Here is a 57,671-nt window from a genome sequence, read left to right as displayed (position 1 = left end):
GATCCGCCTGATTGCCGGTGAGCTTGGCCAGTACCCGTTCCAGCTTTTGCCGTTGCAGGATGGGGCGCTCCTCGTTGAAGTTGACCTTGCCGCGAATGTTCATGCTGAGCTTGGGTCTATCCTTGAGGGCCTGCGCCAGCTTGACCAGTTTCTCCTGCTGGGTGGGGGTGAGATCGGGATCCCCCGGCAGGAAGGGAAGTTCGTCGAGATCTTCGGTGCCATCGGCCAGCGAGGCGAGCAGGGAGAAGGGGGAGGTGATCGCCTTGCTCAGGGTGTTGCCCAGCACATCCCAGAAGATATTGCCGATGCTGAAGTCCGGTTGATCGAGATCCCCCTTCACCTTGAGGTTCATCTGTATCACCCCGTTGGCATCGCTCAGCAGGGCGATGGCCAGCCCCAGCGGCAGATCCTTGGCCTGATCGCTCTTGATCTTCTCGCCCAGTTGCAGCTTCTTGATGGTGATGTCGTTATCCCCCTCCAGCCGGTTGCCCTCCAGTTTGTAGTGCAGTTTCATGGAGAGCTGCCCCTTGTCGATGGCATAACCGGCATAGGTGCCCGAATAGGGGGTAAAGGTGGTGAGCTCCAGATTGTGGAAAGCGACCGCGATGTCGAGGATCGGGTTGGCCACCAGCAGGTTGGTACCGCCGCGAATGGTCACCGGTGCATAGCGATCCACCTTGCCGTTGAAGGCGAGATCGGAGCGTTGCCCCGGAATATTGCTGATATGGCGACTTTGGCCGCCCAGCGAGGCGATATCGGCCACAAAATCCTGACTCAGACTGCGGTCGGCAAAGCGCAGGTTGCCCTGCTCGGTGCGCAGCTGATCAATGGTGAAACGAAAGTCGGGAGCCTTGCTGCCTGCCGCCGCTTGAGTACTTTTGGCTGCCGCCGGCTGCGGCAGCAGCAGTTGTTGCAGGTTGGTGGTGCCATCTTCGTTGATCTCGATGCGGGCGAAGGGCTTGTTCAGGGCAATGTCCTTGATCCGCATCTGCTGGCTGATGCCGTCGTACGTCAGACCGGTGAGAGCCAGGGTGTTGAACTCCAGCAGCCGCTGATTGTCTGCCCGATCGACCACCTTGAGCCCGTTGACATCGAGCCCCCCCTGCAGGGTCAGCTTGCTGAGATCTCCCTGGGCGGTGGTGGCGAGATCAAGGCGGGTCTTGCTGCTCAGCAGCCCGTTTTGCACCTTGATGCGTACCAGATCGGCCAGATAGGGCTGTGCCAGCGTCAGGGGTAGCCCCTGCTGGTTGATGTCGCCGCTTAAGGTGAAAGGAGTCAGGGTCAGTTGGCCATCAAAGGCGAGGGGGCTGCTCTGGTTGAACTGGGTGGCCAGAGTCAGTTTGCTCGGTTGCTCCCCCTTGCTGCCCAGTGGCCCCAACGCCAGCTTGAGACCGGAGAGCTGGCGTGCCTGCGGTTTGCCGCTGCTCGATTCGGTGAGAGTGAGATCGCCCTTGTCGATGGTGATCTGCTTGATCTGCCACTGCCAGGGTTTGTCTGCCCCTTGTTTCTTGCCGTTACCGGCTGTCTTTGCTTGTTGTGCCGACTTGGGCGCCGCATTGTTGGCCACCTCGTTTGCGGCGTTGGCTTCTTTGACGGGCTTGGCGGGGGCCTGTTCAATCAGCAAGTCAGCCAGATCCAGTTCCTGCTGTGGGTTGAGGGTGGCCTTGAGCAGGGGCTGTTGCAGGGTCACCTTGCCGATCTGGAGCGACTGTTTCTGGCCATCGACAGCCAGATCGCTAAGGGCCAACTGGCCGAAGCGGGCAAATTCGTCGCCCTTGTGTTTTTTAAGCTGCCAGTTGTCCAGGGTCAGCTTGCCTTTGGACAATTGCCACAGTACCCCTTGCTTGCTCTCTTTAAGCTGGTACTCCACCTCTGCATTGGCGTGGCCCTTGGCCAGATCCAGCTTGAGATAGGGTGCCCAGAGCGGGGCGAAGGGTTTCAGCTCGACCTGTTTGAGGCTCACCTTGCCCTGACCCATGCCGCTCATCACATCGAGTTTGCCGTGAGCGGAGAGACTGCTTTTGCCGTTGATGGCGGCGTTCAGCTGATAGGCGGTCGGGTGATTTGCCTCGGTGCGCAGGTTATCGAGCTTGAGGGCCACTTTTTCCAGATTGAGGGGCGGCAACCAGCCAGGTTCGCTCTCCTTGCGTTGATCCTGATAGCGCACATGGCCGTCAGTGACATTGACACTGGCAATATCGACCAATAGCGGGGCGCTGGCTGTTTCGGGCTCGGGGGCGGGCGCAGGGGCGAGCAGGGTCGCCAGCGCATCGGTCAGATTGAGTCGAACATCCCCCTTTTTGTCTGCCAGCCGTTGCAGCAGCACCACGGGTTTGGTCAGGGTGACGGCGGAAAGCACGACCTCTTTCTGCTGCCAGCTGGCTTGCAGGTCGGGGGTGATAAAGAGCTGCTCAAAACGGATGATGGGCTGCTGTTTGGCATCGAGCAGGGCGGTCGCGCCGAGGGTGAGAGATGGGTTGCGCAGCCCTACGTCAATCTCCCCCAGCGTCAGTTGCAGGCCATAGTGTTCGGCCAGCCAGCCGGGCAGATAGCGCTGGACCAGACGGGGGGTTTGCCACAGCAGCAGGGTGATCAGGATAAGAAGCAGCAGAAAAGCGTAGGCAAGGTAGCGCAGCAAGCGGAGCTTGGGGGACGCGGGCTCAGTGGTGTTCATTTGGTGCACTCCCATTTGGTTCCCGCCATGGTACAGAAAAGCTGGATAGTAATCATGGGGTTGCGTGCTGTTGTACGCCGTACTTTGTCCAAAGGCGATCCAGTTCACCCTTTTGTTGCAGCGCTGCCAACCACTGTTCCAGCTGGGCAGGGGTAATGGGGGCCGCAGGGTGAAGGATGGCGCGGTGTTGATACTGTTGATCCCATTTTTGCGAGATCAGCAGCTGGTCGGCGGTGTCGGGATGGGCCAGCAGATACTGGTTAAGGTATGAGACGTTGAGAATGGCTACCTCGCCACGTCCTTTGAGCAGCGCTTGCAGGGCGCTGATGTTGTCCTTGACCAAGGTGATATTGAGCTTGCGCTGCAGGTAGAGGGGATCAGCATTGAACTGGCCGACGCCGTAGTGGTAGCCGGTCACCCCGATAAGATGATGCCGAGAGGGGTCATCGAAAAAGCGCTGATCTCGGCCCGTTTTGTTCAGGGCCACATAGACCTCACCACCACCGAGAAAGGGGGCTGTTATCTTGAATTTATCTGTGTCCCAGCCCCACTTGGTGTCTTCAAACAGCATCAGCGAGAAACGGCCCAGATCGAGCGCCTTGTAACGGTTGGCGGCCGATGTGGGAACAAACACGAATCTTACCTCTTGCTGGATCTCGTTTAGCTTGGCGATGAGGTCCAGCGTCAGCCCTTCATAGCTGGAATCGGGGAGTTTGACCACAAAGGGGGCATAGGGGTATCCACCAACCTTGATGAGGGGATGGCTCCAGCCAGAGAGGCTGAACAAGAGCAAAAACCAGCACCAATATCTCATGGGATCCCCAGGGCAATAGCTTGCTCCCAGATTCGGTTAATCTGCGCCAGTTTTCAAGCTGTTAAGGGAATTAACACAGCGCTGTTCGGCGGCTTCCAGCTCGGCCATCACCATCTGGATATCCTCCAGTTGCTGGCGCAGGGCGCCGCGTTTTGCCTCGATCAGCTGGATCATGGAGTGGAGCTGGGTTTTGCTCGATTTGTCGGTGTCGTACATATCGAACAGCTCGCGGATCTCGGCCAGGCTAAACCCCAGCCGTTTGCCGCGCAGGGTCAATTTGAGCCGGATCTTGTCCCGATGGCTGTAGATGCGGGTTTGCCCCTCCCGCAGCGGGGTGAGCAGCCCCTCATCCTCGTAGTAGCGGATGGTGCGCGGCGTGACATCGAATTCGTGGGCCAGCTCCGAAATGCTGTAGGTGATCTCCTTGCCGGGCAGGGAACGGGACATGGTTATGACTCCTGTTGCCGGGAGAGTGGCTGGCAGAGGCGTGCACGCAGCCGCTCGGCATTGGCGTGCAGAGCCTGACCGACCCGCGAGCCGTTGGGGCGAGCGAGCTGCTCGCTGACCCACTGGCCGGTGGCGGCCAATTTGTCGAGATCCACCCCGGTCGTCATGCCAAGGCCGTGCAGCAGGTAGACCACCTCTTCTGACGCCACATTGCCGGAAGCGCCCGGGGCATAGGGGCAGCCGCCAAGCCCCGCCACAGAACAGTCGATGGTGCGAATGCCGCGCTCCAGCGCGGGTAGCAGGTTGGCCAACCCCTGGCCGTAGGTGTCGTGAAAATGGACCGCGAGTCGACCCGCCGGGATCTCGTGCAGCACCGCATCCAGCATGGGCGCCACCGTGCCCGGAGTGCCGACGCCTATGGTGTCCCCCAGCGAAATTTCGTGGCAACCGAGATCCAGCAGTTGCTCGGCCATGGCTGCGACCCGTTTCGGCCGGGTCGGGCCATCGAACGGGCAGGCGATGACGGTGGAGAGGTAGCCGCGCACCTTGATGCCGAGGCGGCGCGCCTCCTGCACCAGCGGGGCGAAGCGCACCAGCGACTCTTCCACGCTGATGCCGATATTGGCGCGGGTAAAACCGTCGGAGCAGGCGGTGAAGAGGCCAATCTCATCGGCGCGGGCGGCAATGGCTGCCTGCAAGCCTTGCAGATTAGGCACCAGTGCGCCGTAACGGGTTGAGCCCTTGCGCGGCAGTGCCTCGAACAGCGCTGCGGAGTCCGCCATCTGCGGCACCTTTTTGGCAGAGACAAAGGCACCGACCTCGATGCGCTGCAGACCGCTGTCGGTAAGGCGCTGGATCAGCTCCAGCCGCTGTACCAGGGAGAGGGGCGCAGCTTCATTTTGCAGGCCATCGCGCGGCCCCATCTCCACCAGACTGACCCTGTCGTCACGGACGTCCTGTGATCGGTTCATGGGTGTTCCTCCTGTGAAGCAGTCTCTTCGGCAAAGCGCACCAGCACGGTCCCCTGGCTTACCTGCTCGCCCTGTTTGCACTGCAGGGCTTCAATTACCCCGTCCCGCTCTGCGCGCAACTGGTGCTCCATCTTCATCGCCTCCAGTACCAGCAGGGGGTGCCCCTTGCTGACCGTTTGCCCCTGCTCGACCAGCACGGCCACCACGATGCCGTGCATGGGCGCGATGGCGCCCTGCGCCTTCTCGTTTGCCTGCTCATGGTGGTGGCTGTGCTGCCGATCATCGGCCGCGAAGCGGATGCGCTGGCCCCCCAGGGTCATGATGAAGGCTGCCTCCGAGCCTGCGACCGTCTGAATGGGGATCTGTTGCCAGCAGCCACCCTGCTGCAGCCGGATATGATCGTCACCTCTCTGGTAGCAATGAGTCTCCCCTTGCCACTCGAACTGGCCGCCATGATCGTTAAGGGTCAATACCCGGTGCTCATCACCGATGCGCACCGCCGCCGTCCAGCAGCGATCCGGTCCCAGCCGAAATCCGCAGGCTTGCTGCCAGGGGGAGTGACCCGCAGGGCGGCTCGCCAGCCAGAGGGTGGCCAGCGGCCAGGCGAGTTCAGGAATGGGCTGCGCTGTGGTGGGGATGGGCCACTGGGTATGGTGGCCCATGGCCAAGACGTCAGGCTCTTCACAAAGGCGTAGCAAGAGCGCGCCGTTGTGCACCAGCGGGCCGAGATCCAGCGCAGCCAGCGCATCGGCAAGTTTGGCGAACGCCTCGGCGCGGCTCTGGCCGTGGGCGATCAGCTTGGCGATCATGGGATCGTAATAGGGGCTCACCTCATCGCCAGCGGTGACGCCAGTGTCGATGCGCACGCTGACGGGCCAGTGGAGCCAGTGGATAGGCCCGCTGGCAGGCAAAAAACCGGCCGCCACATCCTCGGCGTAGAGGCGCGCCTCCACCGCATGGCCGCGCAGCACCACTTCCTCCTGAGTGAGTGGCAGTGGCTTGCCCTCGGCCACGGCCAGCTGCCAGGCCACCAGATCCTGCCCGGTCACCGCTTCGGTGACCGGATGCTCTACCTGCAGCCGGGTGTTCATCTCCATAAAGAAGAACTCATCCTTGCAGAGCAGGAACTCGATGGTGCCAGCCCCCTGATAGTGGATGGCCTTGGCTGCGGCCACGGCTGCCTCCCCCATGGCGCGGCGCAGAGCCGGAAGGATGTCGGGGGCGGGCGCCTCTTCGATCACCTTCTGATGGCGTCGCTGCAAGGAGCAGTCCCTGTCCCCCAGATAGATGGCGTTGCCGAGGCTATCGGCAAAGACCTGTACTTCCACATGGCGAGCTTGGGGCAGATAGCGCTCCAGCAGCACCAGATCGTCACCAAAGGCGGCCTTGGCTTCCCGTTTGACTGCCGCCAGCGACTCGTCAAAGTCGGCCAGCTGATCGACCCGACGCATCCCCTTGCCACCGCCGCCACTGGCTGCCTTGATAAGTAGCGGGAAGCCAATCTGGCTCGCCTGATCGCGCAAGAAGTCCGGTCGTTGATCCGTGCCGTGATAGCCGGGCAGCACAGGTACGCCGGCAGCCTGCATCAGCGCCTTGGCCCCCGATTTGTCGCCCATGGCGAGAATGGCGGCGCCGCTTGGGCCGACAAAGCGCAGGCCGCGCTGTTCGCAGGCGGTGGCAAAATCGCTGTTTTCCGACAGAAAACCGTAACCGGGATGGATGGCATCGGCGTGCGCCTCTTTGGCAATCTTCAGCACCTTGCCGGTGTCGAGATAACTCTCTTTGGCCGGTGCGGGCCCCAGATGCCAGGCCTCATCGGCCAGACGGGTGTGCATGGCGTGGGCGTCGGCACCGGAGTAGAGGGCGATGGTGTGGATGCCGAGGCGTTTAGCCGTCTTGATGATGCGCACGGCGATTTCGCCGCGATTGGCAATCAGCAGGCGCTTAATTTGAGTGTGATGGGTCATGTCTCATCCTTGAAACGGGGACGCCAGGCGGGAGGGCGTTTGTCAAAGAAGGCCTGCATCCCCTCCTGGGCTTCGAGCCCCACCCGAACCCGGGCGATGGTCTCGACAGTTTTCTCTTCGTGCAGGCGGGAAGGATGGGCCTCTATCGCCGCCAGCAGCCGTTTGGTCTCTTTCATCGCTTCCGGCCCGTTGCGGCACAGACGAAGGGCTTGCACCCGTCCCTCCGCCAGCAGTTGATCCGGTTGGCAGAGTTGGTGTGCCACATTGAGCCGACAGGCGGTGATGGCATCGAACGGCTCGGCAGTGAGCATGTAGCGGCGCGCCTGACGCATTCCCATGGCGCGTACCACGTAGGGGCTGATCACCGCAGGCACTAGCCCGAGGCTTACCTCTGATAGGCAAAAGCGGGCATCGTCGCTGACCAGCACCAGATCGCAGGCACAGATCAGCCCCAGCGCCCCGCCATAGGCGGCCCCTTGCACCAGCGCCACCGTAGGGAAGGGGAGCTCGTCGAGGGTCTGCATCAGCCGCGCCAGTACCCGGGCGTCTTCGCGATTGTGCTCGAAATCGGCGTGGGCCAGATTACGCATCCAGTTTAGGTCGGCGCCCGCGCAGAAGTGCTTGCCCTCGGCCCGCAGCAGCAGGGCGTGAGGACGTTCGGCGAGATCATGACCATGGAGATGGGCCAGATCATCGAGGCAGTCGAGCAGCCCCAGCATCAGGTCGGCATCAAAGGCGTTGTGGCGGGCCGGGCGCGACAGCACCAGCTCGGCCAGCGGGCCATGCCGCTCCAGCCGAAACGGGCCCTGTGTTGAAGAGCCAAGTGCTGAGGAAGTAAGTGGATCTGACATAGGTTTGCTCCTTACATCCGGAAGATGCCGTACTGCTCGGTTTCAATGCGGGCACCCTGACAGGCGGCGAGCGCCAGCGCCAGCACGGTGCGGCTCTGGGCCGGGTCGATGACGCCATCATCCCAGAGGCGGGCGCTGGCGTAGTAGGGGTGACCCTGGCGCTCATACTGCTCGATCACCGGGGCTCGGATGGCGGCCGCTTCCTGCTCGCTCAACTCTTTGCCCTCGGCAGCCAGCTTGTCCCGACGCACCTGTACCAGCACTCCGGCAGCTTGTTCGCCCCCCATGACAGAGATACGGCTGTTGGGCCAGCTAAAGAGAAAATCGGGCTCATAAGCGCGGCCACACATGCCGTAGTTGCCAGCACCAAAGCTGCCACCGACGATCAGGGTGATCTTGGGCACCCGGCTGCAGGCCACTGCGGTGACCAGCTTGGCGCCGTGCTTGGCGATCCCCTCCTTTTCTGCGCTGCTCCCCACCATAAAGCCGGTGATGTTCTGCAAAAAGAGTAGCGGGATGGCGCGGCGATTACAGAGCTGGATAAAGTGGGCCCCCTTCTGGGCGCTGTCGCTGTGCAGCACGCCGTTGTTGGCGAGGATCCCCACCTCCATGCCGCAAATACGGGCAAAGCCGGTCACCAGTGTGGTACCGAACAGCGCCTTGAATTCGTCAAAGTCAGAGCCATCCACCAGCCGTGCAATCAGTTCGCGGGCGTCGTAAGGGCGTTTGAGACTGGTGCCCACCAGACCGTAGAGCTCCTCGATCGGGTAGCAGGGTGGCTCGTAGCCGGGGCTGCTCTCTATCGGCTCGTTACCCAGATGAGTAACCAGCGTGCGGGCGATGGCCAGCGCATGGGCATCGTCACGGGCCATATGATCAGCAACTCCCGAGTGGGCGCAGTGTACCTCGGCGCCGCCCAGGGCCTCGGCGCTGATCTCCTCGCCGGTGGCGGCCTTGACCAGCGGCGGACCCGCCAGAAAGATGGTGGCTTGCTCCCTGACCATGATGGATTCATCAGCCATGGCGGGCACATAGGCGCCGCCAGCGGTGCAGAGCCCCATCACCACTGCCAGTTGAGGGATGTTTTGGGCCGACATGCGGGCCTGGTTGTAGAAGATGCGGCCAAAGTGATCCCGGTCGGGGAACACCTCGTCCTGCATCGGCAAGAAGGCGCCTCCGGAATCCACCAGATAGAGGCAGGGGAGACGCAGCCGCTCGGCGATGGTCTGGGCGCGCAGGTGTTTTTTCACCGTGAGCGGGTAGTAGGTACCACCCTTCACGGTGGCGTCGTTCACCACCAGCATGCAGAGCCTGCCCGAGACCCGGCCGATGCCGGTGATGATACCGGCGGCGGGTACCGGCTCGTCATAGACCTGCCAGCCAGCCAGCGCCGACAGTTCGAGAAAGGGGGAGCCCGGGTCCAGCAGCTGATTGATGCGCTCGCGGGGCAGCAGCTTGCCACGGGCCTGATGGCGGGCGTTGTTGGCCGCGCCGCCCCCTTGCGCAATCTCGGCAATGCGGGCGTGGAGATCGTCGACCAGCCCCTGCATGGCGGCTCGATTGGCCGCATATTCCGGGCTCGCCGTGTCGAGGCGGGAGTGGATACGACTCATGCATTTTCTCCCATCAGCTCGCGGCCGATGAGCCAGCGGCGGATCTCCGAGGTGCCGGCGCCGATCTCGTAGAGTTTGGCGTCCCGCAGTAGGCGGCCAGTGGGGTATTCGTTGATGTAACCGTTGCCGCCGAGCAGCTGGATAGCGTCGAGGGCCATCTGGGTGGCGTTTTCGGCGGCAAACAGGATGGCTGCGGCGCAATCTTTACGGCTGGTGCGACCCTGATCGCAGGCGCTCGCCACCGAGTAGACCAGCGCCCGGCTGCTGGCGAGGCGGGTATACATGTCGGCGAGCTTGCCCTGCACCAGCTGGAACTCGCCGATGGCTTGACCAAACTGCTTGCGCTCACGCACATAGGGCAGCACTACATCCATACAGGCCTGCATGATGCCAAGGGGGCCCGCAGCCAGCACCACCCGCTCGTAATCGAGCCCGCTCATCAGCACCTTGACCCCGCCGTGCAGGGTGCCCAGCAGGTTTTCCTGCGGCACCCGGCAGTTGTCGAACACCAGCTCGCAGGTGCTGGAGCCGCGCATCCCCAGCTTGTCGAGCTTCTGGGCGGTAGAAAAACCGGGAGTGCCGGCTTCAACGATAAAGGCAGAAATTCCTTTGGGGCCCGCACTGGTATCTGTCTTGGCATAGATGACGAAGGTGTCGGCATCGGGACCGTTGGTGATCCACATCTTGTTGCCGTTCAGCACGAAGTGATCGCCCTCGCGCTCCGCGGTGAGGCGCATGTTGACCACATCGGAGCCTGCGCCCGGCTCGCTCATGGCCAGTGCCCCCACATGCTCGCCACTCACCAGCGGTGGCAGGTAGCGCGCTTTCTGTTCCGCCGTGCCGTGGCGGTGGATCTGGTTGATGCAGAGATTGGAGTGGGCGCCATAGGAGAGGCCGACCGAGGCGCTGGCGCGGCTCACCTGCTCCATCACCAGCACGTGGGCCAGATAGCCGAGGTTCACCCCGTCATACTCCTCCGCCACCGTGATGCCGTGCAGCCCCAGTTCACCCATCCGGGGCCAGAGATCACGGGGAAAGGCGTTGCTCTGATCGATCTCGCTGGCGCGCGGGGCGATCACTTTCTGGCAGAAGGCCGCAACCTGTTCGGTCAGGGCATTCAGGGTCTCATCCATCTGCATCCATGCTCTCCTTGCGGATATGACAGTCGGGTTGGAAGGTTGGCTCGACCGGCTGACTCGGCGTTACGGCTGGCAGTGGTCGGTCCATTTTGTACTTCACTTCTGCCACAAGTTTACGTTAGCGTAAACGTAAATCAATTGTTAATCTGTTGTGTGTCGATAGATAGGTGGTAGTGAGAGCGTCATCAGCTACCACGACAACAGCGCCATAGTGGCAGATCCGAATGACGCAGCGTGTGGGCGCCGCGTCATAAAGCGCTAACGCAGGAAAATAAGCGCGGGGCAACAAGGGAGCGAACGACAAGATGGATTTTACCCTGACCGATGATCAACAGGCGTATGTGGAGGCCGCCGCCGCCTTTGCCGATGAGGCGCTCAAACCCCATGCCGCGCGCTGGGACAAGGAGCATGAGTTTCCGATCCCGACCATCAAGCAGGCGGCAGAGCTAGGTTTTTGTGGCCTCTATACCCCGGAGCCGTTTGGCGGATTGGGGCTGCCGCGCCTCGATGCGAGCCTCATCTTCGAGCGTCTTGCCATGGGCTGTACCTCGACCACGGCGTATCTGACCATCCACAACATGGTGAGCTGGATGCTGGGTAACTGGTTGCCCACCGAGGTTGCCAAGGAGTGGGTGCCCAAACTGGCCAGCGGCGAGCTGCTGGGCTCCTATTGCCTCACCGAGCCGGGGGCTGGCTCCGATGCGGCGGCACTCAAGACCCGGGCGGTGCGCGAGGGTGATAGCTACCTCATCGAGGGAACCAAGGTCTTTATCTCGGGAGCGGGCAGCACTGACGTGCTGGTGGTGATGGCCCGTACCGGTGGTGAAGGTGCGAAGGGGATCTCTGCCTTTATGGTGCCGGCTAATGCCCCCGGCGTGAGCTATGGCAAGGCAGAAGAGAAGATGGGCTGGAACAGCCAGCCGACCCGGGAGGTTGTTTTCAACGGGGTTCGCATTCCTGCCTGCTATCGGTTGGGCGAAGAGGGGGAAGGATTCAAGTTCGCCATGCAGGCCCTCGATGGTGGGCGCATCAATATTGCCACCTGTTCGGTGGGCACCGCCCAGCAGGCGCTGGACGATGCGCTGGCTTATGTGCAGCAGCGCCAGCAATTTGGTCATCCGATCAGCGAATTCCAGAGCGTGCAGTTTCGCCTGGCCGATATGGCGACCGAGCTGGCTGCCGCCCGTTTGCTGGTGCGTCAGGCCGCCGACAAACTGGATCGCGGGGCACCCGACAAGAGTGCCTGGTGTGCCATGGCCAAACGGTTTGCCACCGATGTGGGTTATCGAATCTGTGATGAGGCTCTGCAACTCTTTGGCGGCTATGGTTATATCCGCGAGTATCCGCTCGAGCGCTATCTGCGCGATACCCGGGTACACCGCATTCTGGAGGGCACCAACGAGGTGATGCGACTCATCATCGCGCGCCGCCTGCTGGCCGATCCCGGCTTGTCGCTGGGCTAACCGGTGGTCGCATCAAGGGTGTGTTGCCTGCCACCCGATTTGCACCATGCCGGTTTCGGCTTTGTGAGCCAGCCACAGGTTGGTGTCATTCAAGCCTGTCATCATGGCGGCAGCTTCATCGAGAAGGACAATGTTATGACAAGGATCAGACTCGAATATCATGGCCACGTGGCCTATATCACCCTCGACCATCCCCCTGCCAACACCTGGACCCTCGCCAGCCTGCAGGCCTTTTTGCAGATGATGGTGGAGCTCGACAGTCGTCCCGATGTGGTGGCACTGGTGATCCGTGGTGCGGGCGACAAATTTTTCTGCGCCGGTGCCGACCTCAATATGTTTGTTGAGGGGAATGTCGAGCTTGCCCGTGAAGTAGCCGAGGCCTTTGGCAAGGCCTTCGAGGCGCTGGCCCGCTTTCACGGCGTCAGTATCGCCGCCATCAATGGTTATGCCATGGGCGGTGGCCTGGAAGTGGCGCTGGCCTGTGATATCCGCATCGCCGAGCAGCAGGCGTTGCTGGGACTGCCGGAAGCCTCGGTGGGCTTGCTTCCCTGTGCCGGTGGCACCCAGCGTTTGACCGAGCTGGTGGGGCCGGGCTGGGCCAAGCGGATGATCCTCTGCGGTGAGAAGGTGAGTGCCTCGCTGGCCTACGAGATGGGGCTGGTGGAGGAGGTGGTGAAAACCGGTCAGGCGTGGGAGGCCGCGCACCAGATGGCCCATCTGGTGGAGCGCCAGAGCCCGAGTGCCCTGCGCGCCTGTAAAACCCTGATCAATCAGGGCCGCAGTGGCCCGCGGGATGCCGCCTTGCCCCTTGAGCGGTCGCTGTTTCTCGATCTCTTTAGCGATGCCAACCAGCGTGAAGGGGTGGCCGCCTTCCTGGAGAAACGCTTACCGCGCTGGCAATATGGCCCAACAGAGTAAATCCATACGGAGCCGTTTATGAGTGAGCCGGTCAAGGTTAGCTGTTATCCCACCGAAGATGGTCATCAGATCGGGGTGTTGACCCTCGACAGCCCTGCGTCTCTCAACGCATTGAGCCTGCCGATGATCCAGATCCTGCAACAGACGCTGACCCGTTGGGAGCAGGATCCCGCCATCGTCTGTGTGCTGCTGCAGGGGGCGGGTGAGAAGGCATTTTGTGCCGGTGGCGATATCCGCTCCTTCTATTACCGCAAGCAGGAGGCAAGCGGATCGGAACTGTTCGAATATGCCCGCGACTTTTTCGAGCAGGAGTACCGGCTCGACCACCACATCCACTCTTACCGCAAGCCCCTTATCTGCGTGGCTGACGGTATCTGCATGGGGGGCGGTATTGGCCTGTTTGCCGGTGCCGATTTTCGGGTTGTCACCGAAAAGAGCCTGTTCGCCATGCCGGAGGTAACCATAGGCCTCTACCCCGACGTGGGAGCGAGCTGGTTTTTAAGCCGGATGCCGGGGCGGCTGGGGCTCTGGCTCGGTCTGACTGGCGCCCGCTTCAACGGGAGTGATGCCATCGGTCTTGGGCTGGCGGATCACTCCATCGCCAGTGGCGAGCGCAGTGCGCTGTTGTCACGCCTCGCCGTGCTCGAGTGGACTGGCAGTGGTGATCCCCGTGAGCAGATCGATTTGCTGCTCAGGGAATTGCACAGCGAGGTGGCGGCCCGGTTGCCAGCGCCTGTATTGCTGCCCCATCAACAGAGGATCGATGCCTTGCTGGCGGGACGCACGCTGCAAGGGGTATTGGCGCGGTTGTTCGAGGCTCAGTTCGATGAACAGGAGGCGGTACTCAGGCAGGCGCAGCAGATCTGCCGCACCGGCAGCCCCATCAGCCGTGCCATTTTGTGGCGCCAATATTGGCAGGCTCGCCGCAACTCACTGGCAGAGGTATTTGCCGAGGAGCTGACCCTCTCGGTCAACTGTGTGCTGAAGGGGGATTTTGTGGAAGGGGTACGGGCACTGCTGATCGACAAGGATAAAGATCCCCGCTGGCAACAGTTGCCACCGGAGGGGGAGTGGCTGGATGAGTTCTATCGCTGGCCGCAGGGGAGCAATCCGTTGGCCTGCAAGGAATTACATCATGGCAACCGGCGGACGCCGCCATCAGCAACGCAAGGAGCAAGCGGGATGACAAGGATAGGGTTTATCGGGCTCGGCAACATGGGGGGGCCCATGGCGGCCAATCTGGCCAGGGCCGGGCAGACGGTGCAGGTGTTTGATCTGGTTGCCCAAAACATTGAGCGCGCCATCGCCGCTGGCTGTATCGCAGCGGGGGATGCCCGAGAGGCGGTGACCGGCTGCGAGGTGGTGATCAGCATGCTACCCGCGGGGGAACATGTGCGCGATCTTTGGTTGTCTGAGGGGCAGGATCTGCTGGCTGCCCTGCCGGTTGGTGCACTGGTGATCGACTGCTCCACTATCGATGTCGACTCTGCCCGTCAGGTCGGGGAGGCGGCCCGCGCCCGCGGTTTGCGCTTTATCGATGCCCCCGTATCGGGCGGTGTCGCCGGTGCAGCCGCCGGGACGCTCACCTTTATCGTTGGCGGCGACGCGGCAGATTTCGAGGCGGCAAAACCCTTGCTCGCCAGCATGGGGCAGAACCTGTTTCACGCCGGGGCGCTGGGTGCCGGGCAGATCGCCAAGATGTGCAACAACATGCTGCTTGCGATCCATATGGCGGGCACTGCCGAGGCGCTGGCCCTCGGGGTGAAGGAGGGGCTGGATCCCGCCGTGCTCTCCACCATCATGGGCAAGAGCTCCGGCAACAACTGGAGTCTGGAGCGCTACAACCCCTGGCCCGGGGTGATGGAGAATGTCCCTGCCGCCCGCAACTATCAGGGGGGCTTTATGACCCGTTTGATGGTGAAAGATTTGGGTTTGGCCATGGCGCTGGCCGAGCATGGCCACAGCGCTGTGCCGATGGGGGCGCTCGCACGTAACCTGTTCAACCTGCATGCCGCTCAGGGGCAGGGGAGCCGCGATTTCTCCAGCATCGTCGAACTCTATCTGGATAAACAGGATCCCGCCTGACGGGCCACCTCTCTTCAAGGCATCTCCCTTCGACCAGCTACAAGGAGCATTGATGGATATCAAAGATAAGGTCATCGTTATTACCGGCGCTGGACGTGGCTTGGGACGGGCCATTGCGCTGGCCCTGGGCGCACAGGGGGCGACGCTGGCGCTGCTCGACATCAATCGCGCCGATCTGGAGGCGACCGCAGCCCTGGTGCGCAGTCAGAATGATCAGTGCGATCAAGATAGCCAGTGCGAGCTGTTTGTCTGCAATGTGGCGAGCGAAGCCGAGGTTGAGTCGGTTTTTGCTGCCATCAAGGAGCGTTTTGGCGTGCTGCACGGTCTTATCAACTGCGCCGGCATTTTGCGCGATGGCATGCTGATCAAGGTGAAAGAGGGTGAGCTGGTGGAGAAGATGACGCTGGCCCAGTGGCAGAGCGTGATTGACGTCAACCTCACAGGTACCTTCCTCTGCGGTCGCGAGGGGGCGGCGCTGATGGCGCAAGGGGGGCAGGAGGGCGTTATCATCAACATCTCCTCTATCGCCCGCGCCGGCAATATTGGCCAGAGCAACTATGCCGCCAGCAAGGCGGGGGTCGCTTCGCTGGTGGTGACCTGGGCGCGCGAGCTGGCGCGCCACGGCATTCGGGTGATGGGGATCGCCCCTGGGGTGTTTGCCACCGACATGACGGCGGCGATGAAGCCGGAGGCGATGGCGCGGATGCAGCAGGCCATTCCAGTCGGCACCCTTGGCGAGGCGCAACAGCTGGCAGAGACGGTGAGCTTTATTCTTGCCAACGACTATCTGTCGGGACGGATGATAGAACTGGATGGCGGTTTGCGTTTATAGGGATTTACACCATGGGCCCCGGTGTTTCCACCGGGGCTTTTTTATGCAGATTATTTATACAGCAAAGGGCTGAATGGGGATGCATGGGGACCATGCGAGTCAGGTCACGTTGGCAGAAAAATGAGAAATATCAACGGGTCTTGGTTAATTTGAGCCAGCTCACAGGCCATATGGGTCAGTGCTGTAAAATTGCGCGCGGTCAAGGCGGTGCATGATTGACGGGACGAGGGATTGCGGTCGGAATAGTCATGCAATATAGTTGCCGCCTTTTTCACGGGGTCAGGATTCCCAGCCCCTCCCATATTGCGCGCAGTATGAATACGGACGCTCTGCCGCCGCCTAAATAAACAGGATTGAAATGGACAAGAAACTAGGGCTGGGCGCCCTCATTTCGCTGGTGATCGGCTCCATGGTCGGCGCCGGGGTCTTCAGTCTGCCACAAAACATTGCTGCGCATGCCAGTGCCGGGGCGGTCGCCCTGGGTTGGGCCATCACCGGTCTTGGCATGATCTGTCTCGCGCTGGTCTATCAGAACCTCTCCATGCGCCGCCCCGATCTCGATGGCGGTATCTTCAGCTATGCCAAGGCCGGTTTCGGCGATTTCATCGGTTTCAACGCCGCCTGGGGTTACTGGCTCTGCCAACTGCTGGCCAACGTCTCCTACGCCATCGTGGTGTTCAGCGCCCTGAGCTACTTCTTCGATACGCCTGACAACGTCATCTTCGGTGACGGCAATACGCCGGTGGCCATCACGCTGGCCTCCATCCTGATCTGGTCGGTGCATGCGCTGGTGCTGCGCGGGGTACAGGTTGCTGCACTGGTGAATATCGTCACCACCATCGCCAAGATGGTGCCGCTCATCGTCTTCTGTGTCGCGATCCTGCTGGCCTTCAACATGGATACCTTCACTCTGGATATCTGGGGCCAGAACAACATGGAGCTGGGCTCCGTGATGGATCAGGTCAAGTCCACCATGAAGGTGACCCTCTGGGTCTTTATCGGGATTGAAGGGGCCGTGGTGGTCTCTGCCCGTGCCCGTCATCGCAAGGATGTGGGCCGCGCTACCGTGCTGGCGTTGCTCGGCGCCCTGACGCTTTACGTGATGGTGACCCTGTTCTCGCTGGGTGTCATGAGCCAGCCGCAACTGGCGGCGCTCAAGAACCCCTCGACCGCCATGATCCTCGAAGCCGTAGTCGGCCCCTGGGGCGCCTGGCTTATCAACATCGGTCTGGTGGTGTCGGTGATGGGGGCTCTGCTCAGCTGGACCGTGCTGGCCGCTGAAGTGCCCTACATCGCAGGCAAGACCGGCGTCTTCCCGGGCTGGTTTGCCAAGGAGAACAAGAACGGCTCGCCGCAGGTGTCGCTCTGGTGCTCCACCTGTCTGGTGCAGATCTTCCTGATCATCATCTATTTCCAGAGCAGCACCTATCTGGCGCTGGTCAACATCGCGACCTCGGCGGCGCTGGTGCCGTATGTCTTCTCTGGCGCTTATGGTCTGAAGCTGGCATTGAAAGGGGAGACCTATCAGGGTCAACCCCATCAGCGCAAGCGTGACCTGCTGCTGGCCCTGGTGGCGACGGTTTACGGCTGCTGGCTGGTCTACGCAGCCGGTGTGGAGTACCTGTTGCTGGTGGCGCTGCTCTACAGCCCGGGCATCTTCATCTACTGGAAGGCGCGTCAGCATCACGGTCTGCGCGGCCTTAACCGATTGGAGCAGGGAATGACGGCGGCCCTGCTTGGCTGTGCCGTGCTGGCCTTCTACAAGGTGATGGACGGTACCATTCCACTGCACTAACCGGCACAATGAAGAGATGGCCCTCGCGCCATCTCTTTTTTTTCATGCTGATATCCACAGTTGCCCGGCCGTGTTGGCCAGTTTTTGTTTAACACAGGAATTTTTATGCTGTTTATGGGTTACCTCCTGCTGGGCGCCTTTGCCGGTATGCTGGCGGGGCTGTTCGGGATCGGCGGCGGTCTTATCATTGTCCCCGTGCTGGTCATGACCTTTCGCGCCCAGGGCATCGACCCTGAAATCATTACCCATCTGGCCCTCGGCACCTCGTTGCCCACCATGATCTTTACCGGATTCAGCTCGCTGCGGGCCCACCGGGAGGCGGGCGCCGTCGATTGGGTGATGATCCGCCGACTCGGCGCCGGCATGCTGATTGGGGGCTGGCTTGGCGGCATGACCGCCAATCTGCTCAGCACCAGCACCCTCAATATCATCATCGGTTGTTTCGCCTGGAGCATGGCGCTACAGATGGGGCTTAACCTTAAACCCAAAGCGGAGCGCCATATGCCGGGGCCGCTCGGCACAGGCATTGCCGGTACCATCATTGGCTGGATGTCTGCGCTGTTTGGTATTGGCGGTGGCTCGCTCACCGTCCCTTATCTGAGTTGGAACTCGGTGTCAATGCGCAACGCGGTAGCGGCCTCTGCAGCTTGCAGCATGCCCATCGCGCTGGCGGGGAGCCTCAGCTACCTCTATGCGGGTTGGGGTCATGCCGATCTGCCCGAGTGGAGTGTGGGCTACATCTATCTGCCCGCCCTGCTGGGCATTGTGCTGACCAGTACCCAGTTCGCCCGCATTGGCGCCAAGCTGGCACACCGCCTGTCACCCACACGCCTCAAGCAGGCCTTTGCCCTGCTGATGCTGCTGGTGGGGGCGAAATTTATGCTGTTTAGCTGATTCATTCGGCAGATTGTTGAAAAATAAGGCAAACGATCTGTTGGAGGGTAGAAAGCCGTTGCATTGAACGCCCAGTTTGCCTATTCTCCTCGCCGGTGGTCCTATTGGTCCTCTCGCATTGATAACCCGTCGACCTGGTCAGGACCGGAAGGTAGCAGCCAAGGCGGGGGACTCGAGTGCCGGGATGTGGCTGGTAGGGCCACCACTTGTTTCTGCAATTCAATAAGTTAGCTTCCTAAAGCCCTTGGTCATCCACTTTGTGTGGACGACGAGGAGCTCATCGATGAATCTCTGGCTCAGTCCCCACGGCATCTGGTATTACCGGAAAGTCACCACGCTCCCCTGTGGTCGCCGTAAAGAGATCAAAAAATCCCTGCATACCCGAGACAAGCTGACGGCCCGTGCAGCTGTTGCGAAGCGGCTTGCCTGCGTGGGTTCCAGACCCAAGCCCATTCAGTTGCCTGCAGAGGTCAATGTTGCCCCACATGAGCAATCAGTACCCCGGAATCCAAGGTTTTATTGTTTGGTGACACGCATGGCTGCGTTGTATTTGAGCCGCCCATGGGAAATATGTCTGTTTATCTCGCTTAGAAGCGTCTCTTTATTGATGGGCTTGGTGATGTATCCATTCATGCCATGGGAGAGATAGTATTGCTTGGATTCCGGCATCGCATCAGCCGTCAGGGCGATGATGGGGATATCTGCCCAAGGCATCTGGGAAGTGCGGATCCGGGTGGTGGCCACCAGGCCATCCATCACTGGCATCTGGACATCCATCAACACCAGATCAAATTCGGTGTGACCCAGTTTCTCCAGCGCCTCTTCTCCCTGAACGGCCAATGTGACCTGATGGCCCACGGAGTCGAGCATGGCGCCGATCACCTTGCGGTTGGTGGCATTGTCATCAACCAGCAAGATGCGATAGCTCTCCTGATCCAGCGGCTTGGACGGCAGGCAAACAATCGAGGGGGTCGTGGCTCTGGCGGGCCAGATGTAGGTAAAAGTACTGCCATGTCCCTCGCTGCTCTCTACCGAGATATCGCCGCCCATCAGGCGTGCGAGGTTACGGGATATCTCAAGTCCCAGGCCCGATCCACCATATTGGCGGGTGATCGAGACATCCGCCTGGGCGAAACGTTGAAACAGGTTCTTTAGCTGACTTTTGCTCATGCCGATCCCGGTGTCCTGGATCGAGATGCGTATCGAGTGGCGATCCTGCTCCAACAGGGTGCTATCAACATGGATCTTTACTTCCCCCTGATGGGTGAACTTGATGGCATTGCTCACCAGGTTGAAGAGGATCTGGCGCACCCTCAGCGGGTCGATCATCAACCACTCCGGCGTATCGGGGGCAACAGTCAGGGTCAGTTTGATCCCTTTCGCATCGCAGTTGCTCTGCATCAGGGCCCGGATATCCTCCAGCAGTTGGGGCAAGTGATGGGGGGCCAGTTGCAGCTCGATCTTGCCCTCTTCCAGCTTGGATACATCCAGAATGTCGTTGAGCAGACCGAGCAGATGGTTTGCCGATTCCCGCGCCGTCTCCAGATAGTCTCGCTCCCTCGGATCCATATCCCGGTCGGCCAGCAGTGAGAGCATGCCGAGAATGCCATTCATGGGGGTGCGAATTTCATGGCTCATGTTGGCCAAAAAGCTGCTTTTGGCTCTTGTGCCTGCCTCTGCCGCCTGATTTGCCCGCAGCAGTTTGTCATTGAGCTGCTGCATCAGTTTGTGCTGCAGAAACGAGATATTCATTTGCCGCCAGATCAGCAGGGCGAGCACAAAGAGCAGCGCAAATTGCAGGGTTGCGATGAGTGTCGTCGTGATGATCTGCTCCCTCACGCTGTCGCGACGCGCCACATCAAACAGGGTCGCCTGCTGGTTCACCTCCAGAGTCAGCTGATGGAGCAGGGGGAGCAGGGAGGCAAGCTGTTGGCGCAGCTCCTGATGGGCAAGATTGTCGAGCGGCTTGGTGGCTTCCGGGCCGAGCCAGATATCCGCCAGAGAGATGTAGGATCGAATGGCTTTGCTTGCCTGCTGGTAGATCTCTGTTTGCTGAAGCAGGCTGCGATCCTTGCTCTCCAGCACCAGATCCATGCGGCTGACCAGAATATCGTATCTGAGCTGGAAGGTCGGTTGCGACTCATGGAGCAGCGAGCTTTGAAAACGCAGCGCTTCGTTATAGAGCTGGAAATAGTTCCACATCACGTTGTCTTCGCCCTGGCTGGTACTGCGCTGCAGATCCTGAAATTGCCGGTACTGAATGGTACCAATACCGGCAAAGGCTAGGAGCAGCACACAAAGCACCACAAACAAGAAACGTTGACTGGCCGCCATGGAACGCATGATGGGATCTACTCCACTTTTATCGCACTGATCTGCCAGATAGCCCGACCGTAATAGAGCTTGTTTTGCAGTTCGGGATATTTATCGAACGGATAGACAAGGAACAGCGGCCCTTTGTCACGCACCGACAGTGGCTTGCCATTGATCGTGCGGGCGAGGATGACCCGATACTGCTCGGCATCGCTTGTCGGCACCTGTACCGAGTAGTCATTGAGCGCGGTAATGGTGAGCTGTTTGCCGGTTGCCCCGACCTTGGCCAATACATCTTGCAGCAGCGGGCCGCGAAAGGTCTTGGCTTCGTCATACCAGGGGGTATGGGTTTTGATTTCGTGTACCGGTAGTTGATCCAGCATGGCGCTGTCCCACAGGGCCAGAGCCTGATGAGTGGGGCTGCTGATGGCGCCTTCAACCTTCAATACGGCACTGTCAGGGGTGGGGGCTGCGTATGCGGTGCCGCAAAGGGCTACCAGCAGTGGTGCGATGTAAAGGCCTGCTTTCATGATCTCTCCTTCCTGGAAAATGGCGGCATGGGTGCCGGGCCAACGGTGGCTTGTGAGCTGTGTCTAAGGGCAAGCAATAATCGGGCCCGGTGTAATGGGCTTGAATTATCAGTCATTTAGCCTGTTATCGGGCGATCTCGGCCCAGGTGAATTGCAGTTTGCAACGTGCGGGGGAGGTTAATTGCAATTTGGCAATCAAAACGAGGAGTGGGTGTTGGCGAATAAGGCGCAAAGAGTATCATTTGGAGAACAAGAGCCGTGGCACTGCCCGGCATAACATTTGCAGCGTGCTGAATGCCGTGACAGCAAATAGTCTGAGAATCGACAAGGAGCTAGCGATGGAAAGCATGACTTACACCCTTAATGATATCCAGGTAGTGGTACTGGAAAACGAGTTTGACGCGATGGCCGTCAGTGAGCTCCGCCCGTTGTTTGAAACCCTCTCGACCCACCCGGGAGATATCCTGGCCGATATCAGCGATGTTCATTTTATCGATTCGTCGGGGATCGGAGCCTTGGTATTTCTCTACAAAAGATTGATTATGAACGGGCATCAGATGGCCCTTGTCTGCGGACCCGGTCAACCCCATGACCTGCTGGAGATGTTGCATATCGACCGGGTGATCCCCTGCCATGAGAGCATCAAGGCCTATATGCGTTCCCGTGGCATGATGGCCGCTGCATCATGAAACGCTTTGGTATCCTGCTCTCGTCCATTCTGCTGTCGGGTTGTGCGCAGTGGCCGCCGGAGGGGGTTGGCGGCATGGCCGAGGCAAGACCCACCCGTATTCCGGTCAATGAGGATGAACGGCGGGTCTGGTCTCGTTATGATGAGCGTCAGAAGGAACTCGACTTGCAGCTGACGGAATTAAAGCAAGCGAGTCTGCAGGGGTGTATGCCTGCCGAGTTGAAACGACTACAATCTCAACGTATTGATATCGAACGGGATATGCACGGACGGCTCTGGTCGGATGTAGCCTGGCGTCAGACCGTGCTGGCACAATCACTACAACAAGTACGTTTGCGGCTGCAACAGACAACAGCGGATGGCTGTCGTGCTGATTGGTCAGGGCTCCCCTTACGCCAATGGGGGCAGACGTAACAGACGAAAAGGATGTCTATGAAACGGGGCGCTCTCGAAGGATTGATCTATGTTCTCTTGCTGTTGTTCACCTGCCCGTTACTGGCCTCCACCTTGTTGGCTCCCGGTGATCGGTTGGCCATAGTGCAACCCGGTGAGCCTGCTTTTGATCAGCCTTTCCAGATCAACAAGCAGGGGGAGATTGCACTGCCTGAAGTCGGCAACCTAGTGGTGGGGGGGAAGACCCTGCAACAGGCGGATGAGCTGATCCGCACCGCCCTCAAACCTGTTTACAACAACCTCTCTCAATTGACCGTCACCTTGCTGGAGAAGCGGCTGCTGATCAGCGTGATGGGCTATGTCAAAAAACCCGGCAGTTATGATCTGGCGCCCGATGGCAACGTGCAGATGGCCCTCGATGCCGCTGGCGGTCTGGTGCCCGGTGCCCAGCTCAACAACATGCAGGTGCGGCGCGGCAGCACGGTATCTAGCTTCGACTACAAGCGTTATCTCGATACCGGCGATGCCAGCGTGTTGCCGCCATTGCAATCCCTTGATGTGGTGTTCGTACCCGCCTCTCCGCTGATCGGCAACGTGCAAATAGATTTTGATGCGGCAACCCTGGCGGCAGGCGGGGATGGCGATACCGGCAAGGCGATCAAGGTATTTGGCGAGGTCAACAGCCCCGGCGCCTTCAGTTTCAAGAGCGGCAACTCCATCGTGGATCTGCTGATGCGAGCCGGTGGGGTGACCCGCTTTGCCGGGGTGGAGCGGATCCGGGTGATCAATGGTGATGCCCCCGAACTGTTCGATCTCAAAGCCTATCTCGACTCCGGCAACAACAAGCTGCTGCCCAATCTGGCGCCGGGCGCCACCATCTTCGTACCCAAGGATGAAGAGCAGATAAAACGGGGAGCGCGCACCATCTACATCATGGGTGAGGTGTTCAAACCCGGCGCCTATGAGGGGCGGGAAGGGGACTCCTTCCTCGATATTCTGGCCAATGCCGGCGGCCCGACCCGCTATGCCGAGAGTCGCCAGATCCGTTTGCTGCGCACCGATGGCACGATCGAACCCATCGACTTGCAGGCCTATACCGAAGGGATGCAAAAGGCGCTGCCCCAAGTCAAACCCGGTGATGCCATCTTTGTGCCGGAGAAGACCGACATTAACGAGAAATCCTGGTTAAAAGTGGCGCCCGGACGGGCGGTGATGGTGATGGGGGCGGTGCGGATCCCGGGCCGCTATGAATGGTCTGACGAGATGTCGCTGCTGGATCTGATCGCCCACGCTGGTGGCCCCAACGAGCGGGCCGATATCGCCAAGGTGCAGATCCTGACCGCCGAAGGGGGGCAGGCCACGCCAACCCTGTTTGATCTGGACAAGTTTCTCCATCAGGGGGGGGCGCTGGCCAGCCTGCCGAAGATCCGGGCCGGATTCACCATCATGATCCCCGAGCTGCCCACCGATCCCAGTGACAACAAGTCCCAGTGGGTGCGCCAGTCACCGGACAGTTCCATCTATATCTTCGGTCAGGTCGGAGCCCCCGGTCGCTATGCCTTCAATGAGCAGATGGGCTTTATCGACATCCTGTCGGCCGCCGATGGTCCGACTGCGGCGGCGGATCTGCGCAATGTGCGCATCGCCCATCGCAGTGGCAGCACGGCGCGGGTCAGCAAGCTCGACCTTGCTCTCTACTTTGAAACCGGCGATGAAACCTTGCTGCCCAAGGTGCTGCCCGGCGACTCCATCTACCTGCCGGAGAAGAATCGCCCTTGGCTCGACGAGCCCAAGGAGAACACCATTCGGGTGTTGGGGGCGATTGCCCGTCCCGGTCGCTACCGCTTTGACTCCTCCATGACCCTGCTGGATCTGCTGGCAGAGGCGGGGGGCCCGACCAGCAGCGCCTATATCAAGAAGATTGTGGTGATCAACATGGCTACCAGTGGTAAGGGGGATCAGGCCCGCAGCTTCGATCTCGACGGCTTTGCCAAAGATCCCGACTTTAGCCAGTTGCCGGTGCTGCGTGCAGGGGACACCGTCTTTATCCCTGATAGCAAAAGCAGCAACTGGGCCATCTTCATGGATGGCATGCGCGACATCCTGACCACGATCTCGGTGGTGGCCCTGGTCGGGACGCTTTGATATGAGCATCCCCATTCAATATCTGGAGCTCGAATCCCTCTACGCGGCGACGGTCGCCCGGGGGATCCGCTCGCTGGCGGTCACCTCGTCAGAAGGGGGAGAGGGGGTGAGCTCCATCTGCGATGCGCTGGCAAGGCGCTCGGAGGCGGATGGGCTGCGCACCCTGCTGGTGGATCTCAATCTCTATCACCCCGGCCGCGCCACGGCGGTTGCCTGGGGTCCCAATGATGTGCCCGAGCCTGTGGCCACTGGCCGCTCCTTGTCCTTGCTCCCGGCGCCGGGCAAGGATCTGATGGCCTTTCGCAACAAGGATACCTTGCGTCAGCTGCTGGTTCGCTGGCTGGAGCATTACGATGTGGTGATCTTCGATACCTCGCCGCTCACCGCCCTCAATCGGGGCAATATTCCGGCCGATCAGGTGTGTGGGGCCTGTGAAGGGGCGCTGCTGGTGGTATTGGCCGGGGTGACCCCGACGACCGTGGTACAAAGTGCGGTGGATAAACTGACCCGTGCCGAGGCCAATCTGGTTGGCGCTGTCTATAACGACAAACTCAACCCGGGGCTGGCCAGCGAGATCCTGCGCGAACTCAACCGGCTGCCCAGTAACCGGGTGACCGAATGGCTCAAGCGCTGGTGTCGGCGCAGCGCCTTGCTCAATTTCCGGATCTGATCGCTCGCTGATGGAGGCCCGATATGGATGACTGGTTGCGATCTGCTCCGGCAACCCTGCAGGCGGTGCGCGAACTGCGCAACCGGCTGGCACAGGGACTCTCCCTGTTTCAGGTCTCCCCAAAGGATCAAGCCAACTGGCTGCTCTGTTTCAGTGAGCTGGCCACCAATAGCGTCAAGCACACAGCTCCTCCCGCGACCCGGCTCTGGCTCACTCTGAAAGAGGATGAAACGGGCTTGAGTTTGATACTGGAGGATGATGGCGGCCCGCAACCCGGTCTTGCCAGTGCGCCGTTACCCGATGAACTGCAGGAGGGGGGATACGGGCTGGCGCTGGTGCACCAGCTGTTTGCCGAGGTGCACTTCTCTCGCGACGGTGATCGCAATCGCGTGACCCTTCGCCAGCAGGGCCCGGTCAACCAACTGCCGGTGATCGCGGTGATCGACGATGACAAGGTGATGCGTGCCCTGCTCACCGCCTATCTCCATGAGCACTACCGGGTTGAAAGTTATGCCGACTCCCATGCCGCCCTGCTGGCGCTCGGAAAGCAGCCCCCCGCGCTGGTGCTCTCCGATATCGAGATGGAGGGGATCGATGGCTTTGGGCTGCGCCAGCAGTTGATGAAGGATCCCAAGATGAAGGGGGTGCCCTTTATCTTCCTGACCGGTCATCAGGATCAGTGGACCCAGAGTCGGGCGGGGGCGCTGGGGATCGATGACTTTCTGGTCAAACCCATCACCAAGCAGGACCTGTTGCTGGCGGTTTCGCGGGTGCTGCAACGCTCGCAGCAGCTCAAGTCGCAATGGGGCGAGCAGCTGGATCAGCGCATGACCTCGGCGCTGCGCCCGTTATTGCCCGCCACCTCCATAGGGGGATACCAGCTGGCGTTGCAAACCCGTGCGGCCACCGTGGGGGGCGGGGACTTTCTGCTGGTCAAGGGTCGGGTGCTGTGGCTCGGGGATGTGATGGGCCACGATGCAGAAGCCAAGTTTTTTGCCCATGCCTATGCCGGTTATCTGCGCGGTTTGCTGACGGCACACGATCTGGAGCGCGCCCCCGCCCGTTTGCTGACCATCTTGTCCAATGCGGTTCACAGTGATCCGCTCCTCGGGGCTACCCTGCTCACCACCCTCTGCATTGAGCTCGGCAACGAGGGGCGGGTGCAGTGGGCCAGCGCGGGCCACCCTGCGCCCTGGCTGGTCGGGCCCGGTACCATCCGTCAGGTCGGCGTGACCGGCCCCTTGCCCGGTTTGCGCCCGGATCCCCACTTCGTGACCAATGAGCGTCAGCTCAAGCCCGGCGAGATCCTGCTGTTCTGGACCGACGGTCTGCTCGATAGCCGTGATGCCGCAGAGCGCCAGCGCTGGGAGTCGCAGCTAAAAGAGATCTGCCTGACCTCGGGGCCCGGTCTTGAGCAACTGGCTCATCGCATTGCCCGCTGGTTTGATGAGCGCATCAATGATGCCGCCCTCGATGACATGACCCTCCTGCTGGTCGCCTGTCCCGGCGCTTGATCCAGCCCCTCTTTGCCTGACTGGCCCGCTCTATGCAGCGCCTCATTTCTGGTGGCATGGAGCCACGGGAGGAGGTGCCTATGTTACCCATGCAGCAGATCTGGCTGGCCATCGATGCGCGTCAGGTCGGTGGAATAGAAGTTCACATTATCCACTTGGCCAACGATCTGCTGGCCAGGGGATTTCGCCCCACCATAGTGCTGGTGAGCAACCACGGCATGACCCCCTTTACGACCCTGCTCAAACAACAGGGCTTGCCCTACGAGGTGTGCCAAAACAGCCGCGATTTTATGCGCCGTCTGGCCCATCAGCCTGCCTCTGTGCTGATCCACACCCACGGCTACAAGGCCGGGGTGCTGGGGCGGCTGACAGCCTGGTTCACCGGTAAATCGGTGGTCTCGACTTTTCACAGCGGGGATGACGGGGAGGGATTGCTGAAGTTTTACAGCTGGCTGGATCGCACCACAGCGCGTTTTGCGAAGTGTATTGCAGTAAGCGAGCCCATCGCTCGCAAATTGCCTGTGCCAAGCACGGTGATCAGCAACTTTGTCCCCATGCCTGCGACGCCGGCTACGGTAACTGGCAACCGGATTGCCTTTGTCGGCCGCCTCTCGCCGGAAAAGGGGCCGGAGGCATTCTGCCAGCTGGCCGCCTTCTGCCCGGAGGGGGCGTTTCATCTCTACGGGGATGGCCCCATGAAAAGTGCCTTGTTGCAGCAGTATGGTGATCGCGTCCAGCTTCATGGTTTCCAGAACATGGCCAATGAGTGGCACAACATCGACCTGCTCTGCATCACCTCCCGCTTTGAAGGGTTGCCGCTGGTGGCCCTGGAGGCGATGGCTCACGGTATACCGGTTTGTACCTTTGCGGTGGGGGGCCTGGTCAATCTGATCGACCATAAATCCAATGGCTGGCTGGTGGAGCCCAGCCATGTGAGGGATATGGCGGAGCTGGTCAACTACTGGCTGCGCAGCGATGGGGTGGTGCGCAGCAAAATGAGTCAGGCGGCCCGCAACACCATAGCCCGCGGGTACAGCGTCAACAACAGAGTGACCGATATTCTGGCTGTCTACGGCGCCTGAATCACGGAGAAACCTGTCAAAACGAGTGGCCGCTGGCCACTCGCTTTTTTATGTGCCGGTGTTAGGGGGAGCAGGGGGCGGATTGCTTCTGTGATCACAATTGATGTGCCACAAAGATGCGCCATAAAAAAAGGCCATTGCAGTGACAATGGCCTGATGGGCGTTGAGATGTGATTGAGGTTGGTGCGGCGGGATTAGCGCCCCTTCTTGCCAACCATGATGGCGATCGTCTTGCCGATGATATGCACATCCTGCACCAGCCAGCGCCAGGGGTGGAGCAGTGCGACCGAGTAGGCCAGGTCGAACGCCAACTTGCTGCGCACATCATCGAGCGACTCGTCGTAACCCTGATTGACCTGCGCCAGACCGGTAATGCCGGGGGCCACTTCATAGGTGCGTTCGATAAAGTACGGCACCGCATCTTCCAGCCGGTTGGCGATCCCGGGTCGCTCCGGGCGGGGGCCGATCAGCGACATCTCCCCTTTGAGCACATTGATAAACTGCGGCAGCTCATCGAGCCGGGTTTTGCGCAGAAAGTCGCCGCTGCGGGTGATCCGGCTGTCCCCCTTGCCACACCAGACCGGCCCGGTAGCCGCCTCGGCGTCGGCGCGCATGGTGCGAAACTTGATCATGAAAAAGAGCTCGGTATGGGTGGCGTGGCTGCGCCCGATCCGCAGCTGACGAAAGAACACAGGCCCCGGGCTATCGAGCCGGATGGCCAGCATGATCAGCGGCCACAGTGGCAGCGTCAGCAGCAGGCCAAGAGTGGCGCCGAGCAGATCCATGCTGCGTTTGACCACCAGGGTCAATCTTGGAATGGGGTGTGTCATACGGCTTTCTCCTGTGACATGAAACGTATGGGGGCGCGCAGGCAGTAGCGCAGGGTGCCCATGCCGTTGTACCAGTGTCCGAGTACCAGATAGTGGATCTTGCGAAACAGATTGGGCCAGGGGTGCACAGGGGTCAGCTGGATCAGGATGACCAGCAGATACCCCAGCAGTTGCAGCCCCAGCAGCAACTGAAACAGCAGGGATTGGGTGGCCAGCGGGATGGCGCAGAGCCACAGCAGGGTCAGGCAGAGCGGCATCAACACCCGCAGCCCCTTGCCACTGGCAAAGTTGAAGGCAACCCAGCCGAACTTGGGGTGCAGCAGGGGCAGCAACCGCAGCAGCTGCTGGGTGTTGCCGGCCCCGATCCGCTTGCGCCGTGTCGCCTCCAGCGCGGCATCCGAAATTTCCAGCTCCAGTGCGGCGCAGCGATTGTCATAGACAGCTCGATACCCCTTGGCGATGGCCTGCATCGGCAAGATGAAATCGTCGTTGATGGTATCGGCAGCCAGCGGGGTGAGGCACTCCCGGCGCATCATGTAAAAGGCCCCGTGAGCCCCCAGCATGCCGCCAAGGGCCGACTCGCAGAGCTTGATCTGGCTTTGATAGTGCCAGTAACTCTCCTCGCCCTGAGAGCCCGGTTGCCAGAAGCGGTATGCTTCCCCGACCACCCCTACCTTGGGATCGGAAAAATGGGCGACCGCCAGCAGCAGGCTATCGATGGGCAGCAGGGCCGAGACATCGGTGAGGGCTACCAGATCGCTGTGCACCCGGGTCATGGCCTCGTTGAGCACGGCGACCTTGCCGCGATTGCGGGGGTGATCAAACAGCCGGATCTGCAACTGCTGCAGGGCGGGATCTCCGAGCTGGCTTAGCGCAATGGGGTAACTGTTGTCGCTGCAGCCGTCGAAATGCACATGTACCCACAGCTTGTCGGCGGGGTAATCGAGGCTGGCGAGGTTTTGCAGCTTGGCCGCGATGGTCGCCGCCTCGTTATAAACCGGCATCAGCAGGGTGATGGTCGGCAGCGCCTCATCGGCGGCCTCTGCTTTGAATCCCCGATCCAGTGGGCGCGGTGGATTGGCTACCTTGCTCGCCTGCCGACCACCGAATTTGAGCAGCAGGGGATAGCCGACATGGTGGTAGACCACCAGTACAGCGCACAGCCAGAACACGATCATGATCCATTCCATGGGATGCTCCTCTGGTCATCGGGTCGCTTGATCAGCGGCTGTAAAGCTGCTGATAGGCCTGAGCCATCCGGCTCAAGCTGCTTTGCTGGCACACAAACTCTCGGGTGACGGCACGCAGGCTATGGCACTGCAGCAACCCTTGTGCCAGAAGCTGGGCAAGGCGGCCGGGATCCCGCTCCGACAGGATATGGCCGCTGGCCTGACAGACGATCTCTCTGGCCGCCCCCACGTCGCTCATCACCACCGGTACCCCGCACGCCTGTGCTTCCAGCACGCAAAGCGGCATCCCCTCCGCCAGCGAGGGGAGGCAGAAGAGATCCAGCCCCTGATAGAAGCGCGGCATGTTTTCGACCAGCCCCAGAAAATGGACCCGATGGGCGACCCCGAGCTGCTGACACTGTTGTTGCAACGCATTTTGCAAACTGCCGATCCCAGCCAACGCAAGATGCACCTCCTCCGGCAGGGTGCGGATCGCCTCCAGCAGCAAGGTATGTCCCTTGACCGACTCAAGGCGGGCGGCGCAGCCAATCAACTTGACCCCTTGCGGCAATCCCATCTCCTGACGGGCGAGGGCGGCGGCGCCCGGGGCAAAACGCTGCTCATCGATGCCGTTGGGGATCACGGTTGGCGACAGCTGGCCCAGCTTGGCCAGCAGCTGGTTGGCCACCGGCGTGGCATCGGCCACCAGAATGGGTTTGAAGGCGCGCAGCCCCCACAGGGCCAGCGTGCGTTGATGGGGATCATCGAGATACCAGGCATCGTGCTCTGTGTGTACCAGGGTGGGCACCCGGGCCAGCCGACTGGCCAGACCGCCATAGAGCATGGGCCCCAGATGGTGGGTATGTACCGCGACGGGCTTGAGTTGGCGCAGCAGCCGGGTGAGCCGCCAGAGGGTTGCCAGCGACCAGCCCGCGGGCTTTTCCAGGCAGTGAATATTGCCTGCGAAGGGATGCAGGGCGGGCCATGCACTTAGTACATCCCCTTTGCGCCCTTCGAGGGAGATGATATGCACCGGTTGCTCGGCAGGGCTCGCCTGAGTGAGGTTGAGCACCATGGTCTCCAGCCCGCCGGGCTGCAGGTGCTGCACGACCTGTACGACAGGCTGGGCGCTGGAGTTCCTGCGGGGATGGGGTCTGTGCGACGGGGTTGATGACAACATGGTTCGCGCTCCGGCAAGGGAAGGGGTAACACCCCGGATAGCGGGAGAATGCGAATCTTGTACCACTCTTGCGGTCTGCCCACAGAGGCGATCAGCTCCTCTGGTGGCACTGCCCTTGCATCGTGCGGGGGGAGGGCTTTTCTCAGGGAGTGATGCCATGCCTGTCCAGTTCTATTACAACCTCTACATCATTCTCTTTGCCGCCTGGCGCCGTCGTTATCTGCTGGTGATCCCGGTACTGGTGATGCCGCTGGTGGGCGTGACGGTCGGCCTGCTCACCCCCAAGGAGTATGAGAGCCGCACCACCTTTATGGTGCCGCAAGATGCCAACCAGACCCCGACCCTCAAGGATCTGATTACTCAGGAGAGTCTCAAGGATCGCTTTGCGGTGCTCGAAGCCCTGCTGCGCAGCCGTTATGTGCTGGATGGCGTGGCGCGGGATCGCGGTCTGGTCAATGACGAGACCCCGCCAGCCCAGCGCGATGCCATTATGGACTGGCTCTCGAGTGCCGTATCTTTGCGCCTGATCGGCGATGAGGTGATCGAGATAAAGGTAAAAGCGGATTCGGCGGCCAACAGCGCCGGTTTGCTCGAAGCCATTTCACGGCGCTTTTTCTTCAACCTGCTCAGCAAGGGGCGCCAGTCGGCGGAATCATCCGAACGTTTCCTGCAAAGCCAGCTCGACAGCCGCCGCAGCGAACTGCAAGCGGCCGAGCAGCTGCTCGCCGATTTTAAACGGGAGCATGCCAGCGCCTTGCCTCAGCAGCAGAGTACCAACGTCGCCCGTCTCTATGGTTTGCAGGAGCGCTATGCCGAGAGCCTGATCACCCTGCAGCAGGCCAAGGCTCGGGTCGATCAGCTATCGCTGGGGCAGGAGAGCCAGCTGGCTCGCCAACTGGATGAGAAGCTGCAACTGATGCGCACCGAGCTGGTGTTGCTGCGGGCCCGCTACAGCGACGAGCACAGCAAGGTGCAGAGTCTGCGCTATCAGATTGACCAGTTGCAGCAGGAGTTCGAGCAGCTCAAATCCCAGCCGGATATGGCCCGCGGACCCGAGTGGCAGCTGGCCCAGACGCAGCTGACGGAGGCGGAGCAAAACGCCGCCGGCCTGAAGAGCCAGCTCGATGGGCTGGACAAGGTGGTCGACTCCCAGGGAGATACCGAGCGCCAGCTCGCCGAGCTGGAGCGGGATCTGGCGGTCAAACGCACTCTCTATCAGGATTTGCTGCTGCGCTATGAGAAAGCCAAGGTAACCGGCGATCTGGGCAATTTCGAGCAGGGAGAGCGGATCAAGGTGATCGACAAACCCTTTGCCCCCAGCAAACCGAGCAACTACCCGCTCTGGCTGTTTCTGCTGGCGGGCATTGTTGGCGGGTTGGGGCTCGGCTGCGGTCTGGCGCTGGTGGCCGAACTGGCGGATGCCAGCCTGCGCCGCTCCGATCAACTGGCCGCCCTGGTCAAGGCGCCGGTGCTAAGCCGCATTCCCTACTGCGAGCCGGTGCCGGACTATCCATCCAATAGTGATCATGCGCTGGATGGGCAGGTGTTGCCCTTGTCACCGGAGCCGGGTTGATAGCCGTAAAACTGGCTACCAGCCGGAATCTGGATATTTCTGAAAAGGCCTTGTGATAAGGCCTTTTTTATATCGTGCAGATGGCTGAAATGACTTTCAGTTATTCACATTATTTTGATTGAGAAAGTAGAGGAGGCCAGTGCTTCTATTTACTGTGGTTTTATACAGTGATAAGATTGGAGTCAGACAAGAGGTGTGATGATTTCTCAAAAAACGAATTTAGATTGTTAGTTGATTGACTTTAAATATATTTCATTTTGTATGGCTGGGGGCTTATATAGAAGGTGATTATAAATGATAACCCTGACTTTAAGTTAATAACTTTTAAATGCCATTGTAATATATATAAGGTCATGAGAGATATGATGAAAAAAATGTGGTATGCCTGTGCCTGCGTAACATTTCTGGTGCTCACATTATATTTTGTACAATTTGTGATCTATGACATCCCAATGTTTTCTAACAAACAAGGTGATTGGGGCAGTTTTGGTTCATATGCAAGTGGAACTCTGGGTCCTTTATTTGCATTTCTGGCTTATATTGGTATTCGTGAGCAAATATCGCAACAACGCGATGTAATTAATAAGCAACAAAAGCAAAAAGCTTTGGATGACCATCTCAATCGTACAAAGGAAACATTTGAAAAAATATATATTCATTCATGTTCAAGTATCGTTCCCTTGGAACGCTATTGTAATATTTCCTTGGCAAACCTCACAAAATTTGAATTATCTAGAAAGCTAAGTGATATTGATACGCTGACCATTATAAATGACATAATTGATGCTGGTCGTTTATTACATGGTGCTGAGTTTGTTTATAAAAACTACCTCCATCTTATTGAGCAATCAGTTGAGCATCTTGATATAGAATGTCCGTTAAATGAGCATAAATGGGTAGCTACAACGACTTGGCGTGGCTTTCAAAAGAATGCGATGTTTATAAATTTTTTAGCGCAAAAAGCGCTCCGAGAAGTTGTTAATCCAAATCAAGACATGTTTAGTTATGAACAAAAAGAACTTCTCATATATATAAGTGCATGTGAACAGTGGGAAAAATGTTGGAAAAGGTTAGGATTAGGTTTTTAGCTCGTAGGTTCGATTAGCCGGTAGGTGTAATCGGACGCTTGCGTTGATACTTCCGGCTAATGTGGCATACGTTCAGACCGCTGACCTTGGCTGTTTTTTCGAGGTTAGCTTCGGGATGGTGTAGGAGTACCAAGATGGAAAAGTGTTGGCTTGTTGAAGATGCATATCTTAGGAAGGCCACGAACGTTCGATAGCGCTTCGCTAATCGAATCTACGGCTCTAATTTAGCAGAGGAAGTGATGGAAGAAGCATATTATTTAGCTCAAGCGATATTGATTTCATTAGGCGGAGGAGCTGCTATTGTTCTAGGCGCATCCAGTTTTCTTGGTAAAGTTTGGGCACAACGAATTTTACAACAAGAACAGTCTAGAATGGCTTTGGAGATCGAAGAGTATAAAAACAAACTCAGTGAGTTAACTGTAAACAAACAGATTAATTATTATCAAAAGCTAGAACTTTATAAGTCAGTCTCTGCACCATTATTGGACTTGATTGCAAACATAACTCATCAGGAAAAAATAACTCCTGAATACATTAAAAGCTTCGATAAACAGAGGCTTCACATGACAGCACAACTAGCATTGTTTTCATCCTCTGATGTGTTCGATATGTTTATGAAGCTTATAGATTATGTTTATGACTCCATCGAGGCGGATGCTTTTGATTTCCATGTTTTTCGCGTTGAGATGCTTATATTCCTAAGTGCAGTTCGCAAAGATATTGGAATTTATTCCGACGAAGTGAAATACAAAGGGAATAGATAAGCTACTTTAGGATCTAAAAACGGTTGTCAATGTATGGCTGTTCTAACCTCATTGAACTCCGATAGTTGTGTTGGGGTTTTGTTGTAACTCGTAGCAGGTATCTTAACCAGATGTAGAACGCAACCAGATCACAAAAATAATGCTGATCAGCAAAGTCGGGTGGAAAAAGCATTGGTAGAGTGAAGCTTTATTTTCATCTGGCATTCAAACCAGAAGTTGTGCAGCCCCTGCCGAAAGCCATGTTTACGGCAAAAAATCAGGGAGCCATAGCTCCCTAATCGCGACACACGGGATGATTAGCTAGCCGATAGCTGGCGTTTGTTGCCAGTTAGCTTGCTGCAGGCGTCCCTGATTACGGCGTTGATAGCGCCAGGCCAGCAGTAGCGGCATACCGAGCAGCAGCTGGGCGGCCAGCGGGATCTCCTCTATGGGGGCGGCCAGTGCCCCTTCCGGAATAATACCCCCCTCAATTTCGGCCGCCAGTTTGAGCTCCAGCGCATTGCCAAAGTCGGCGAAGGTGGTGGCATTGATGACAAATGCATCCTGACCTCCCGCCACGTTCTCCACATACCACTCTTGCAGCACCCCATCGGCATAGTCCTGACCTATGGTGATGCCGTTGATGGTATCGATGCCGGAGGCGAGCAGTTGATCCCGCACGGTAGAGGTATCCAGCCCGTTGTTCTGGATCCCGTCACCCGACACATCCATCACCTGGCGGGCGGCGGTGAAGTTGTTGGTATCAAACTGCTGGGCACCAAAGGCCATCGCCGAACCGGGGGCCGTCATCCCCGCATAGGGGCGGACCAGGGCATCCAGGGTGGCGGCGAAGTTGTTGATGGAGGTCATGTCGTAGAGGTGGAACCAGTCGGTCATCACGCTCTGCTGGGTCGAGCCGCTCCACATGATCATCTGTACCGCAATTGACCCCAGCTTGCCGCCGCTGGTATCGAGGATGGCGCTTTGTACATCCTGACTGTAAAAGGCGTCCACATAGCCCTGTAATTGCAGATTGAATTCCGATGAACTGACACTGCCCGACACATCCATCAGCAGTTGCAGTTCGGTATCGACTTCGGTCAAGGCGTATGCGGGGGAGGTTACCAACAACATCCCCAGCAGCCCTGCCAACGGTTTGAGTTTCATTGCTCACTCCTTCTCCCTGGCGCTAGTGCCAGCAGGGTGGAATGAATAAAGCGTGCCAGCTTTGGCGAATCCTCTGACTTGGCTTGATCCGGGTGAGGTCGGGCAGGCATGGAACTTGCGACAGCGGTCAAAAGCGCTGATAACCGGCAGGAGTTGCGATGGAGATCCGTCCCTGGCAGTGGGCACCCAACTGGCTGCTACTTGGTTTGGCCAATCAGTGGGGCATGGTGTGGCTCAATATGGGCCACTTCAACCTGCTGGTGGTGTTGCTGATTGCTATCTGGTGGCAAATTGCATCGCGGGTTGCACCGAGCTGGCGACCGCATCCACTGGCGCTCGCCCTCTTTATCCTGCTGATCTTGATCCCCAGCGCCAGTTGCAAGGCGCTGGCCTGTCTGCTGCTGGTGGCCTCGCTATGGCGCCGTCATCAGAGTGGCGATGAGCGGGCGGTGTTGCAGATTGTGCTCGCCTTTACCGTGGCGGTGTTGTGGGGGCAGCAGGTGTTTGCCCTGCTATCCGGCCCTGTGCTGGCGCTCGACGCCTGGGGGGTGGGCCAGTGGTTGCAGCTGCTGGGCTGGGAGACTCGCCTTGATGGCAATCGCATCGAGCGGCTGGGAGGCCATGCGCTGATCGTGCTCAAGGGGTGCTCCTCGTTTTCTCAACTCTATCTGGTGGTGCTCTCCTGGCTGGTCTCCTGCTGCTGGCTGGCGCCGGATCGCCCCCTCTACCGGCAGTGGCCCATGTTGCTGCTGGTTTGCCTGCTCTATATCGGGGCCAATCAGCTGCGGTTGGTGCTGATGAGCCTGGATCTGCGCTGGTATGGCTGGCTGCATACCGGCTCGCTGGCCCAGCTCTACCAGTGGGCCATCATGTTGCTGGTGATGACCATCCTCTTTATCCGGGGGCGCCGTGATGCGTCTGTCTAATGGATATCTGCTGCTGTTGCTGGTGGCGCTGCTCAGTGCTGCCGCCATGGGCTGGCGTTATCAGAACCGGGCAGTTAACGAGGGAGCCAAGCCGATGCTGCGGGAGCTGGTCCAGATGGGCTGGCGCTTGCGGGTGGCTACGCCGGTATTGGGCGGCACCTATGTCAGCTATCAGCTGGCCCATCCCCGCTGTGATGGTCTGCTGCAGGCCATGCTGGTGGCGCCGGATAGCGAGGCGATGTCAGTGACGCTGGCGGGTGAAGGGATGAGTCAGGGGGTGATGTTTTTAGGCGAGCTGCACCAGAGCCCGCCGCTGCTCTCGTACCGTCTTACCCAGGGTTGGCGCAAGTTGTGGGGGCTGGCCCCTTATCCCCTCTATCGGGTGGCTTTGCCAACCTCTTGCCTCGGCCTTATTGCGCCGCCGCTGGGGTGACCGCCCCCGATTCACCGTTTGGCAGAATGCGGATCAGCAAGGTATTGGGGGCTAGCATGGGGTCATAGCGGGGCTCCAGCTCAATGGCGCGAGCTCCCAGCAAGCGTGTCAGGGCAGTTAGTCGCACGCTTGCCATCCGCGCACTCTCCAGCATGTCGGTTTGCAGCCCGGGGCCGCTTACCAGCGCAATCCGGGCCGGATCCTTGCGTCCCAAAAACTGATGCAGCTGCTGCTCCTGATCCGCTGGCAGTTGTGTCTCCGCTTGCTGGTACTGCAGTTGCAGTTGGGGCTGTTCGGCCATTTGTTGTTCCCGCAACTGGTTGAGGATCGGCAGGGTCTCATTGACCGGCTCCTGACGGGCGCAACCGGTGAGGATCAGCAGCGGCAGCATAAGGGGCAACAGGCGGGGCAGGACGCTGTCTTTGGCTGTGGAGCGGGGAGTCTGGTTGGCCATACGCAGTCACTTCAGGAGGATGAGTTGGCACCAGTTTGCAATGTTTTCAATCCCTTGGCCAGTTGTTCAATCTCGCGGCGCCACTGGATCCAGGCGGCAGAGGGCAGTTGCTCTGCCACCTGCCAGCGGGTCGGCAGCTGATCGCGCAGGCGCTCCAGCAGCAGGGCGGCCTCCACCTGATAGCGGGCCTCCTGCTCCAGCCAGGCGAGCCAGCGCAGATCCTCGATGGCTTGCTGCAACAGCAACAGATTGTGGGAGAGGCGGTGCGCCTCGCAGGCTTGCGGGCCGAGCAGCATAAAGTCGCTCTCCCGCCCGTCGGTGGGGTCGTAGGGCAGGGCGGTGGGCATGCGGCCATGCCACTGCAAATAGCCCTCGGCGCCGCTCTGCCACAGATAAAAACCGGCGGCTCTCGGAGTACCCAGATTGTAAAACCAGGGGGTGACCTTGTTCTGGCGCACCCGCGCCACATCGGCCTTGTCGGCGCCAAAGCCTGCGTTGATCAGGGCAATCTCCACCTCTGCCAGCAGATCAACCTGACCCGGATGATTGAAGTGGCCTGCGCGGATCACCGCCGGATCCCGCCGTTTCATCTCCCGCGCCAGGCTGGTAATGGCGGGCAGGGTGGCAAGATCGGGCTCATCAAACAAGCTCCATGCCAGCGGTGGCAAGCCGCTGGCGGTCAGCGCCTGTTGCCGCGCCTGCCACTGTTCGAGCTGGCTGGCAGCGTCGTTCCCCCAGCGTTTGAGCGGGGTATAGGCCAGCAGGGGGGGCACAAAACCGAGCCCCACCGCCTCTCCCATGACCTCCCGCATCCCCGCTTCATCCTGTGGCAGGGCGGGCGAGAGGCCGCTGATCCCGAGTTTGGCGAGCCGCGCCAGATCGCAGCGACTGGCCGCGGCGATCTGCTCTTTTAGCGCCTCGGGGTTTGGGCTCAGCCAATTCAGATAGGGGGGCGCTTCGACATAGATGCCGACCGGCTTGTTGGCCGCGGGCAGGGTCAGCGGCAGCACCTCGATAGTCAGCGGCAACTGCACCAGTTGCTGTTGGCTCAGCAGCTGAATATTGCCCAGATAGTGACCGGCAGGCGCATCGCGTGGGATGGTGATCTGCAACACCAGACGCCGAGGTACCCCTGCCAGCAGAGTGAGCCCGGCGACCCCCTCGACCAGCTCCTGATCCGAGGGAGCCAGCAGGGTGCCGCTCGCCTGCGGGCGAACCAGATGCCACTTGCCGTAATAGGGGGTCAGCGCCAGCGGCGATCCTGCCTGCTCGGGGGGCTGGATCACCAGCAAGGGGGCCGGATCGTCGGTGGCGGCGTGGATGGCAAACTCCAGCAACAGCTGGCTGCCACGGGCGGCCAGCACGGGTTGTGAAGCCTGCTGCAACGCATCGGCCGCAGATAGCGGGGCGATCTGCAGGGTTGGGGCGGCATCCGTAATCGGCGTGAGGCTCAGCTGCTGCACAGCTGGGGCTGGGGCTGGGGTTGGGGAATAGGGGGCCAGAGTCCACTTTTCCAAAAACAGCTGGCGCTGCTTGGTCAGCACGCTTGCGGTAGCGTCGGCCAATACGGCGAGATCTTTTCCACTATTCGGGAGAGCCTCTTTGCTGGTGGGGGCCGGATAGGGGGCAAGCAGCAGCCCCGCCAGGTATTTGGCATCCGGCGAGTGGCCCACCAATGTGATAGTGATCGGGCCGCCGGGGTGGTTCAGGGTGACATGGACCGGGCCGCCTTGACGAGCCCCGAACAGCTGCCAGGGATCCGGGTTTGGCAGTGCCTCGCGGGATTGTCCCGCCAGATAGCGCTGCGTTAGCCACTCCTGCGGTTGCCACTGTTCGGCCCAGATGGGCTCGCCATTGACCAGCACGCTGCGCTCGAAGGTGTGGGGCAGATACTCCCACTCGCCGGGATCATCGAGCCAGAGGGTGAGCTGGTAGCGCCCCTTGGCTACGTCAAACTGCACCCCGTCGAGATTGCGCAGTCCATCGCGCACCAGGGCATCGCCGGAGGGGCGCAAGATGGGGGTGGGATGGCCAATCAGCCGGGGATCCCCCGGACTCAGGGGCTCAAAGCCGGTAAAGCGGGGGGCGGCGGCCGCCCCCAGATCCAGCGCAATGGTGCCCTCAGGCAGAGTCAGACCGGGCTGCCAGTACCAGCGGTGAATGGTCATTGAGGGGGCGTTATCGGCCATAAAGAGATAGAGCTTGGTGAGTTTGTCCAGCGCCAACGCTCTGGGTTGGCTGGTGCGCCACTCGCTCAAGGCAAAGCGCTGGGTGAAGGGGCCGGGTGCGACAATTCGCTCCAGATTGACCCGGCTGCGGTAGTTGACCGAGGCCTCATCGTCGATACGCAGGATCAGGGTTTGCGGGCGGGCGCTGGGGTTATGGCCCTCGATCACCAGTTCATCATCGCTGCCTATTGGCCAGTTGTGGGTGCTCAGAGCGAGCCGCTGGGGTGTCTGGTTACTTGTCAGGGGCAGCGGGGTCTGCCCCTCCAGCCGGGTGGCGGCCATTGCTGCATGGCAGCAGAGCAGGATAACCAGCCAGAGCCCTCTGCTCATCCGGGCAGCCCCTTCAACCAGTTGTTTAGCTCGGCAGCCTTGTGATCCCAGCTTTGCAGGGCCACCTGCTGTTGGCGCGTGTGGCGCCCTTCGCTGTGGGTGAGCCCCTCCCAGCCACTCTCCTGAAACCAGCCAGGATTGGGTTGATCAAAGGCGGCCCGATTGATGGCCTGGGCCAGGCTCTCCCCATCGTGGGGGAGCTGGATCTGATCCCGATAGCCATCGAGAGCCGGAAAATCGGTGCTGACGATGGGGCGCCCTGCGGCCAGATATTCGCGCAATTTCAATGGATTGCAGGCACGGATCTGGGCGTTGTCGACAAAGGGCAGGAGACTCACCTGCCAGTGCTGGGCATAGGCCGCCAGCGTGTGATGGGGACGGGGCCCCAGCAGATGGATATTGGGGAGCCCCTTGAGGGGGGATATATCGGTCTGGACCGGGCCAATCAGCACCAGATCCCAGTGAGGCAGGGCGGCAGCCGTCTCTGCAAGCAGGGGGATATCAATCCAGTCGCTCAGGCTGCCGTAAAATCCGGCAATGGGGCGGCCGGAGGGGAGATCCGCCGGGCGCTCTCTGGGGGGCATAAACAGCTCGAGATCCACGCCGTGGCTGAGGAGCCGGGTTTTATGGGGGGGAAAGCGGCTAGCCAGCGCGGGGCTGGCGGCCAGAATGAGATCGGCTTTTTCCACCAGTCTGGCTTCGCAGTGAGCGATGGCCTGATGATCCACCCCCGCCAGCGCCGAGAAGTCATCGCCGCAGTAGTAGATCACCGCCCGCTCTTCGAGCTTGCCAATCAGGTCGACGGCGCTGGGCAGGGAGATCCAGAGCAGGGGGCGATCCAGCTCGGGCAACTGGCGCCGGATCTGCGCCGCCAGCCAGTGGCCATTGATTTTGCCCGCCAGCCGACTACCCGGCAGTGGCAAGGCGAGCGGCGGCAGAACCCGGGGGCTGCTGACCTCTGATGGCGCAACCGACTGGCCGCCAGCATGGCGCGCACCGCGCAGCACCGCCCCCAGTTTGCGGACGATACGGGTGAGATCATGAAGGGTAAAGCGGGGACAGCGCATGCCGATGGAGTTGACCCAGAGCACTTGATAATCGGGCAACAGACGCTTGATCAGGTGTTGGGTGCTGGAGGGGTGCTGGCCCCAATCCTCTCCCAATACCACCAGTTGCGGCAATGAGTGTGGTTTCATGCAAAGGTCTCCGAAGCGTGTGCGAGGTCGCTGTGATCTTGTGGCTGCAACGGGCGCAGTACGGTGGCCGGTACACCCGCTGCCAGCACACCTGCAGGCAGATCCCGGGTGACGACGCTGCCTGCGGCGACAATGGTTCCGGCGCCTATGGTGACGCCGGCCATCACCATCACCCCGGTGCCAAGCCAGACATCCTGCTCCAGCACAATGGCCCCCACCTGTTCATCGCGATCCGGTTTGCCAAGGGCACGATCGCGGGCGTTGACCGGGTGCCCCGGGTAGCCCGCCAGGAAGGCACGGCCAGCAATCCTGACGTTATCCCCCAGCACTATCTTGCTGCCCACCGCCAGGGTGGTCTGCCAGCCAATGCCGACATTGCGGCCAATGACCAGCCTTGGTGTCTGGCTCGATGCCCGGCCGCTGATGGTCATGGCGGCGCTGAGGCGGCAGTCGGCACCAATTTCGATGGTGACCGGACCGCTGATATAGGGGATGCCGCCATAGAGATAGAGACGCGGAGCGGGGGCCGTGAGGCGAGATTGAAACAAGGGGGTCCACCAGAGGGTGCGGGTCAGGGTCGCCAGCGCGTTGCTGCCGAGCAAATAGAGCCGATAAAGCAGCCGATGCAGGGGAGGGATCACTGGGCATGACCAGTGGCGGGCACTTTTGGCCAGTCGCCATACCCGGCGGGCCAGTGGCGTCTCCCCCTGTTTTGCCCAGCTTTTCATGCGGTGCAGGTTGATGGTGTTCATGGCGACCTCTCCCTCTGGTGCAGTCCGTTGCTCGCTAAGCAGAAAGCAGGGATCGGGCCAACAGGACGACCCCAGTGTGATCGGGCCAAATGGGGCTAAGAGGAGGGGCAGATTGCGCCGGTCGGTGCAATTTGCAGCCCGCGTTGTGCAAAACGCAAATGCCAGTCTCATTCTGGGCCTGTTTTGGACGGTTAAGCCGCACAGAGGGGCTATCGCTTAAGGGCGGGGGTGAGTGGCGTGGGCTTTGCATTAGCGGTAGCTGACCCGGAGCGGGATGCTTCGGGTGGCTGGGAGGCCCTATGAAACTTGGTGTGAACCAGATTGCCATGCTTTATTACGCCGGTGGCTTGCTCTTGATGAAGGGGATCTCCCTGCTGATGCTGCCGGTGCTGACCCATCAGCTGCTGCCTCGTGAATACGGCCAGCTGGAGGTGCTGCTGACCCTCATCAATCTGGGCTCCCTGATCCTTGGCTTCGGGCTGGTGGATGCCCTCTACCGCTTTGCCGGACTGGCGAAAGATGAGCAGGAGCGCCAGCAGGTGGTGGCCCGCATGTTTGGGCTGGTCTGGCTGATCGCCTTGGCCAGTCTGGTGCTGCTCTGGCTGCTGGCACCTGTGGTACAAGCCTGGCTGCCGGTGGAAACCCGTCTTGCGGATGTGCGCTGGGTGCTTTGCGCCCTGCCGTTTGAAGGGGTGATCGGCGTTCCGCTGGCATGGCTGCGGATGCGCAATCAGGCGCGGCTCTTTTTCGTGGCGACCGCAGGCAAGGCGGTGATCCAGTCGGTGCTGACCGGCTGGTGGCTCTGGCTCGGTTGGGGCGTGAGCGGGGTGCTGGCTTCCGGCACCCTGACCTGCATCGCTCTGGCGCTGCTGCTGAGCCTCTGGCAGTGGCGAGATAGCGGGATCCGCTTTGACTGGGAGCACTATCGGCCGCTGCTGCGCTATGGATTGCCCCTGGTGGTGAGCGGGCTGGCAGGCTTTGCCCTGAGCGGACTGGATCGCTGGCTGCTGGCCGATGTGGTGGGGGAGGCGCTGCTCGCCTACTACGCGGTGGCGGGCAAGCTGGCGCTGGCGGTGGGGTTGTTGCTGCAACCCTTTGCTCTCTGGTGGTATCCCCGCCGTTTCATGCTGTTGCGCGAGCCGGATGGACTGCGACTCAATGCCCACTACAGCGTGATGGGGTCGGTGCTGGGGTTTGTCACCGCGGGGATTGTCGGGCTCACCGCCCCCTTGCTCATTCGCTGGCTGACCCCGGAGAGCTATCACGGGGCGATCGCCTATATTCCGCTGCTGGTGCTGGGTATGGCGGTGCGCAATGTTTCGGACTTGCTCAATGTCGGCTGCTTTAGCGGCGAGAAGAGCAATGCCCAGATGGTGATCAATCTGGGCTGCAGCGCCCTTGGGGTCGCAGGCTTTCTGCTCGCCATCCCCCCCTTCGGGGTTGCCGGGGTGATCTGGACCCTGCTGCTGGTCTATCTGGTGCGGGCGCTCGCCTTTTATCTGGTGAGCCAGCGGTTGCTGCCGCTGCCGTATCGCCTCTCGACCCTCTGGGCCAGTTCGCTCGGGGCGCTGGCGATGGTCTGGCTCGGCCAATGGTGGGCAGGATCATGGCTCGTCTAACGCCAGCGATCTGGGCAAGCGCCATCTGTCTGGTGCTGGCCCTGCTCTGGTGGCGGCTGCCCCATCCCTTGCTGCTACCGGTGCTCGGCCTTGCCATTCCCGCCATCTGGTTTGCCCTGCGCTGGCCCTTCTTGATGGTGCTGGGGTTTGTCACTTTCTCCTTCTTTCGGCTGCATGAAGTGTTCCCCCAGCTCTATCCCCTCAAGATCCCGCTGCTCTTCTCGCTGGCCGCCATCGGTGCACTGGTCTGGCACATTTTGCTGACCGGCCGGATCAAGCCCTACTGGAGTCCTGCCCTGAGCTGGCTGACGGCCTTCTTTGTGATGGCCTCCATCGGTGTGCTGTTTGCCAGCAACCGGGGCGAGGCGATCGCCACTTGGACTGGCAGCTATAGCAAGATCTATCTGATGACCCTGGCCACCGCCTGGCTGGTGCGCACTCCGGGGGATTTTGCGCTGGCGGTGCGCACCTTTGTGGTGGCGGGCTGTCTGGTGGCGCTGGTGGCCCTCTACAACAAGGCGAGCGGGATCGGGCTGGTGGAGGGGACCCGGGTAACCATAGGGCGCGAGCTGGGCTCTGTGCTGGGGGATCCCAACGATCTGGCGCTGGTGCTGCTCTTTCCTGCCGGTTTTTCGCTGAGCTTGCTGCTCAATCATGGCAATGGGGTGGGGGGGCGTTTACTGGGGGGGCTCGGCTTTGCGCTGACTGCGGCCGCCATTATTGCCACTCAGAGCCGCGGTGGTTTGCTTGGCGTGTGTGCGGTCAGCGGCCTGTTTGCCTGGCAGCGGGTGAAGTCGAAAACCCTGTTGATCTCGATGGGGATGGTCGCGCTGGCGGTGCTGTTTGCCGCCGCCGGGATCAGCGACCGGGCATCTGGCGGCGCCGCCGAGAGTGGGGTCGATGCCTCGGCCATGGGGCGGATCTACGCCTGGCAAGCGGCCTGGGGCATGGCGCTGGGCCATCCGCTGGTGGGGGTGGGCTTGTCCAATTTCTATTACAACTACTTCTTCTACAGCCCCCATTGGGATGGACTCAATCATGCGGTGCACTCCACCTGGTTCGGGGTGCTGGCTGAAACCGGCTTTGTCGGGCTGGCGCTGTTTATCGGCATGGTGACGGTGACCCTGCGTAGTTGCTGGCGTTGCCAGCTTGCTGGCATGCCTCCTGCAGTGATCACGGCGATGCAGGGGGTGATGGCCAGCATGGTGGGGTTTGTGATTTCGGGATCCTTCCTGACCCAAGGGTTTACCTGGCCCATCTATCTGGAATTGGCGCTGGCCGTCGCCGCCATCAAGTACGTGCAGCAGGCGGCCACAGAGGTGCAGGCCACCGCTGAGGATCATCAGGAGGCAACCCGGTTGCCGGCAGTGCCACCAAAGGGAGCAAGAGGATGAACGCAACCCCTGTTTTGCTGGTTCACTACGGAGAGGACTGGATCCGCGGCAGCGAACGCTGTCTGCTGGATCTGCTGGCCCACCTCGATCGCAGCCGCTTTACGCCGTTGCTCTGGTGCAATAGCCCGACGCTGGCGGCAGAGGCGGCCACCCTCGGGGTAGAAACCATGGTCGAGCCGTTCAGCCTGCTGCTGGGATGGCAGGCGCCACGTTTTGATCTTGCGGCCCATCGGCGCCTCTCCCGGCGAGCCAGAGAGCTCATCACCGAGCGGCAGATTGAGCTGGTGCATGCCAACAGCGCGGCCCCTTGTCAGTGGCTGGTGGGGGTCTGTCGAGTGTTGCAGGTACCGCTGGTGTGCCACCTCCATGCCCGTTACCAGCCCAGAGACAGGTTCAGCCTGCGGGTTCATCAGGCAAGCGTGCTGATCGGGGTGAGCGAGCCGGTATTGACCGGCTGGCGCCAGGATGGCTGCGCGGCCGAGCGGTTGATCCGGGTACCCAACGGGGTGGATGCCGCTCGCCTGAATGGCGGTGCTCACTGGCCGGTCGTCGGCATGCTGGGCTTGCCACCGGGGGATATGATCATCGCAACCGTCGGCTCATTGATCAAACGCAAGGGGATTGATCTGCTGATCCGCTCGCTGGCTGCCCTGATGGCATCGGGGGAGGAGGCTCAGTTGCTGATTATTGGCAGCGGTCCGGAGCGGGAAGCATTGATGGCGTTGGCTGTCGAGCTCGGGGTGGCCGAGCGGGTCCACTTTCTCGGCGAGCGACCAGACAGTGCCGCTATCTTGCGGGGCGGGGTGGATCTGCTGGTCTCCGGAGCCCGTGAGGAGGTGTTTGGTCTGACGTTGGCGGAGGCGGGCATGTTGGGGCTCCCGGTCAGTGCCTACCGAGTGGGCGGTATCCCCGAAGTAGTGGAGGAGGGGGTGACCGGCTTGCTGGCAACCCCGGGGGATTGGGCCGAGATGGCTGATCACTGGCGGCAATTGAGTAATCCTCAACCCCGATGTGCGATGGGGCGGGCAGCTCAGCTGCATGCCGCACAGTTGTTCACGGTGGCGCGCTACGTTGACGGGGTCACGGCGGTGTGGGACGCCGCGCTGGCTGGTCGTTGGCACGCCACGGCCCCCACACCCTTCCGACCGCTCATTCACTGGGCGGGGCAACGACTCCTTGCCAGAGGTCGCAATATGCTGGCGAGTGGGATGGCAAAAGTGGCGCAAAGAGTGCAACTGGGGTTTGGTCGCCGCAAGGTGCCAGAGTAAGGGAGCAGCAAGATGAGCATGCAAACTGAGCCGGTGTTTGGAAAGATCATCGTCGTGGATCCCATCCCGTTTCGCGGTGGCTCCAAGGTTGCGACCGAAGTGCTGCTCGATGAGTTGGCCAAGCGGATGCCCGGGCTCACATGCCATGTGTTGACCCAGGATCCCGACTCCTGGCCCCGCTGTGAGCATCATTCCCTTTGGCTGCCCCACATATTGAAGGGGCGGGAGTCCGGCATCGGCTATCTGCTCAAACAGGGGTGGCAAACCTTGCTGATCCTCTGGCTGGTGTTGCGTCTGGGGGAGGTGAAGTGCCTGGTGGCGGCGTCAGGGCCTGGGGTGGATCTCTGTTGTTACTGGGCGGCCCGCTGGTTGCGGTGCCGGGTGGTTCAGCTGATCCATGGCCCTGTGGGGTGCTCGGGGCTCTCTGCCAGAGCATTGCAACGGGCGAGTTTTGTGTTTTATCTGGAATCAACCCGCAGCTCCCTGGCGGCATTGCTGGCCCGGCTTGGCGAGACCGAGTTCCCGTCACACTGGCAGCCATTTACCAATGGTTTGAGCGAGATTGATTGGCCCAAAGCGACTCTGGGGGGGCCTCGTATTTTGTGGGCGGCCTCGTTGCTGCGCTGGAAGGGACTGGAGACCATGCTGGCCGCCCATCAACTGATCCCTGACGCTCGCCCCGAGCTGATGGTGTGCTATCTGCAGCCCAAGGGCACACTGCAACCCTGCAGCCAGCCCCAGCCACAACTGCCAGACACCTATTGGTATGCCAACCCCGCCAATCTTGACGAGATCCGAGCTCAATGCGGCATTTTTGTCTCCACCAGTCATCAGGAGCCCTTTGGCCTCTCCATTCTGGAGGCCATGGCGGCAGGATTATGCGTAGTGATCCCGGCCGATGGGGCCTGGTGGGATCGACACCTCACCGATGACGTGAATTGCCGCAAATATCAGCCAAACGATCCCGGCGATCTGGCGCAGGTGCTGGCCAGCCTCAACACCATGCCCGACGTGGTCAAGCGACTTGGCCATCATGCCCGCCTGCATGCCATGGTCCATTACAACGCGGCAGATACCTATCAAAGCACACTGGATCAGTGGGAAGGCATGTTGCGATGGGATGCGTTGAGCCTTGCCGTGCATGGTTAGCGCGCAGTGATTCCCCACGGGAAGGATGGTGGCGTATGAGGGACTTATGGTCAGACTGGTTGCGGGAGGCTGGGTGACTCCGCCACTCTGATGCAGTTACGGCCGGATGATTTGGCGGTGTAGAGCGCAGCATCAGCCAGTTTGACCAGTTCAGATGGCTGCCAGTGACTCGATGGTCTGAGGCAGGCAACACCCATGCTAACTGTCACCAGACCGTTGGCATTTTGTGCGTGTGGCTGCGCCAGTGCAAAAATCAGCCGCTGGATATGTTGGGCAATTTCATAGGCGGATTGACGCTCGACATGTGGCAGCAGGATGACAAATTCCTCTCCGCCGTAGCGGGCCACCAACTCCTCCGAGCGGCGCCCGGATTGCGCCAGGGTATGGGCCAGCAATCGAAGGCACTCGTCACCGGCAACGTGGCCATAGAGGTCGTTGAACTGCTTGAAATGATCGATGTCGAGCATGATGAGCGCAATCGGCATCTCTGTCTGAATGCAGCGCTTCCAGGCCTGGTTCAATGAGTTGTCGAACAGACGACGGTTGCCGATATTGGTTAGCCCGTCGGTATTGCTGAGCGCTTCCAGTTTCCGGTTCGCTTCCGCCAGCTCCTTGGTTCTGAGCTCGATAATGAGCTCCAGCTCATGTTGGCGCTCCTCCAGACTGGTCATCGGGTAAATTTCGCTTTCCCGAGCCGCACTGTAAGGGATGGAGATACTGCTGTGCGCAATTTTCCACGCCATGGCTTCGTGTCGAAAAATCAATACCAGTCTGGCGGTTCTGCGGGAGAGGATAGGTTCTGATTTCGGTAGATGGATATGAAAGAAGGCGGTGACTGCTACCACATCAGCGGCCAGATCTTGCAGGGTTACATCGAGTGTTTCCAGGCGGATCTCGTTCGGGATCTGGGCAAAATCGCGGCGGGTTATCCGGATCCACTCATCCCTATCGGTAACCAGAACATCACTGCTGCCGGCAAAACCGCTGAAATTGTCGCTAAACCGCGTGGTGAGCCGATCATCCCGTGATGAATACATCTCGATGTACTCATCAAACAGTGAGCGGATCAACTGTTCCCGTTCAGTGGTCATTGCGCTGGGCCCATGTGAAGTGGTCACGTTTTTCAAACGTTCGATTGAACTATAGTCAATTATGTCATTTTAATTGGCTATCTATCTTGATTTTTCTCGTTTTTTTGTTCGATCACCGTTATTGGCAAGTGTCCGTAAGGTCAGTCAGAACAAGGTGCCATGGAGAGGATTAGCATGGCTGTCCGGTGCATATCCTCCCCATCTCTATTACGCATCGGGGTGACCACCGGTGACAAGACGGCGGGTCTGCATGCAGATCCCCAGACTGCAGGCATCAGGTAACCCAGAGTGCCTCGCGGCGATCAATGGCTGGCGAGATAGGGGCTGATATCCACCTCGTCAATGAGCTCCGGGCTCATGTAACGCTTGGCATAGCGCAGGAAGACGCCAGAGCGGAGAAAGAGCGCAAACAGCTCGGGGTCGATATGGTGATCCTGTTGCATGAATCCCATGATGCGGATGGCCTCCGAGAGAGATTTGGCTTTCTTGTAGGGGCGATCGCCGGCGGTCAGCGCCTCGAAGATATCGGCGATGGCCATCATCCGGGCAGGGATGCTCATCTCGTCCCGTTTCAGCCGCTTGGGATAACCAGTGCCATCCATCTTCTCATGGTGTCCCCCTGCGATTTCCGGCACCTGTTTCAGGTTGGCGGGGAAGGGGAGTTTTTCGAGCATGATGATGGTCTGGATCATGTGCTCGTTGATCTTGTAGCGCTCCTCATCTGTGAGGGTGCCCCGGCGGATGGCGAGGTTGTAGAGCTCGCCGCGGTTATAGAGGTATTCAGGGGTGTTGACCTGAAATCCCCAAGGGTTGTCAGGGGCAAGGCGGTCGCGGTTGCTGCGGGTGAAGAGGTGATCCGGGCGATCGGCCAACAAGGGTTCGGTGACCGGCAGCGGTGACTCCGCGGCCCGCTGCTTGCGCGCCAGTTCATCCTGAGAGATCCCAATCCGATCGGAGAGCGTGCGCTGCCAGGTGCGGCCCGCGATCTGCTGCAGCCTTGCAATATCCTCTGTGGCCATAAATTCGCCCCCTTCGTTGCAACGGGCGATAAAGGCAAACTCCTCATCCAGCTGTTGCCACTGCTGTTGCAGCGTGGCCTGTAACGCGGCCTCATCACCCCCATGGAGACGTGCCTGCCAGTAGGCAATCTCGGCATCCCGTTTCAGCACTTCAAAGCGCATCCTGACCTCGTGAATGCGATCGCACAGGGTTTCCAGCTTGGTGGCCTTGTCGACCACAAACTCCGGAGTGGTGACTTTGCCGCAATCGTGCAGCCAAGCCGCGATATGTATTGCTTCCCACTGTTTTTCATCGAGCGAAAAGTGTTGGAAGGGGCCCTCCTTGGCCTCACATGCCGCTTCTGCCAGCATCTTGGTCAGTTCGGGGACTCGCTGACAGTGGCCACCGGTATAGGGGCTCTTGGCATCGATGGCCCCTGCGATGAGCTGGATAAAGGCCTCCAGCAGATTGCGCTGCTCCTCCAGCAGCCGCTGGGTGGTGAGTGCCACGGCGGCGGTGGAAGAGAGCGCGTTGACAAATGCCATCCGCTGCGGGGTCAGGGACTTCTTCCGTTCATCGATCAGAAACACCAGGGTGCCGAGCAGTTGGCCATCACGGTTTTTCAGGGCAATCGGCCAGAAGGTCAGCGGCGTGTCGCTCTCCTCAATGTAGGGAAACAGGATCTGCAATTCGCTGGTGACCAACGCAACGGGTTCCAGTTCTACTCCTTGCAAGCTCTGGAACAGTGGATGTTTTGGCTGATTGAGGGTTCCGATACTGTGGATCGGCGTTTGCTCCTGCACCTCGCCATTCCAGCACAACCCTGCCAGATCCAGCGTCTTGTTGCCGCTATCGGAGAGGTAGAGCATGCAGCCTGTTGCACCGGTCAGTTGCTGCATTTCGGTGAGCAGCCGCACCAGCAAGCGGGGGAAACTGGTCTCGCTGGAGAGGGAGGTGGAAAGCTGCAAAAAGCGCTGAATGGTCGATTTCATGTCGCCCATGGCTCGGGAGAGATCGATGATTTCGGCAATATAGGTGTTGACCCTGACCGGGTCGTTGAAGTCGAAGCTGGCAATTTTCTCCGTCTCTTGCGTCAGGGCATCGAGGGGCCTGGCGGCGGTTCTGGCCAGCACGATGGCGGCGAAGAGGGCCAGGATCAGAAAGATCCCTGACAAAAAGAAGGTCTGATTGCGAATGGTGAAGGCGGTGGCCAGCAACTCATCGACAGGTGCTGCAATCCAGAGGGTTAATTTTGACCCATCGGCTTCCGGTAAAGTGATACGCATTCCTTGCCAATCATTGCCCTCTGATTTAAAGGAAAGACTATCTGCCTTCTGATTCTGACTGGCATTCATCAAGTGTTGGATCATAGGCAGGTCGGCTTCGGTCACTCTTGCAAGTCGATAAGCGCCATTTTCATGAATCACCATCCCACCTTTATGACTTGTCATTAGCTCGCCCTGCTCATTGACGATGGCTAGACGCATATTGGGGGTTATCTTGGCGGATTTGAGCAGGCGCTCGATAGCTCGGAGGTTCAGGCTCATCCCTATGACGCCAGCCCCATTTTGCATTGGTTCGGCAAAACTCAGGTACATCTCCTGAGTATCGTGCGAGATATAGAGAGGGGATTGCACCAGCTGTCCACTCTGCTTGGCCTGAATAAACCATGGATGCTCTATTGGATCAAAAAATTGTCCTGATTCCTCTTGCCGTTCAATGATGGTGAGATTGTCGGCCAGCGCGAAGGTCTCCGTAAGAGTGGTTGCCTCTTGATGCCGGATGCTCTTCACGATCCAGCGGGTATTGGCGGGCGGCGTTAGGTGTTGTACCTCGGTGTCGGCAGGCCAGCGCATGAGCCAGAATAGATCGCCGTTGTTGTAACCGGCATACACCGCGTTGGCAGAAGGTTGTCCTTTGAGCAGGGTTGTCATGTAGGGAAGGCTGGCCATTCGCTCTGACAGGGTCTTGGCTTCGGTCAGGCGCTGTTGGGCGAGCAGATTGACGCTTAAAGCTGAGGTGCTGAACAGCCCTTCTAAAGCCTGAGTGGTGATTTGGCCAATCAGGGTGAATCTGTCTTCCGCCTCTTTCATCAGCATGGTTTTGGTTTGCCGATATTGGTGACCAAGAGTGATCAAGGCAAACACCAGCAATAAACCCAGAAAAAGATGGGCAATATGAACATACAAGGGGATAACGCGGCGAATGAGACTCATGTTATCTCCTTAAATGGATGGGTTTGTTGAGTGGGGTATAAATGAGATAACCCAACAGGATAATGGGTAGCTTCATGGTGTTCGCCCTTGCTGCTTGCATTAAAGAGACCCCGTTGCGTAAACCACCAGATGACGATAAATGGAAAGGGGTGATAAATCCTTTTGTTTATTCACCCATCGCAGTAGCCAAAAATGATCCACGGCGATGTTACCGCAGAGTTCTGTGATCGTGATTCTTTTCACTCTGGATATGGATTGAAACCCTCTTTTTGTGGGAAGTACGCCGAGATATTCAGCAGCCTGGTTTCTTCATCCAGCGATACAGTAACGGTAGCGCCATGGGCTTCCAGCATGATTTTGCCATGATAGCCATTGTGACTGTGTGCTTCTTTGTTGTTATTAGAGGATGGGAATCTGTCGAACAGAGAGAGGACATTGTTGATATCCAGCAAGGTCGAGCTATCAATATTTAAAATAATGCTGTCGGGGAATTTCAGACAGACAATTTCCACGCAGGAGGAGGGCGCCGCATGCTCACAAGCGAGCCGTGTCAATATTTGAAACGCGGAATAACAGAGAAATTCGTCACCTGCGATGAATAGCTCGTCATAAAGGTAATTTTTGGGTTTGGTCAGCTTGATATCGAGCTTTTTCCCGGCATAGAGATTTTTGAATTGCACCGAAAGCCGGTTGAAAATATTAAAGAGCTGGACTTTACCCGCTTTCAAAACAAAGGTGCCGGTTTCAATCTGGTAAATCTCGCTGGCCAGCCGGGTCAATGCCAGCGCATCGCCTACAGATTTTCTGGTGATGGATAGCTGGGTTTTTTGGAGCATGTTGAGCGATGAGTCGGCCGCCAGCTCTTCCAGCAGGTGTAGCGCGTTGAGCAGGGGCTCCCGAATTTCATAGCGGATATTGAACTCGAGGCTCTCTTTGAGCGCATTGAGCTCAAGCATCTGATCGAACTCTTTTTGCAGATCTCTTCTGGCATGCACCAGCCGCATCAGATTGGCAATGCGAAAACGCAGCATCTCGATGTCGATCGGCTTGGTGATAAAATCGACGGCCCCCAGTTTCATCGCCCGTTTACGGGAATAGATATCATCCAGTGCCGTCATAAAGACGATGGGGATGTGCTCAGAGTGGGGATGTTCACGCAAAATTCTGGCGACATCGAATCCGTTCAGGTTGGGCATCATGATATCGAGCAGCACCAGATCGGGTGGATTATCCGATTGGCAGATCCTGATCGCTTTTTCGCCATCCTTGACCAACTTGAGATGAAACTCTTTGCGAAATACCGAGGTGATCAGCATCAAATTATCTGGAACATCGTCAACCACCAGAATGGTTGGACTATCCTGATTGCTGGCGACCAGATCGCTGTTGGAAAAACGGTGCAAACGACCGAATTCAAATTGTGAAAGTGGTGGCTGCGACTGGCTGGTTGCCAACAGTAGCCGAGTAATCCTGGTTTTAAGGGTATCGGGCTTGAGCGGGGTCAAGATAATGTCAGAGACTTTCGCCTGGACAAATTGTTCGATCAATGGGCGATCTGTCCCTGAGGTCAGGGTCAAAAAAGGCAGTGTGTGATGAGGTGCCCTACTGCGAATATTTTTCAGCAGCGTGAGCAAGTTTGCCGAATCGAGATCGATATTGCAGATGATCATGGCGGCAGGGCCATCAGCCACGCAACGTTCCAGCGCCTCGACACTCTCCACCACCGTAATCTGGCTTATGCCAATGGCTCGTAACTGATTGCATAGCGCATCGCTGTGCACATTATCTTTTTCCAGTACCAGCGTGGGGCCGGAAATTATTTTTGCTATGTCCATATGGCTATCTGATGTGCCCATCTGTCGCTGTATCCTGCCAGCTCATTTTGAGCATGATAATATAGGGTGCATGACCCTGGTCAACCGATACCTCTGCTACCTTGCGCTGGAAATATAAATCTGCAAGCTGGCTCATGACCCAACGTGATAAAGAGAGCAATCCGATATCATCATACCGTTGGTGCTGACCCATCTTCTGATGGTGTACAACCGCCATTACCCCATATCCACTTTTTCTTGTATCCGATTTATCCCTTGTGAGTTGCTGGCTCCTGTCGGGTTGTGCGCACATTTCAACCGGGTTGTCATGGCTGCCTGTCGGGGGATCCGTTATGGTGTGAGAAAGGTTGGCAGGGGTCGCCATCCTCCATCTTGGCAGGGAGAATCACGAGATATGGAACATCTTGCCCCGAGCGCGGCTCATCCTATGGTGCTGCTGGTTGATGATAAGAGTGGCTGCCACAATTTGATGAATACGCTGCTCGGTGAGTGCCTTTTATTGCACGTCTTCTCCTGTGAGGCGGTGCTGATGATGGTCAGGCAGAACGATGGAGCATGCTGTCAACCATGAAATCGCGTCTCTGGCACATTACTGCCGTGCTGTTGCTCTCCCTGATGTTGGCCACGCTGGTCGATGCCTTCTATCTGGAGCTGGAGCGGCAGGAGTATCGCCAGTCGCTGGATACCCGCATTCAGCGCGAGGGCGACAATCTGCAGCAACTGACCCTCTCAAGCAAGGGGATGGGGGCGGTGCAACTGGCTGGCCGCCTCAACCGCGAGATCCAGCAATCGTCACTGCTCGAGCGGGGGGAGCTGAGCCCGAGCGAAGCTCTGCAGGTGTTGGCGCAGGGGGTGAAGGCCAATCATGCCTTTGTTACCAATAAAGCAGGGGTGATTGTCCGTGATTGGGATGCGCTTGGCCGCCATGTCGTCGGGCAGGATGTGTCGTTTCGCTCCTACTTCAGGCAAGGGCTCAAGGGGCTGGAAACAGTAGATGCCGGGGTTAGCCTCAATACCGGCAAGCGGATGATCTATGTGGCGGCGCCAGTCTCTCACGATCGGGCGCAAGGAAGCGACATTACTGGGGTGGTGGTGGCGCGTTACGAGATGGCGCTGCTCGATACCTTTCTGGCCGGGTGGGGCGATACCATCGGTTTGCTGGTCTCGCCAGATGGAGTGGTGATGGCCAGCAACAAGAGCGATTGGCAAATGGCAGTGGTGGGGCCAAACTCTGCCGCCAGGCAACAGCAGCTCTTTGCCTCTCGCCTATATGGACACTACTTTGCCCCGGATCGCAAACCGGTGATCCTGCCTGCACTCGATGGCAGTGAAGTTCGGATAGGGAAAGATAGCTATCTGGTGAGCCGCATGCCTATCGAGTGGCACGATGCCAAAGGGCAGTGGACGCTGCTGCTGTTGGGCAATGTGGAACAGGCCGTGTCAGGATGGCGGCGAGTGGCCTTGTTCGGCACCGCCCTGTTGATATGTCTGAGCTCGGCCCTGCTCTGGCAGGGGCGGATGTTGCGTCGCCGCAGCATTCGCGAGCGCAACGAGCAGTTTGCCTTCCAGCAGGCGTTGATCGATACCCTGCCACATCCTCTCTTCTATACCGACAATCAGGGGCGCCTGCTGGGGGTGAATCGCGCCTTTACCAGCGCATTTGGTGGCGCCCGGCCGGTCGAAGGCAAGCGGCTGGCGGAGTTGCCGCAACTGGCCGGACTGGATGCGGTGGATGAGGGTAACACCTTGCAAAGGGTGGCGGGCAGTCAGGCCAGAACGCAGCATGAGGTGCGCCTGTTTTCGCCGGATGGCCGTCCTCTGGACATGCTCTATTTTCTCTCGGGGATCGAGCTTGCCGAGAGCGAGCGAAGCGGTGCGGTCGGCAGCTTGGTCGACATCACCCCGATCCGTGCCGCCGAGCAGGCCATGCGGGAGGCTCATGACCGGATAGCGGCAGATCGCCAGCGGCTGCACGAGAGCGAGCAGCGGATCCAGTCCATGGTGCGCAACGTACCGGGTATGGTCTATCGCTGCTTGCCTCATCATCCCTGGACCATGTTGTTCGTCAGCGACGAGGCGGAAAAATTAACTGGCTATCCCGCCAGCGATTTTGTCGATAACAGCCGCGATTTTGGTGACTTGATCCATCCTGATGACCTCGAACTGAGCAACCGCAATACCATCGATGCCATTGCCGAACATCGGCAATACATCAACGAGTACCGCATCTTCGATCGCTGGGGTCAGCTCCGCTGGGTCTACTCCATCGGACTCGCCACCTATGATGCCGAGGGTAAGGCCATCTATCTGGACGGGATCATCTTCGATTTCAGCGACCGCAAGCAGGCTGAGGCCGCCATGCTAGAAGCTAGGCAGATCGCCGAAGATGCCACCCGAACCAAGAGCGAATTTTTGGCCAACATGAGCCATGAGATCCGCACGCCAATGAATGCCATCATCGGCATGGCCCATCTGGTGCTGCAAACCAGCCTCTCCCCCGAGCAGCACAACTATGTGAGCAAGATAGACAGAGCGGCGAACAACCTGCTCGGGATCCTCAACGACATCCTTGACTTCTCCAAGATGGAGGCGGGCAAGCTGCAACTGGAACAGGTGGATTTCCGGCTCAACGAGGTGTTCGAGTGGCTGGCGGATCTTACGGCGTTTCGGGCGCGGGAAAAGGGGCTGGCGCTGCTGTTCGATCTGGCCGGTGATCTGCCTGACCGTTTACGCGGTGATCCCCTGCGACTTGGCCAGATCCTGCTCAACCTGACCAGCAATGCCATCAAGTTCACCGAGCAGGGAGAGGTGATTGTCCGGCTGGCACGCAGTAACGAGCGAGATGGCAAGATTTGGCTGCAGGGCAGTGTGCAGGATAGCGGTATCGGCATGACAGCCGAGCAGTGCCAGCGTCTCTTCCACTCCTTTGAACAGGCTGACAGCTCGACCACCCGCAAATATGGTGGCACCGGTCTTGGTTTGGCCATCACGCACAATCTGGTGCAACTGATGGACGGTGAGATCCGGGTGGAGAGCGCCCCGGGGCAGGGCAGCGAGTTCCACTTCCGTATCTGTCTCGCCACCCTGGCGGATCAGGGTAAGGAGAAAGAGCAACGTGTAGCCATGCCGCTGGCGCCGCAGCGTCTGCTGTTGCTGGAGTCGTGTCCTGCTTCGCGAGCGGCCATTCTCCACCAGTTGGCGGCGCTGCCTGTTGAGCTTGTCTGCGCGGACGAGCCCGCCGCGCTGCTGGCACTGCTGCATCAAGGCATCGCGGCGTGCAAGCCCTGTGATCGAGTTGTGCTGGGCTGGCTGGAGGGGGAGAGCTGGTTGTCAGAGGTGCTGCAGGAGGTTGGCACGCTGGCAGCGCCGCCCGCGATCTTGCTGATCACCTCGGGCGATCCCGCACCGCTTGCCAGCTATGTTGCTGCGCTGGGGTTGGCGCCGTGTGATGTGCTGGCCCATCCGTTTACCCCGCAGGCACTGTGTCAGGCATTGTGTAAGGCGCAGGGGGGCGATGCCGTGGGACGAGAGGCGTTATCGGATGCAAGCCCCCATCATCAGGTTGCGCTGCCCGCTCATGGGCTGGCGGGTGCTCGTCTGCTGTTGGTGGATGATAACGACATGAACCGGGAGGTGGCGCTGGCCCTGCTGGGCAAGGAGCAGATCTCCCTGGTCTGTGCTTGCGATGGGGCACAGGCGCTCGCCCTGCTGGCGCAAGATCGCGGGTTTGACGGCATCCTGATGGATTGCCAGATGCCGGTGATGGACGGGTACACCGCGACCCGGTTGATCCGCGCCGATCCGGCGCTGGCCCGGATCCCCATTATCGCCATGACAGCCAGCACCATGGTCGGGGATAAAGAGAAGGCGCTGGCGGCAGGCATGAATGACCACATCGCCAAACCCTTGAATATGCCGCTGTTGCTGGCGACCCTCTCGCACTGGATCACACCCGCCAGACCTCTGGCTGCCGCCAGCAAGTTGCAGGTGACTGACGATGCGACCCCTTGGCAAGGCGTGCCCGGCCTTGACGTGCAGCGGGGCATGGCCGTGATGGGGGGCGACAGTGCGCTCTACCGCAATATGTTGCAGCGCTTCTGTAACGGGCAGCAGGGGTTTGAAGCCAGTTTCCACTCGGTGTGGGTATCGGATGACAAGGTCACGGCCCGACGTCTGGCTCACACCCTCAAGGGCAGTGCCAGCACCATAGGGGCGACCGGTGTGGCGGATCAG

The 57,671-nt window shown here is 59.6% G+C and carries 44 protein-coding genes, 1 other RNA gene and 1 pseudogene (2 of these 46 running past the window's edge); 24 read left to right on the top strand and 22 right to left on the bottom strand.

The annotated features are described in order from the left end of the window. The 8 genes in view from G5137_RS01050 to G5137_RS01015 are tightly spaced (at most 52 nt apart) and all read right to left on the bottom strand, a layout consistent with a single transcriptional unit that may run on beyond the window. Window positions 1–2,674: the 5' portion of a DUF748 domain-containing protein gene (locus tag G5137_RS01050; RefSeq protein WP_421254776.1), read on the bottom strand. It extends 329 nt beyond the left edge of the window; the window shows 2,674 of its 3,003 coding nt (coding positions 1–2,674); it begins with the start codon at window positions 2,672–2,674; the stop codon falls past the left edge of the window. Window positions 2,675–2,726: 52 nt separating this feature from the next. Next, a complete protein-coding gene (locus G5137_RS01045) occupies window positions 2,727–3,488 on the bottom strand; it encodes a substrate-binding periplasmic protein (protein ID WP_421230756.1) in 762 nt (253 codons plus the stop codon). Window positions 3,489–3,524: 36 nt separating this feature from the next. Further along, on the bottom strand, window positions 3,525–3,935 hold the full coding sequence (locus G5137_RS01040) for a MerR family transcriptional regulator (protein WP_005336945.1): 411 nt from the start codon (window positions 3,933–3,935) through the stop codon (window positions 3,525–3,527). 2 nt (window positions 3,936–3,937) lie between these two features. After that, window positions 3,938–4,906: a hydroxymethylglutaryl-CoA lyase gene (locus G5137_RS01035; RefSeq protein ID WP_421254775.1), complete on the bottom strand. Its 969-nt coding sequence runs from the start codon at window positions 4,904–4,906 to the stop codon at window positions 3,938–3,940. Next, the gene (locus G5137_RS01030; protein ID WP_421254774.1) at window positions 4,903–6,873 is read right to left on the bottom strand and encodes an acetyl/propionyl/methylcrotonyl-CoA carboxylase subunit alpha; all 1,971 of its coding nucleotides are present in this window, start codon (window positions 6,871–6,873) and stop codon (window positions 4,903–4,905) included. Before G5137_RS01030 ends, G5137_RS01035 begins: the two co-directional genes overlap by 4 nt. After that, a complete protein-coding gene (locus G5137_RS01025) occupies window positions 6,870–7,724 on the bottom strand; it encodes an enoyl-CoA hydratase-related protein (protein WP_270817179.1) in 855 nt (284 codons plus the stop codon). Before G5137_RS01025 ends, G5137_RS01030 begins: the two co-directional genes overlap by 4 nt. 11 nt (window positions 7,725–7,735) lie before the next feature. Then, complete coding sequence (locus G5137_RS01020; RefSeq protein WP_421254773.1) at window positions 7,736–9,337, bottom strand: carboxyl transferase domain-containing protein; 1,602 nt, start codon at window positions 9,335–9,337, stop codon at window positions 7,736–7,738. Continuing rightward, window positions 9,334–10,476, bottom strand: a complete 1,143-nt coding sequence (locus tag G5137_RS01015; RefSeq protein ID WP_421254772.1) for an isovaleryl-CoA dehydrogenase — start codon at window positions 10,474–10,476, stop codon at window positions 9,334–9,336. The genes G5137_RS01020 and G5137_RS01015 overlap by 4 nt, the downstream gene beginning before the upstream one ends. Window positions 10,477–10,781: 305 nt before the next feature. Here G5137_RS01015 and G5137_RS01010 point away from each other — a divergent pair, with 305 nt between their 5' ends. From G5137_RS01010 to ffs, 8 genes and pseudogenes are all read left to right on the top strand, one after another. Next, window positions 10,782–11,939 carry an acyl-CoA dehydrogenase family protein gene (locus tag G5137_RS01010; RefSeq protein ID WP_421254771.1) on the top strand — a complete coding sequence of 386 codons (1,158 nt, stop codon included), beginning with the start codon at window positions 10,782–10,784 and terminating at the stop codon, window positions 11,937–11,939. A 135-nt stretch (window positions 11,940–12,074) separates the two neighbouring features. Continuing rightward, on the top strand, window positions 12,075–12,857 hold the full coding sequence (locus tag G5137_RS01005) for an enoyl-CoA hydratase (RefSeq protein ID WP_005336930.1): 783 nt from the start codon (window positions 12,075–12,077) through the stop codon (window positions 12,855–12,857). 18 nt (window positions 12,858–12,875) lie between these two features. Beyond that, a pseudogene (locus tag G5137_RS01000) lies at window positions 12,876–13,976 on the top strand (enoyl-CoA hydratase/isomerase family protein); the annotation flags it as partial. 63 nt (window positions 13,977–14,039) lie between these two features. Continuing rightward, entirely contained in the window at window positions 14,040–14,942 is a 903-nt protein-coding gene (mmsB, locus tag G5137_RS00995) for a 3-hydroxyisobutyrate dehydrogenase (protein WP_421254873.1), read from the top strand. A gap of 52 nt (window positions 14,943–14,994) precedes the next feature. Further along, window positions 14,995–15,774: an SDR family oxidoreductase gene (locus tag G5137_RS00990; RefSeq protein WP_421254770.1), complete on the top strand. Its 780-nt coding sequence runs from the start codon at window positions 14,995–14,997 to the stop codon at window positions 15,772–15,774. 358 nt (window positions 15,775–16,132) lie between these two features. Further along, on the top strand, window positions 16,133–17,569 hold the full coding sequence (arcD, locus tag G5137_RS00985) for an arginine-ornithine antiporter (protein ID WP_005336921.1): 1,437 nt from the start codon (window positions 16,133–16,135) through the stop codon (window positions 17,567–17,569). A gap of 105 nt (window positions 17,570–17,674) precedes the next feature. Beyond that, window positions 17,675–18,463: a sulfite exporter TauE/SafE family protein gene (locus G5137_RS00980; RefSeq protein WP_421254769.1), complete on the top strand. Its 789-nt coding sequence runs from the start codon at window positions 17,675–17,677 to the stop codon at window positions 18,461–18,463. 102 nt (window positions 18,464–18,565) lie between these two features. Continuing rightward, window positions 18,566–18,662: signal recognition particle sRNA small type (gene ffs / locus G5137_RS00975), an RNA gene on the top strand. Window positions 18,663–18,979: 317 nt separating this feature from the next. Here ffs and G5137_RS00970 read toward each other — a convergent pair. Continuing rightward, on the bottom strand, window positions 18,980–20,806 hold the full coding sequence (locus G5137_RS00970) for an ATP-binding protein (protein WP_047435143.1): 1,827 nt from the start codon (window positions 20,804–20,806) through the stop codon (window positions 18,980–18,982). A gap of 8 nt (window positions 20,807–20,814) precedes the next feature. Continuing rightward, on the bottom strand, window positions 20,815–21,306 hold the full coding sequence (locus tag G5137_RS00965) for a molybdopterin-dependent oxidoreductase (protein WP_421254768.1): 492 nt from the start codon (window positions 21,304–21,306) through the stop codon (window positions 20,815–20,817). 338 nt (window positions 21,307–21,644) lie between these two features. Between G5137_RS00965 and G5137_RS00960 the strand changes: the two genes are divergently transcribed. From G5137_RS00960 to G5137_RS00935, 6 genes are all read left to right on the top strand, one after another. Beyond that, window positions 21,645–21,995 (top strand): STAS domain-containing protein, encoded by a 351-nt coding sequence (locus G5137_RS00960; RefSeq protein WP_005333409.1) that lies wholly within the window; start codon window positions 21,645–21,647, stop codon window positions 21,993–21,995. After that, window positions 21,992–22,408, top strand: a complete 417-nt coding sequence (locus tag G5137_RS00955) for a hypothetical protein (RefSeq protein ID WP_167572626.1) — start codon at window positions 21,992–21,994, stop codon at window positions 22,406–22,408. Before G5137_RS00960 ends, G5137_RS00955 begins: the two co-directional genes overlap by 4 nt. A gap of 18 nt (window positions 22,409–22,426) precedes the next feature. After that, a complete protein-coding gene (locus G5137_RS00950; protein ID WP_421254767.1) occupies window positions 22,427–24,532 on the top strand; it encodes an SLBB domain-containing protein in 2,106 nt (701 codons plus the stop codon). Window position 24,533: 1 nt separating this feature from the next. After that, window positions 24,534–25,202 (top strand): tyrosine-protein kinase family protein, encoded by a 669-nt coding sequence (locus tag G5137_RS00945; protein WP_076493047.1) that lies wholly within the window; start codon window positions 24,534–24,536, stop codon window positions 25,200–25,202. A 23-nt stretch (window positions 25,203–25,225) separates the two neighbouring features. Then, window positions 25,226–26,716 (top strand): SpoIIE family protein phosphatase, encoded by a 1,491-nt coding sequence (locus G5137_RS00940; protein ID WP_421254766.1) that lies wholly within the window; start codon window positions 25,226–25,228, stop codon window positions 26,714–26,716. A gap of 80 nt (window positions 26,717–26,796) precedes the next feature. After that, window positions 26,797–27,798, top strand: a complete 1,002-nt coding sequence (locus G5137_RS00935; RefSeq protein ID WP_421254765.1) for a glycosyltransferase family 4 protein — start codon at window positions 26,797–26,799, stop codon at window positions 27,796–27,798. A gap of 194 nt (window positions 27,799–27,992) precedes the next feature. Here G5137_RS00935 and G5137_RS00930 read toward each other — a convergent pair whose 3' ends face one another. From G5137_RS00930 to G5137_RS00920, 3 genes are read right to left on the bottom strand one after another with little or no spacing between them, the layout of a single operon-like run. Next, a complete protein-coding gene (locus G5137_RS00930) occupies window positions 27,993–28,628 on the bottom strand; it encodes a sugar transferase (RefSeq protein WP_005333398.1) in 636 nt (211 codons plus the stop codon). Then, complete coding sequence (locus tag G5137_RS00925) at window positions 28,625–29,818, bottom strand: glycosyltransferase family 2 protein (protein WP_421254764.1); 1,194 nt, start codon at window positions 29,816–29,818, stop codon at window positions 28,625–28,627. The genes G5137_RS00930 and G5137_RS00925 overlap by 4 nt, the downstream gene beginning before the upstream one ends. Before the next feature lie 31 nt (window positions 29,819–29,849). Then, window positions 29,850–30,977, bottom strand: a complete 1,128-nt coding sequence (locus tag G5137_RS00920; protein ID WP_421254763.1) for a glycosyltransferase — start codon at window positions 30,975–30,977, stop codon at window positions 29,850–29,852. A gap of 157 nt (window positions 30,978–31,134) precedes the next feature. On the opposite strand from G5137_RS00920, the gene G5137_RS00915 reads away from it, so the two are divergent. From G5137_RS00915 to G5137_RS00905, 3 genes are all read left to right on the top strand, one after another. After that, entirely contained in the window at window positions 31,135–32,550 is a 1,416-nt protein-coding gene (locus tag G5137_RS00915) for a GumC family protein (RefSeq protein WP_021230256.1), read from the top strand. A gap of 362 nt (window positions 32,551–32,912) precedes the next feature. Then, entirely contained in the window at window positions 32,913–33,638 is a 726-nt protein-coding gene (locus G5137_RS00910; RefSeq protein ID WP_421254762.1) for a hypothetical protein, read from the top strand. Between the two features lie 239 nt (window positions 33,639–33,877). Then, on the top strand, window positions 33,878–34,402 hold the full coding sequence (locus G5137_RS00905; protein WP_124929588.1) for a hypothetical protein: 525 nt from the start codon (window positions 33,878–33,880) through the stop codon (window positions 34,400–34,402). Window positions 34,403–34,702: 300 nt separating this feature from the next. Here the strand turns inward: G5137_RS00905 and G5137_RS00900 are convergent, their stop codons facing one another. Beyond that, complete coding sequence (locus G5137_RS00900; protein WP_421254761.1) at window positions 34,703–35,548, bottom strand: DUF1194 domain-containing protein; 846 nt, start codon at window positions 35,546–35,548, stop codon at window positions 34,703–34,705. Window positions 35,549–35,706: 158 nt separating this feature from the next. On the opposite strand from G5137_RS00900, the gene G5137_RS00895 reads away from it, so the two are divergent. Both G5137_RS00895 and G5137_RS00890 read left to right on the top strand, forming a co-directional pair. Beyond that, window positions 35,707–36,474 carry a hypothetical protein gene (locus G5137_RS00895; RefSeq protein WP_201910072.1) on the top strand — a complete coding sequence of 256 codons (768 nt, stop codon included), beginning with the start codon at window positions 35,707–35,709 and terminating at the stop codon, window positions 36,472–36,474. Continuing rightward, window positions 36,461–36,907, top strand: a complete 447-nt coding sequence (locus tag G5137_RS00890; RefSeq protein ID WP_421254760.1) for a hypothetical protein — start codon at window positions 36,461–36,463, stop codon at window positions 36,905–36,907. The genes G5137_RS00895 and G5137_RS00890 overlap by 14 nt, the downstream gene beginning before the upstream one ends. Here the strand turns inward: G5137_RS00890 and G5137_RS00885 are convergent. From G5137_RS00885 to G5137_RS00870, 4 genes are read right to left on the bottom strand one after another with little or no spacing between them, the layout of a single operon-like run. Further along, window positions 36,885–37,361 carry a hypothetical protein gene (locus tag G5137_RS00885; protein WP_421254759.1) on the bottom strand — a complete coding sequence of 159 codons (477 nt, stop codon included), beginning with the start codon at window positions 37,359–37,361 and terminating at the stop codon, window positions 36,885–36,887. The genes G5137_RS00890 and G5137_RS00885 overlap by 23 nt on opposite strands. An 11-nt stretch (window positions 37,362–37,372) precedes the next feature. Continuing rightward, complete coding sequence (locus tag G5137_RS00880; protein WP_421254758.1) at window positions 37,373–39,919, bottom strand: hypothetical protein; 2,547 nt, start codon at window positions 39,917–39,919, stop codon at window positions 37,373–37,375. Then, complete coding sequence (locus tag G5137_RS00875) at window positions 39,916–41,115, bottom strand: glycosyltransferase (RefSeq protein ID WP_064337821.1); 1,200 nt, start codon at window positions 41,113–41,115, stop codon at window positions 39,916–39,918. The genes G5137_RS00880 and G5137_RS00875 overlap by 4 nt, the downstream gene beginning before the upstream one ends. Further along, window positions 41,112–41,867, bottom strand: a complete 756-nt coding sequence (locus tag G5137_RS00870) for an acyltransferase (protein WP_040069217.1) — start codon at window positions 41,865–41,867, stop codon at window positions 41,112–41,114. The genes G5137_RS00875 and G5137_RS00870 overlap by 4 nt, the downstream gene beginning before the upstream one ends. A 299-nt stretch (window positions 41,868–42,166) precedes the next feature. On the opposite strand from G5137_RS00870, the gene G5137_RS00865 reads away from it, so the two are divergent. Genes G5137_RS00865 through G5137_RS00850 form a run of 4 tightly spaced genes read left to right on the top strand, consistent with a single transcriptional unit; the run spans window position 42,167 to window position 47,297 of the window. Further along, on the top strand, window positions 42,167–43,486 hold the full coding sequence (locus tag G5137_RS00865) for a lipopolysaccharide biosynthesis protein (protein ID WP_421254757.1): 1,320 nt from the start codon (window positions 42,167–42,169) through the stop codon (window positions 43,484–43,486). Beyond that, entirely contained in the window at window positions 43,474–44,880 is a 1,407-nt protein-coding gene (locus tag G5137_RS00860; protein WP_421254756.1) for an O-antigen ligase family protein, read from the top strand. The genes G5137_RS00865 and G5137_RS00860 overlap by 13 nt, the downstream gene beginning before the upstream one ends. After that, on the top strand, window positions 44,877–46,148 hold the full coding sequence (locus G5137_RS00855) for a glycosyltransferase (RefSeq protein ID WP_421254755.1): 1,272 nt from the start codon (window positions 44,877–44,879) through the stop codon (window positions 46,146–46,148). Before G5137_RS00860 ends, G5137_RS00855 begins: the two co-directional genes overlap by 4 nt. Window positions 46,149–46,160: 12 nt before the next feature. Further along, on the top strand, window positions 46,161–47,297 hold the full coding sequence (locus G5137_RS00850; protein WP_421235832.1) for a glycosyltransferase family 4 protein: 1,137 nt from the start codon (window positions 46,161–46,163) through the stop codon (window positions 47,295–47,297). A gap of 50 nt (window positions 47,298–47,347) precedes the next feature. On the opposite strand, the gene G5137_RS00845 is transcribed toward G5137_RS00850, so the two are convergent. From G5137_RS00845 to G5137_RS00830, 4 genes are all read right to left on the bottom strand, one after another. Next, window positions 47,348–48,388: a diguanylate cyclase domain-containing protein gene (locus G5137_RS00845; RefSeq protein ID WP_421254754.1), complete on the bottom strand. Its 1,041-nt coding sequence runs from the start codon at window positions 48,386–48,388 to the stop codon at window positions 47,348–47,350. A 302-nt stretch (window positions 48,389–48,690) separates the two neighbouring features. Then, a complete protein-coding gene (locus tag G5137_RS00840; protein WP_421222515.1) occupies window positions 48,691–51,603 on the bottom strand; it encodes an HD domain-containing phosphohydrolase in 2,913 nt (970 codons plus the stop codon). A 239-nt stretch (window positions 51,604–51,842) separates the two neighbouring features. Continuing rightward, complete coding sequence (locus tag G5137_RS00835; protein ID WP_421254753.1) at window positions 51,843–53,459, bottom strand: response regulator; 1,617 nt, start codon at window positions 53,457–53,459, stop codon at window positions 51,843–51,845. Next, window positions 53,443–53,802 (bottom strand): hypothetical protein, encoded by a 360-nt coding sequence (locus G5137_RS00830; protein WP_069553965.1) that lies wholly within the window; start codon window positions 53,800–53,802, stop codon window positions 53,443–53,445. The genes G5137_RS00835 and G5137_RS00830 overlap by 17 nt, the downstream gene beginning before the upstream one ends. 203 nt (window positions 53,803–54,005) lie before the next feature. On the opposite strand from G5137_RS00830, the gene G5137_RS00825 reads away from it, so the two are divergent. After that, on the top strand, window positions 54,006–57,671 hold the 5' portion of the coding sequence (locus tag G5137_RS00825) for an ATP-binding protein (RefSeq protein WP_421254752.1). It continues 363 nt past the right edge of the window; 3,666 of the gene's 4,029 nt are visible here — the first part of the coding sequence; its start codon is at window positions 54,006–54,008; its stop codon lies off the right edge, out of view.

The sequence above is a fragment of the Aeromonas sp. 600282 genome, from assembly GCF_049175755.1.
GTDB classification, from domain to species: Bacteria; Pseudomonadota; Gammaproteobacteria; order Enterobacterales; family Aeromonadaceae; genus Aeromonas; species Aeromonas veronii_A.
Note: the sequence above shows the minus strand (reverse complement) of the source record. Positions and strands in the feature narration are given on the sequence as shown.

Bases quoted from the DNA above. Each gene is read 5' to 3' on its own strand.
- G5137_RS01045 (WP_421230756.1), bottom strand. From the start codon at position 3,488: ATGAGATATTGGTGCTGGTTTTTGCTCTTGTTCAGCCTCTCTGGCTGG.
- G5137_RS01040 (WP_005336945.1), bottom strand. From the start codon at position 3,935: ATGTCCCGTTCCCTGCCCGGCAAGGAGATCACCTACAGCATTTCGGAG.
- G5137_RS01035 (WP_421254775.1), bottom strand. From the start codon at position 4,906: ATGAACCGATCACAGGACGTCCGTGACGACAGGGTCAGTCTGGTGGAG.
- G5137_RS01030 (WP_421254774.1), bottom strand. From the start codon at position 6,873: ATGACCCATCACACTCAAATTAAGCGCCTGCTGATTGCCAATCGCGGC.
- G5137_RS01025 (WP_270817179.1), bottom strand. From the start codon at position 7,724: ATGTCAGATCCACTTACTTCCTCAGCACTTGGCTCTTCAACACAGGGC.
- G5137_RS01020 (WP_421254773.1), bottom strand. From the start codon at position 9,337: ATGAGTCGTATCCACTCCCGCCTCGACACGGCGAGCCCGGAATATGCG.
- G5137_RS01015 (WP_421254772.1), bottom strand. From the start codon at position 10,476: ATGCAGATGGATGAGACCCTGAATGCCCTGACCGAACAGGTTGCGGCC.
- G5137_RS01010 (WP_421254771.1), top strand. From the start codon at position 10,782: ATGGATTTTACCCTGACCGATGATCAACAGGCGTATGTGGAGGCCGCC.
- G5137_RS01005 (WP_005336930.1), top strand. From the start codon at position 12,075: ATGACAAGGATCAGACTCGAATATCATGGCCACGTGGCCTATATCACC.
- mmsB (WP_421254873.1), top strand. From the start codon at position 14,040: ATGACAAGGATAGGGTTTATCGGGCTCGGCAACATGGGGGGGCCCATG.
- G5137_RS00990 (WP_421254770.1), top strand. From the start codon at position 14,995: ATGGATATCAAAGATAAGGTCATCGTTATTACCGGCGCTGGACGTGGC.
- arcD (WP_005336921.1), top strand. From the start codon at position 16,133: ATGGACAAGAAACTAGGGCTGGGCGCCCTCATTTCGCTGGTGATCGGC.
- G5137_RS00980 (WP_421254769.1), top strand. From the start codon at position 17,675: ATGCTGTTTATGGGTTACCTCCTGCTGGGCGCCTTTGCCGGTATGCTG.
- G5137_RS00970 (WP_047435143.1), bottom strand. From the start codon at position 20,806: ATGCGTTCCATGGCGGCCAGTCAACGTTTCTTGTTTGTGGTGCTTTGT.
- G5137_RS00965 (WP_421254768.1), bottom strand. From the start codon at position 21,306: ATGAAAGCAGGCCTTTACATCGCACCACTGCTGGTAGCCCTTTGCGGC.
- G5137_RS00960 (WP_005333409.1), top strand. From the start codon at position 21,645: ATGGAAAGCATGACTTACACCCTTAATGATATCCAGGTAGTGGTACTG.
- G5137_RS00955 (WP_167572626.1), top strand. From the start codon at position 21,992: ATGAAACGCTTTGGTATCCTGCTCTCGTCCATTCTGCTGTCGGGTTGT.
- G5137_RS00950 (WP_421254767.1), top strand. From the start codon at position 22,427: ATGAAACGGGGCGCTCTCGAAGGATTGATCTATGTTCTCTTGCTGTTG.
- G5137_RS00945 (WP_076493047.1), top strand. From the start codon at position 24,534: ATGAGCATCCCCATTCAATATCTGGAGCTCGAATCCCTCTACGCGGCG.
- G5137_RS00940 (WP_421254766.1), top strand. From the start codon at position 25,226: ATGGATGACTGGTTGCGATCTGCTCCGGCAACCCTGCAGGCGGTGCGC.
- G5137_RS00935 (WP_421254765.1), top strand. From the start codon at position 26,797: ATGTTACCCATGCAGCAGATCTGGCTGGCCATCGATGCGCGTCAGGTC.
- G5137_RS00930 (WP_005333398.1), bottom strand. From the start codon at position 28,628: ATGACACACCCCATTCCAAGATTGACCCTGGTGGTCAAACGCAGCATG.
- G5137_RS00925 (WP_421254764.1), bottom strand. From the start codon at position 29,818: ATGGAATGGATCATGATCGTGTTCTGGCTGTGCGCTGTACTGGTGGTC.
- G5137_RS00920 (WP_421254763.1), bottom strand. From the start codon at position 30,977: ATGTTGTCATCAACCCCGTCGCACAGACCCCATCCCCGCAGGAACTCC.
- G5137_RS00915 (WP_021230256.1), top strand. From the start codon at position 31,135: ATGCCTGTCCAGTTCTATTACAACCTCTACATCATTCTCTTTGCCGCC.
- G5137_RS00910 (WP_421254762.1), top strand. From the start codon at position 32,913: ATGATGAAAAAAATGTGGTATGCCTGTGCCTGCGTAACATTTCTGGTG.
- G5137_RS00905 (WP_124929588.1), top strand. From the start codon at position 33,878: ATGGAAGAAGCATATTATTTAGCTCAAGCGATATTGATTTCATTAGGC.
- G5137_RS00900 (WP_421254761.1), bottom strand. From the start codon at position 35,548: ATGAAACTCAAACCGTTGGCAGGGCTGCTGGGGATGTTGTTGGTAACC.
- G5137_RS00895 (WP_201910072.1), top strand. From the start codon at position 35,707: ATGGAGATCCGTCCCTGGCAGTGGGCACCCAACTGGCTGCTACTTGGT.
- G5137_RS00890 (WP_421254760.1), top strand. From the start codon at position 36,461: ATGCGTCTGTCTAATGGATATCTGCTGCTGTTGCTGGTGGCGCTGCTC.
- G5137_RS00885 (WP_421254759.1), bottom strand. From the start codon at position 37,361: ATGGCCAACCAGACTCCCCGCTCCACAGCCAAAGACAGCGTCCTGCCC.
- G5137_RS00880 (WP_421254758.1), bottom strand. From the start codon at position 39,919: ATGAGCAGAGGGCTCTGGCTGGTTATCCTGCTCTGCTGCCATGCAGCA.
- G5137_RS00875 (WP_064337821.1), bottom strand. From the start codon at position 41,115: ATGAAACCACACTCATTGCCGCAACTGGTGGTATTGGGAGAGGATTGG.
- G5137_RS00870 (WP_040069217.1), bottom strand. From the start codon at position 41,867: ATGAACACCATCAACCTGCACCGCATGAAAAGCTGGGCAAAACAGGGG.
- G5137_RS00865 (WP_421254757.1), top strand. From the start codon at position 42,167: ATGAAACTTGGTGTGAACCAGATTGCCATGCTTTATTACGCCGGTGGC.
- G5137_RS00860 (WP_421254756.1), top strand. From the start codon at position 43,474: ATGGCTCGTCTAACGCCAGCGATCTGGGCAAGCGCCATCTGTCTGGTG.
- G5137_RS00855 (WP_421254755.1), top strand. From the start codon at position 44,877: ATGAACGCAACCCCTGTTTTGCTGGTTCACTACGGAGAGGACTGGATC.
- G5137_RS00850 (WP_421235832.1), top strand. From the start codon at position 46,161: ATGAGCATGCAAACTGAGCCGGTGTTTGGAAAGATCATCGTCGTGGAT.
- G5137_RS00845 (WP_421254754.1), bottom strand. From the start codon at position 48,388: ATGACCACTGAACGGGAACAGTTGATCCGCTCACTGTTTGATGAGTAC.
- G5137_RS00840 (WP_421222515.1), bottom strand. From the start codon at position 51,603: ATGAGTCTCATTCGCCGCGTTATCCCCTTGTATGTTCATATTGCCCAT.
- G5137_RS00835 (WP_421254753.1), bottom strand. From the start codon at position 53,459: ATGGGCACATCAGATAGCCATATGGACATAGCAAAAATAATTTCCGGC.
- G5137_RS00830 (WP_069553965.1), bottom strand. From the start codon at position 53,802: ATGGCGACCCCTGCCAACCTTTCTCACACCATAACGGATCCCCCGACA.